Genomic DNA, 57,384 nt, shown 5'->3' with positions numbered 1-57,384 from the left:
CGTACACCACGACGATGCGGCGCAGCCAGGGCAACGGCGAAACGCGCATCGCCAACAGCAGCAGCCCGACGATGCCGCCGCCGACAAACGCGATCAGCGACAGCAACACCGTCCAGCGGGCGGCAAGCAGCAGATTGCGGGCGATGTCCCACAGCGTGAATTCGACCATGATCAACGCTCCGTCGGCAGAGTGCGTGCGCCGCGCCACGCCAGGCGCGTGCGCCAGTTGCGCGGCGCGCTGTCGGCGCCCCGCGCTGCGCGGCCGGCGAACAGTCCGCGTCCAAATCGGTTCAATAATCGCCGCAGCAGGATCGACAGCAGCAGGTAAGTGGCGGTGATGATGACGTAGCTCTCGAACGAGCGGAAGTTGCGCGACTGGATGAAGTTGGCCGCGTAGGTCAGATCGGGCACCGAGATCTGCGACACGACAGCCGAGCCGAGCATCACGATCAGCACCTGGCTCAGCAGCGCCGGAAACACATTGGCGAGCGCCTGCGGCAGCACGACATAGCGAAACACCTGGCGGCCATGCAGGCCAAGCGCCTGCGCCGCCTGCACCTGGCCGCGCGAAATCGAATCGATGCCGGCGCGCACGATCTCGATCGCGTAGGCGCCGAGATTGACGGTCATCGCCAGAATCGCGGCCTGGATTTCGTCGATGTGAATGCCCAGGCTCGGCAGACCGAAGAAGACAAAGAACAGCTGCACGATGAAAGGTGTGTTGCGGATCAGCTCGACATAGCTCGCGACCAGCCAGCGCGCCCACTTCGGCCCGGCCACCGCGACGCTCGCGCCGGCAATGCCGACCAGCCCGCCGAGCAGGGTGGACACGGCTGTGAGCCCCAAGGTCACGGCGACGCCGCGCGCGAGCATCCCCGCATAGAGGCCGAAGCCGCTGAAATCGAACGCATAGGTCATGGCGTGGCGCTCATCGTGAAGTCAAACTCCGGCGCGGACCGGCATGCCGGTCTGCGCAAAAAAGGTTCAGAGATCGGCCGGCAGCGGCGCGCGCAGCCATTTCTGCGAGATCGCGTTCATCGTGCCGTCCTTGCGGGCCTTGGCAATCGTGTCGTCGATTTTCTGCTTCAGACGCGGCTCGTTCTTGTTCAAACCGACGTGATCCGGCGAGCTGAACAGCGAAAACTTCTGCTCCGGATCGTTCGCCGGATGACGCGCGAGGATCGTCGCACCGACGTCGTTGCCGACCACCATCAACTGTACCTGACCAGAAATAAATGCCGAAATTGCGCCGTTCGGATCGTCGAAACGTTTGATGTCCGCGCTGGGCGGCGCGATCTTGCTGACGCTCAGGTCCTCCAGCGTGCCGCGCGCGACCGAAATCGACTTGCCGGCGAGGTCGGCGGCGTTTTTCACGGTCAGGGTTTTCGGGCCGAACACGGCGAGGTAGTAGGGGGCGTACGGCTGCGAGAAGTCGATCACCTTTTCACGCTCGGGCGTCTGGCCGACCGACAGCAGCATGTCCGCCTTGTGGTCGGCGAGGTAGGCCATGCGGTTGTCGCCCGTCACCTGGACGAGTTCGACCTTCGCGTTGAGCGCACGGCCGATCAGGTTGGCGACGTCGATGTCGTAGCCCATCGGCTTCATGTCCGGGCCGATCGAACCGAACGGCGGATAGTCTTCGAATACGCCGATGCGCACTGTGCCCGACTTGGCGATCGTGTCGAGCGCATCGGCATGGGCGGCCGACGGGAAAGCGCACAGCGCGCCGAGACCCGTGAAGGCCAGGGTCGCGGCGAGCGTGGCGAACACACGGCGAGTGGTTGATTGGGCAGTCTGGTTCATGGTCGTTCCTCTGTCGAAAACGTCGGTGGTTTTAATAAGCGGATTTCAAGGGGCCGCGCGGGCGGCGATCAGTTTGCACGCGTACGGTGGCAATTCCGCGTACACCGGCATGCCGAGCGCGAGACCCGGCGTTTCGCGCGGCGTCGTCGCGGCGGTCAGCGTGAAGCCGGCGCAATCGATCGTTGCTTCGAGCGAGGCGCCGACATCGCGGATAAACGTCACCGTGCCCGCAACGCGATTCGTCCCGGCATCGCCGGACACGGGCTTGACGCACACGTCTTCCGGCCGGATCAGCAGACGGATATCGCGGCCCGATTCCGGCAGGCGCGGAGCTTGCGCAACGGCAATGCGCCGGCCGCCCGGCAGGCTCACGCCGCCGGCGCCGTCGTAAGTGACCGGCAGGATATTGCCGAGGCCGATGAAATCGGCGACGAATTCGCTCACCGGGTCGCGGTAGATGTCCAGCGGCTTGCCGGCCTGCGCGATGCGGCCTTTTTCCATCACGACGATTTCATCGGCCATCGTCATCGCTTCGCGCTGGTCGTGCGTGACCATGATCGTCGTGATGCCGAGGCGCTGTTGCAGCAGGCGAATTTCGACCTGCATCGCTTCGCGCAGCTTGGCGTCGAGCGCGGAGAGCGGTTCGTCGAGCAACAGCAGTTTCGGTTGCGATGCGATCGCACGCGCGATCGCCACGCGCTGCCGCTGGCCGCCGGAGAGTTGCGTGACCGGCCGGTTCGCCATATGCGGCAGTTGGATCAGCTCCAGCAATTCGGCGACGCGGCGCGCCTGCGCGTCCTTCGCGCTCTTGCGCAGCTTGAGCGGATACGCGACGTTCTGCGCTACCGTCATATGCGGAAACAGCGCGAGCGACTGGAACACCATGCCGAAGTCGCGCTGATTGGCCGGCAGATACGTGATGTCGCGGCCGGCGAAACTGATGCTGCCCGAACTCGGCGTTTCCAGGCCGGCGATCATCCGCAGCAAGGTCGTCTTGCCGCAACCGGACGGTCCGAGAAAGCAGACCAGCTTGCCGTCGGGCACGCTCAGATCGACGCTGTCGACGGCATGGGCCGCGTTGAAGCGTTTGGTCACGGCCTGCAAGGTCAGATGGGTCATCGAATGCTCCAGCATGGTGGGACCGTCAAAGCGCAACGCCTTCGTCGCCGATCAGTTTTTCGAGCAGCCAGATCAGCGCGAAGTCGATCGCGACGATGAACACCGCGAAACAGAACACGGTCGGATCGAGCGACGACACCGTGCGGCTGTACAGCCACACCGGCAGCGTCATCGTGTCGATACCGTAGAGAAAGAAAGTGACGGTGAATTCGTTGAACGAGACGATGAACGCGAACAGCATGCCGGCGAGGATGCCGGGGCGCATCAGCGGCAGGATCACGTCGATCAGCGCGCGGCGCGGACTCGCGCCCATCACGCAGGCCGCCTCTTCGAACTCGGGACCGATCGACGCCACCGACGCCGCGCAATTCTTCACGGTGAACGGCAGCGCCAGAATCACGTGCGCGATGATGAGACGGAATACGCCGAGTTCGACCGGCAGCACGTTGAACACCAACAGCAGCGACAAGCCGAGCATCACCAGCGGATAGACGAGCGGCAGCGCCACCAGTTGCTCGACCGCCGGTTTGCCGCGAAAGCGGTAGCGGCTCAAGGCGTAGGCGGCGGGCACCGAGACGAGCGTGGCGATCAGCATCGTCGAGACGGCGACGATCAGGCTCGTGCTGAGCGCGGCGCCCATCGAGAGCGTGTCGCTCGCGTCCGGCGCTACGAAGCTGTGCCAGGCCGCGCGATACCAGTGCAGCCCGTATGCGTGCGGCGGGAACTCGAGCGTGTCGGCTGCGCTGAACGACATCGTGATCATCGTCAGGATCGGCAGCGCGGCTAGCAACAGCACGATCGCGGCGAGCAGCGCCGCGGCCTTGCCGAGCTGCCCCGGCATGGTCGTCGGCAAACGTGTGAAGCGCGGCAGGCGCAGGGTTTGAACAGACGTGCTCATGCGTGCGACTCCTCCCCGAGGCGTTGCGTGCGGTGCACGAGGCGCTGCGAAAGCGCCATCACGGTGAGCGTGGCGACCATCAACACGACGCCTGATGCCGAGGCCGCGGGCCAGTTGAGCAGCGGCGCCACCTGATCGTGCACCAGCACGGCGAGCATCGGCACGCGGCGTCCGCCGAGCAGAAGCGGCACGGCGAACGCGCTGGCGTTGTACGCGAACACCAGCAGCGCGCCCGCTACCAGACCGGGCATCGCCAGCGGCAACAGCACGTGACGCAGGGTTTGCCAGCGCGTTGCGCCGAGCGTGGCCGCGGCTTCTTCATACGAGCGCGACACCGCGCGCATCGCGCTCGACAACGGCAGCACGGCAAGCGGAAACGCCGTCTGTATCAGACCGAGCAACACCCCATGTTCGCGATACAGCCACATCACCGGTCTTTGAACGAGACCGCTCGCGAGTAGCGCGTGATTGAGCAAGCCGGCCGGCCCGAGAATGATCAGCCAGCCGTAGCCTTGCAACAGCAGATTGACGAGCAGCGGCAGCAGTACGCCGGCCAGCAGCAGACGCCGCGCAAGGCGCGACTCGGTGCGCGCCATGGCCAGCGCGACGGGAATGGCGAGCAGAACCGCGCAGATCATGCTCTGAAAGGCGAGCCTCAGCGTGAGCCACAACGACTTCATGAAGTAGCCGTCGAGCAGGTTGGCGTAGTTTTGCAGCGTGAAGCCGCGCCACTCGTCGCCCTGCGTGCCGAAGCTCATGCGCAGCACCACCAGCGCCGCCGCGCCGAGCACGGCGAGAAACAGCAGGATCGGCGTGAGCAGCAGCCATGGCCGCGCCTTCGCGAGCGCGGTTTGACGCACGTCGAACGCCGGCTCGTCAGGTGTGCCGGAAGCCGCACCCGGGCTCGGCACCGCCGACGCACGCCGCGAAAAGCGCGCGAGCATCGGGGTCATGCCGAGAAGATTTCGGTGTAGCGCTTGATCCACGCCGGCTGTACGACGGCGAGCGCCTTGTCGTCATGCAACACGGCCTTCTCGGCGATCTGCTGCGGGCTCGGCACGAACGCGCGGCTCTCGGCCGGAATCACCGCCTTCGAATTGACCGGGCCGTTCAGCACGTCGGCGGCCATGCGGCCTTGCACGCCGGCATCGAGCGAATGGTTGATGAACGCGTGGATCAAATCGCTGTCGCCCGGATGCGACTTCGGGATCACCGTGAACATCAATTGCGTGGCGAAGCCTTCCTTCATGCCGTAGGTCACGCCCATTTTGTACTCGGGCTTGCGGATCTGATCGGGGAAAAAGGCCGGCGAATAGATGCCGCCGATGTCGAGCGAGCCGGTGCGGAACAGATCGGCTACCTGATTCGGGTTCTCGCCGAGCGTCATCACGTGGTCTTTCAGTTGCATCAGTTTCCTGAAGCCCGGCTCGATGTTCTGCTGCGACCCGCCATTCATCTTCGCGGCGATGATCGCGAGGTCCACGGCCTCGGCCCATTCCGGCGGCGGCAGGAACAGGCGTCCCGCGTACTTGGGATCCCACAGGGCTTCATATGAAGCAGGCGCGCTCCTGAACGTCGACGTGTTGTAGATCAGGCCGTCCGACCACAGCAGATAGCCGATGCCGAAGCCGTTCGCGCCGGTGCGATATGGCGGCGCGACGTCCTTCAGGTTCGGCAGCTTGTCGAGATCGGGCTTCATCAGGAGACCCGCGTCGCCGAGACCCGCCGCGCCGACGCCCGCGAGCGTGATTACGTCGTAAGTAGGACGCTCGCCCGCGGCCTTGACCTTGGCGACCATGCCCGAGGTGCCGTCGGCGCGGTCGGCGATCACCTTGGCGCCGGTCTTTGCCGTGAAGGTCGCGGCGATGTTGCGCAGCGCGGCGGCGCCGGTGTCGTCCGACCAGGTCAGAAGGCGCAGCGTCTTGCCGGAGAAATTGTGCTCCTGCGCTTTCAGATTGATGAACGGCATCGGCAAGGTGGACGCTGCGAGTGCCGCGCCAATCGTCTTGATGGCTTGCCTTCTACCCCGTTTGATCTCTTGCATGGCGGTCTCCCGTGTTGAACGCCTGTTGCCTGGTGATATTCGCTGTGACCGCTGCCGCTCACTGCCCGCTTCACTGCTCATTGACGAAGCCCTTCACGCATTGCCTGAGGGTTACCTGAGCGTTGCGTGTGGATGCACTCTAGGTTTGCCAAAATCCTCCAACAAACGAAATATGCGCATGGCGGCCATGACGTAATCTCATGCGTGAGCCGTTGCGCGATGCGCGTGGTGGGTTCGTTTGACGCAGCGGGAGCGCCGATGGAGTGGCGCATGCGGGTTAACGTCCATGATTTTTACGCGACTGCGCATCTGTGGAGGTATGAGGAAAGCTCGGTTCTGGTGCGGCAGACGAAGCGCTTTGCCCAGAGTCGGTGCAAGACGCCGCGACGGACCTCGAACCGGGGTTGTGACATGAGCGGAGTGCATGCCGCGAGGCTTGGGCCGGCTCGTGTCGAAATTTCGATTCGCGTATGCTGTGGGCTCAGCGGGCGTGGCGGCATGCAGTGCCATTCGCCCCCGCAATGATTTTTCCTGATCCTGGGCTACTTCAATGCGACGTCTTCCGCCGCTCAATGCGCTGCAGATTTTCGAAACCGTTGCGCGGCACCGCAGCTTTACGCGCGCCGCCGATCATCTGTGTCTGACGCAAGGCGCGGTCAGCCGGCAAATCATCGCGCTCGAGGATTACTACAAGTTCCCGCTCTTCAAGCGCCATGCGAAGGGTTTGACGCTCACCGCCGAAGGCGAATTGCTGCTGCCGGCAGTCAAGGAGAGCTTCGCGCGGATCGAGGAGATTTCGCTGCGCCTCACGCGTCAGCGCACCGATCTCGCGCTGAAAGTGCCGACCTGCGTGATGCGCTGGATGCTGCCGAAAGTCATGCGCTTCCAGTCCGAGTATCCCGATCTGCATGTGCAGATCACCACCACCTGGCAGCATGACGTCGATTTCCAGCTCGAGCCGTTCGACGCGGCGATCATCTACGGGTCGTCGCCAGGCGTGGACGTGCAGACGGTGCCGTTGTTCGAGGAGCGTTTGACGCCGGTGTGCGCACCCGATCTGCTCAAGGACAAGCCGCTGGCGCAGGTCGCCGATCTGGCGCGCCACACGCTGCTGCATCCCACGCGCGATCATCGCGACTGGAAGATGTGGCTCGCCAAGGCGACCGAACTGGATGCCGCGAACACGCAGGGTATCGACGCCGAACACGGCCCGAGCTTCGATACGCTCGATATGGCGACCAACGCCGCGTTGCAGGGCTTTGGCGTGGCCATCAGCGATCTTGCACTGATCGACGAGGATGTCGCGGCCAAGCGTCTGGTGCGGCCGTTCGAGACTGTGCTCAAGACCGGGTGGCGCTATTACTTCGTGTATCCCGACTCAGTCGCGCATCAGCAGAAGCTGAATCTGTTTCGCGACTGGATCGCGGCGCATTGGGACGAGTAGGCTTCGTCGTCTGGACCTTCGTGCTGCGATGCCGAGCTGTCAGGGCGCGAACGACAGAAACAGATAGGCCGCGAACAGCGACAGATGCACCGCGCCTTGCAGAATCGTGGTGCGCCCAGTGCTGAGCGTGAGCGTGCCGACCAGCAGTGTGAGAACCAGCAGCACGGTTTCCTTGCCGTCGATGCCCAGCACGAGCGGCTGACCGGTCCACAAAAACACCACGGCGACGGTCGGAATGGTCAAGCCGATACTGGCGAGCGCCGATCCGAGCGCGAGATTCAGGCTGTTCTGCAAGCGGTCGGCACGCGCCGCGCGCACCGCGGCGAGACCTTCAGGCAGCAGCACCAGCGCCGCGATCACGATGCCGACCACCGCCGGCGGCGCACCCGCGTCCTTCACCGCGCTTTCGACCACCGGCGACAACACCTTCGCCAGCAACACGACGGCAACCAGGCACACCATCAGCAAGCCGCTGCTCGCCACAGCGACGCCGACGCTCGGCGGCGCGGCGTGGACGTCCTCATCGGGCACGTCGGCAAGGAAATAGTCGCGGTGGCGCACGGTTTGCACGAACACGAACACGCCGTACAGCACCAGTGACGAGATCCCCGCGAACGCCAGCTGCGACGGCGACAGTACCGGACCGACGCTGGTGGTCGTGTAATTGGGCATCACCATGGTCAGCCCCGACAACGACGCGAGCACCGCCAGCGCCGCGCTTGCGCCACGAATCTGAAAGTCCTGCTCGCGGTGACGGATGCCGCCCACCAGCAAACAGATACCCACGATCCCATTGCAGACGATCATCACCGCCGCGAACACGGTGTCGCGCGCGAGGTCGGCTTTTTCCGGGCCGGCCGTCAGCATCACCGAAACGATCAGTGCGACCTCGATCACGGTGACGGCCACCGCCAGCACCAGCGTGCCGAACGGCTCGCCGACCCGATGCGCGACGACTTCCGCATGATGAACCGCGGTGAAGACCGCGCCGCACAGCGCCGCTCCGACCAGCGCGAGCAGCACCGCGTGGCCCGGCATGGCGTATGCCACGCCCAGCACGATCCACGCGACGAACGGCGCGGCGATGGTCCAGCGGGGCAAAGCGGTCGCAGGCGTGGTCATTCAGGACTTCCTTTCTAATGCTTGTATTTAACGGACGCGGCAGGCGCCGGCGAGCGGCGGTTGACGTTTCAGCGAGCGAAGATGTTAATCCATCATCTCAACAATACGACATAACGTATTAAATTATAAAGGATTTTTTAATCGTCACGTGTTTGCCTGTTCAGGCGATATCTGGCGATGACACAGATTCGTCCGCTTCGTGGCGGCGGGCAATCGTGCTGCATTCAAGGATGGGGTCCGCAAAATTGCGCGGGAAATGCCGTGCGGTTTCTCGTGCCGAAACGCTGGCGGCGCAGAACGGTTGGGATAACTGCGGCTCGGGAAGCAACCGGTTGAATCGAACCGGACGCAATGCTTCGTGTGGAAGCATTGCGTCCGGGTAAAGCGCTACGGCAGGCTGACTCGGGTTTACTGGCCGATCGGACGGATCGTCAGCGCATTCTTCACCGACGTCACGCCGGCCACGCCTTGCGCGGCCTGAGTCGCCAGATCGACTTGCGGCTGCTCGGGCACAGTGCCTTCCAGCGTCACCGCGCCGCCACGTGCGCGCACCGTGATGTTGGCCACGCTCAAGCCCTTCGTCTTCGACAGCGTGCTGCGCACCTTGCGTCCCAGTGCGCGATTGGCTGCCTTGTCGGCTTTGCTCGGCTTGGCGCTCATCGCCGATGCAGCGGCAGGCGCCGCGGCATCGCTGCTTTGTGCGTAGGCGTTCAGGGATGCCAGAACGATCAGCGCGCCGCCGATCATCTTGATTGCGGGGAATGCTTTCATTCAACTTTCTCCTTTTGTTATGAATACGACGGCGCCTGGATGGAGCCGGCGTACTGCACCTGCGGGTACTTCGGGATCGAAACTGAATGGAACCGTGCTGCGGGTAGTGCGATTTGCTGCAATCTGTCTGCTGATCAGGCGGGCCGAGGCTCACGCATGCCGGCAAAGGCTGTGCCGCAGGCCGGAAACACACGATACTCCAATTGGTGCCATGGTGATTGCGTCGCTGCGTCGAAGTGAGGCTTTGGTGCAACGAATCGGCCGATGAAAGCAGGCTGATGGCGCTGTATCGCTGGGCGCGCCTCGAACAAGGTCGAACTGAATGCCGAATCAGCCGCTTCCCATCATCCCATTGCTTCGTGACGATTTGCCGCTCGATACGGTCGAACTGGCGCGCTTCATGGTCGGCAAATACCTCGTGCACGATCTGCCGGAAGGCCGCATTAGCGGGCGGATTGTCGAGACCGAGGCGTATCCGGTCGGCGATTCGACCAGTCACGCGTTCGCCGGCCGCCGTTCGTACAACGGCTCGATGTTTCTTGCACGCGGGCACGCCTATGTGCGCCTGACCTACGGGGTTTCGTACATGCTCAACATGTCCGCGGAAGCGGAGGAAGTCGGCGCGGGGATTCTGTTGCGCGCGATCGAGCCGCTCGAAGGGCTGCCCCTGATGGAGGCGCGGCGGCCCGGCGTGCCGCTGCGCGACCTGGCGCGCGGCCCGGGACGGTTGACCACGGCGCTCGGCATCGGCCAGGCATTCGACGGCTACGATCTTTGCATGGGGCGCGGCCTGTGGATCGGCGCGATCGAAACGGAACAGATGCCAGTTGGGGTGACGACGCGCATCGGCTTGTCGCGCGAGATGCATCGGCCATTGCGGTTTTTCGAGCCGGGCAGCGCATTCGTCAGCGGACCGCGCAAGCTGTTGATGCCGCGTTCCGCCGATTCGACGGACACGCAAATCTGACTGCGGATGGCACGCGCTACGGCAAAACATCCTCGCTGCGGGCGTGTTTTGGAAACGTCAGACGCAAAGGGTTACGATGCCGACAATTATTACGGTAATGCTACAGCTCCGGGCGTAGCCGACCGGAAGTTTCGACGCATTCTTCCGATTCGAACAATTATGTATCTCGAAATTAAGGGTTTTCCCTCGGCGATCTGGTGACTAGACTCCAATCACTCGCTTCCCACACGGCGTGTCAAGCGAAGCAAATAATCAAGTCTGGAGGTCAGTGATCATGAAGTCGCTCATCAAGGCAGTCGCCATTGCAATCGTTCTTGCAGCACCGGTCGCTTCGTTTGCTCAATCGAGCCAGGAGCCCGCCACCCGCGCACAAGTGCGCAACGAATTGATCCAGCTGGAACAAGCCGGCTACAACCCCTTCGTCACGAATGACCCGACCTATCCGGCCGATGTCCAGGCTGCTGAGGGTCGCGTCCAGGCACAAAACGCGGCCGTCGCGCAAACCCAGCAACCGGTCGCCGACACCAGCGGTTACGGCGCACCGACGAGCGGTTCGTCGCAGTCGGGCGCGGTGCTCCGGCCGTCGAAGAATCCGAAGTCGGTGTATTTCGGCAACTGATCCGGAGCGGCAATCCTGCCGGCGAGCCGGCAGCAAGCGGATGAAAGCGGGGCGCGTGCGTGGGCCATCGAGCGGGGCGTGTCCCGTGGCGGCCAACACGCAGCGCGGTCAGCAGTTTGAAGTGGCGAGAAATATACGTGCCGCATAGAGCACGCACGACAACAGCTTGCGGTCCAGACACTTGGCGGCGGCAGCGGCATGTTCCGCTTGCCTGCTCATCCGGTCGCGTCGCGCGCATCGTGGTCCGACATTCAAGGAACCTCCGCTGCCGCAAGGTAGCTTCGCCCAACCCTTTTCAAGGATTGGGCTTTTTTTGCTGCCTTCTGTGAGTCGTGCCTTGCGGTGCGCGGGAACGTCAGGGCCGTTCGCCGTGGATATAGAACTCGAGCTGCTGAATCGTGAATTGCTGTTCAGCGATGATGTTCTTCACCAGGTCGCCGATCGACACCATACCGACCAGTCTGTCGTTGTCGATCACCGGCAAGTGGCGCATGCGGCGTTCGGTCATCAGCGCCATGCAGTCTTCGGTGGACTGGTCGGGGCGGACGAAGCGCACGGCTTTGCTCATGATGTCGCGCACCGGGGTGTCCTTCGACGACCGGTCCATCAGGACGACTTTGCGCGCATAGTCGCGCTCCGTGACTATGCCGGCGATGCTGTCGCCGTCCGTCACGACCAGCGCGCCGATGCCTTTTTCGGCCATCAGCTTGATCGCCTCGTAGACGGAGTCCCCGGCCCCTATCGTATAGACGATGGTGTTGTTCGGTTTCGTTTTGAGGAGTTGTGCAACGCTTGTCATGGAGCGGCTCCGTTTCGCAATGCAGCACGCCGGCGCGGCGCGCTGTCGTGAGGGACAGGCGTTTCCAGTATAGGCTTGAGCTGCAATCGGGTACATCGGGAATTCCTGTGGCGCGCGGCGCGTCAATCTGAGGTATTCACGCGGCGCGCGCACCGGTTTCGTGCGCGGTGCATGGACAAACAGGTGCAGCGAGCCGATTAGCGGTAAACTCCCAGTCCATACCTAATCCCCGGTTTGATCGGGTTCATGTCAGCACCACTGTCCAACGCCATGCTCACGTCTCACGATCCGTCGCAAGCAACAGACGGCGAAATCAGCGGCGAGTGCGTCGTCCTCGACGCCACCGCCACGCTTCCCACGCGCTACGGCACGTTCACCTCCTACGTGTTTCGCGTGGTCGAAAGCGGCGCCGAACATCTCGCGCTCGTGATGGGCGATGTCGCCGACAAGTCGTCGGTGTTGACGCGCCTGCATTCCGAATGCCTGACGGGCGACGTGCTCGGCTCGTATCGCTGCGACTGCGGCGAACAGCTCGATCTGGCGCTGCGCTATATCGCGGCCGAAGGTTGCGGCGTTCTGCTGTATTTGCGCGGCCACGAAGGGCGCGGCATCGGCCTGTCGAACAAGATTCGCGCGTACGCGCTGCAGGAACAGGGGCGCGATACCGTAGAGGCCAATCTCGATCTCGGCTTGCCCGACGACTCGCGCGAATATGATTCGGCGGCAGGCATTTTGCGCACGTTGAAGGTCACATCAGTGCGCTTGATGAGCAACAATCCGGAGAAATTCGACACGTTGTCGAAGCACGGCATTCCGGTGTGCGAGCGGGTCGCGCTGGCGATCCCGATGCGCGAGGAAAACGAGCGCTATATCCGCACCAAGCAGTTGAAGTTCGGACATTACTTCGAAGAGAACGAGTAACTGCCTTAAAGGCGAATTAAAGCTGAAGCGCGTCGGTCGCCGTTTGCAAGCGGCGACCGGCGTTGTAGCGTTGGTTTCGACGGTATAACGATGCGCTTCATTTCAGTTCGCTTCGCGTCACATCACGACACGACAACTTAAAACAAACCAAAGTCGTCGTTGCTGTCGGGAATCGCGTCGAGTACATCCCGAAGCGCACGCCAGCCGATCAGTCCCGCGAGACTTGCCAATAGCATCGCCAGCCTGCGGCCGGGGATGCTGCTGTTTGTGCGCGTGGCGAAGCGATGCTTTGCCGCCACGTTCCGCGATTCCATCGATACGCGTAGCAGAGGGCAGGTGTGCATGTCGTTTCTCCTATGACGTGCGCATTCAGCGTTCAGCCGCAGCCGCGGGGACTGTTGCCACGCGAGGCAGGATCGAAGCGAACACGTCCGCGAGAGCCGTGGCGCCGAAGCGCCGTTCGCTGATTGGCGCTTCGACGTCGATGCGGCCGGCGTTGTGCGCGTCGTACAGGTCGGTGATCAGGCGCGCGTAGTTCGCCCCGAATCCGGCGCCCTGGAGCATGGCGGCCCATTCGCCGCGCGGCATGTCGTGTGCGACGATCTCACGGTGAGCCAGTGCGCCGAATGTGCGCGCAACGTCGAACGAACTGACGCGCTCCTCAGCTTCGATGCTGACCACGCGCGGCGATACCCTGGCTGGGCGCTCGTCGAGCAGCAACTCGGCGGCGAGCAGTCCGACGTCCTGTGCGGCGACCGTCGGAAACAGCTTGCTCAACGGATGATGCAGGCTCGGCAGCACGCCTTTCGCGAGCGCGATCGGCAACACCCGAGCCCAGTTCTGCATATGCTCGGCGGCGCGTAAAAAGATCAACTGAGTGGCGACGGGCGCAAGCTGCGTCTCGAGGTAGTGGAACAAGGTCGTGATACCGGTGCCGTCGGCGTGCTCCGCGCCATAGTCGGACAGTGCGAGCACCCGTTGCGGCGGATTCTCGCGCAATGCACCGGCGCCCACGTCGATCATGCGGCGCATCGTGGCGGCCGGATCGGGGTCCGCATGCGGCACGGGACACAGCATCTGCACGGCATACGCGCCGTCGATAGCCCGCGCAACCGAACGCGGATCGAGCAGATCGGCCAGTGCAATCTCACAGCCGAGGTCCGCCAGCAGTTCGCCTTGCCGCTCGTTGCGCACCACCGCGCGTACCTCGCGGCCCGCCCGGCGCAACGCCGCTGCGCTCACTCGACCTACATTGCCTGCTGCTCCAAAAATCACAAACACGGTGGGCTCCTCGTGGACTTGGTGTGCTGTCATCATAGGGACGCGCGAGTGAGGAAACGCGCGGGCAAGGATCGCGGTGCGCAGATTCGGATGATTGGTTTTTTACGGCGCCGCTGCACGGAAGATCAGAGGTCGGAGCAAGCCAGGCGAAACGGCGCAAAACACCGCACAATGCAGCTACATTGGCCGTCATCTACGAGGGAACGCCATGAATGCCGTCACACCCATACCGCAACCGCACAGTGGTTCCCGCATCACCTTGCGTTCCAGCAAAGCGCTCGGCTGGCGGGGCTTTGGCGCGGAACTGGTGAGCGTCGCCGCGGGGCTGCACCGGATTCCTGCGCTCAAGCATCACCGTGTGGGCGTGCATGTCGGCGCGCCGGTGAGAGCGCGTTGCATGTGCAACGAACGCCGCTATGCGCGGATTCAGGCGCATGGCGATGTCGATGTGATTCCGGCGGGGCTCGACGGGCAGTGGACCGATGAATCCGCGTGCACGATTTTCAGCGTGTGGTTCGCCGAAGACTTCGCGCGCAAGACCGTCGAGCAGCTGGAGCTGAAGTCGAGCGAAACTGGCCTTCGTCCGCAGTTTCAGATGCGCGACCCCCGCTTTCAGCATCTGGCATGGGCGTTGCGCGCCGAACTCGAAGCCGACGATGCGTCCGATCCGCTCTACGCGGAAAGCTTGTGCACGGCGATGATCGTGCGGCTGATCGGCGGTGCGCCGATGCTCGATAACAAGCGCCGCACGCTCGCGCCGAAGACGGCTGCACGCGTGATCGACTTTATCGAAGCGCATCTGGATCAGCGTCTTACGCTCACCGAACTGGCCGCGCATGCGGAGTTGAGCGTGCCGCATTTCAAGGTGCTGTTTCGCGAAACGCTCGGCATGCCGGTGCATCAATACGTGGTGCAGCGGCGTGTCGAGCGGGCGAAAACGCTCTTGCTGGACGGCGGGTTGAGCGCGAGTCAGATTGCGCTGGATACGGGGTTCGCGCACCAGAGCCATATGGCGCATTGGATGAACCGGTTGTTGGGGGTGACGCCGCGTGAGCTCATCAAATCCAGTGCGAATGCAGGCAGCATCATCGAGCTGAATTCGCTGAATGCCCGCCGCATCACGACACCCCGATAAGCATTCGAAACGCAGTGCAGCATCAGCAATTTGGAGTTTCCGCTCTATTGCCCTCAACCGATTTCCATAGCTAAATACGCGGACTTCGCAACCGGAGGCCGTTATATGTCGAAATCGAAGGGTTCTCGCATCGTCGCGTGGGTAGTCGCCGCCGCTATCGCCAATGCCCCGCTCGCCGTTCTTCTGACACTCGCGACGCCAGCCGGTATCGATCGCGCGGTCGCCGCCACGTCGAGCGTCAGCGCCGACGATTACGCGGCGACCCGTTATCCGATCATCCTCGTGCACGGTCTCGCAGGCACCGACAAATTCCTCGGCGTGCTCGACTACTGGTACGGCATTCAGTCGGATCTTCAGCAGCATGGCGCGACGGTGTATGTGGCCAACCTGTCAGGCTTCCAGAGCGACGACGGTGCCAACGGCCGAGGCGAACAACTGCTCGCTTACGTGAAGCAGGTGCTCGCGGCAACCGGCGCGCAGAGAGTGAATCTGATCGGCCATAGTCAGGGCGGCCTGACGTCGCGCTATGTCGCTGCGGTGGCGCCTGAACTGGTCGCATCGGTGACGACCATCGGCACGCCGCATCGCGGCTCGGAGTTCGCCGACTTCGCGCAGGACGCGCTGCAAAAAGATCCGACCGGCTTGTCGACGCCGATCATCGGTGCATTCGCAAATATATTCGGAATCCTGACGAACAGCTCGCACAGCACGAATCAGGACGCGGTGGCTGCGCTCAAGACGCTGACCACGGCGAACGCGGCGGCCTACAACGCGAGCTATCCGAGCGCGGGGCTCGGCGCGGCGGGCTCGTGTCAAACGGGCGAGGCGACCGAGACCGTCAACGGCAACACGCACCTGTTGTATTCGTGGACGGGCAGCGCCATTCAGCCGACCTCGGTGCTCGGCATCACCGGTGCCACCGATACGAGCGTCGCGCCGCTCGATCCGGCCAATCTCCTCGATGCGTCGACGCTCGTGCTGTACGGCACCGGCACCGTCATGGTGAGCCGCCAGTCGGGGCAGAACGACGGCATGGTCTCCGTGTGCAGCGCGCTGTACGGCAACGTGCTCGGCACCAGCTACAAGTGGAACCATCTCGACGAGATCAATCAGTTGCTCGGCGTCCGTGGCGCGAATGCGGAGGACCCGGTCGCGGTGATCCGCACGCACGCGAACCGGTTGAAGACGCAAGGCGTTTGAGCGGATGCGCCGGTTCGACGGGCAGCGGGGCAGGGCACGCAGTCGGTGGCTGGTGTTTGCGGCGGTGGGCGCGCTGTCAGCGGGCGCCGCATGGTGGTTGAACGGTGCGCCGTCCGCGCGCGATGCGTCCGCCGCGCATTCGGCTAACGTGGCGAGTACCACACAAGCGCCGCTCGCATCGAGCTCGGACCCAGCCGCGCGCGTGCAAACCGAGGGCGCTTTACCGGCTTCGCTCGTCGGCTCAGCGCCACCGCATCTGCCGACCGACGGCCGGGGTCATCTGGCGCACACGCGTGCGGTCCGCGATTTCTTCGACTACTTTCTGACGACGCAAAACGAGGTTTCGGCCGCCACACTCGACGCATTGGTGCGTCGTCAGATCGCGGCACAACTCGACGGCACACCGGCCGCCGACGAAGCATTGGCCGTCTGGCCGCGCTACAACGCCTATCGCAGCGCACTCGCGCAGATACCGCAAGCGCCGGCGCAAAACGGCGCAAAGATGGATCTGGACGCGCTGCAACTCGCGCTCGATCAGCGCGATGCATTGGGTACGCGGTTCATGGGCGACTGGAACGAAGCATTTTTCGGCGGGGAATCGCAGCGCCAACACACGGATCTGGCACGCCTGCGCGTCGCGTCCGATACCTCATTGAGCGACGCGCAGAAAACCGCGCGTCTTACCGCGCTCGATGCGGCATTGCCGCCGGAAATACGCGCGGTGCGGGAACGGGCACAACAGCAGCAGGCATCGATCGACGCCATCAGCCGCGCACAAATGCAGGCGCAAAAACAGGGCGCCTCGCCAGAAGCGCTGCGCGCGCAGATCACGCAAACCCTGGGCCCCGAGGCGGCGGAGCGCGTCGTGCAAATGCAGCAAGCCGACAACGCCTGGCAAGCCCGTTACGCCGACTACGCTACCCAGCGCGCTCAGATCGACAAACAGGATTTGCCGCCGCAGCAGCGCGAGGCGCAAATCGCGCAGTTGCGCCAGCACTTCTTCGCGAACCCGAGCGACGCCATGCGGGCGGCGTCGCTCGATCGCAGTTCGGGAAGCTGAGCCGGGGCTCGGCGAACGAGGCGAAGGCGGCGAAGGCGGCGAATCAGCCCGGCGCTGCGCCGGTCAACTGCGCATACACATCATGCGACAGTTGCAGCAGCACCTTCCGGTCAATGCCGCCTGACACCGCGTAACCGAAGTCGCCGTCCACCCAGTAGAACACGTTCACCGGTCCGTCCTGATAGAGCTTGAACGCGGTCGTGTTCGCATTCACCTGACGGCGCGAAATGCACAGCGTCACGCGTTCGCCGTTCGGGCCGCGATACATGAACTGCGCGGTCGGTCCGTCGGCGCCGGGCAACAGGCGGCCACCCGACAGGTTGAAACCGCTCTTCGACAGAATCGGCGGATGCACGTTCGTGCCGAGCCGGTTGGACAGCCACTGCACGAACTCCTGGTCGCGATCCGCGCCGATATCGGCAGGCCGGTCGATGGCGGGCATATAAACCACATGCGCGACTGCGGCTTGCCGCGCGAATCCTTCGGCGGCGTCCGTACTGACTGCGCGCGTGTCCGAGCCCGAGCGGCTCGCGAGCGGCGCGACGACGTCCTGCCCCATATGCGTGCCCACGCCGATGCCGATCCCAAGCACCAACGCCGCGGCCATGCCGGCGAACTGCGGCCAGTTGGCGGCGATGCGCCAGCGGCGCCGACCGGCGGCAGGCGCTTGCAGGCGCTTGGGCACGGGCTCGCTCAGCACGCGGTCGTAGCGCTCATGGAACATGTTATTCAGCGAGAAATAATCGCTGACGCGCGCCGCCAATTCGGGGCTTTGTTCAAGCGCGCGCTCCACCTCGACACGGCGCTCGTCGGACAGCGTGCCGTCCACGTACGCGTGAAGGTCCTCTTCGCCGATCGGCATGTGTTGGTCGCTCATCGCACCACCTGTAATTTCGCACCGGGCTGCGTGCCCGCCATCAATGCCCGAAGCCGCTCGCGACCGCGCGAAAGCCGCGACATCACCGTGCCGATCGGAATGTTCAGCGCGAGCGCCACGTCGGCGTAGCTCATTTCTTCGAGGCCGACCAGCAGCACCACTTCGCGCTGCTCCACGGGCAGGCGCTGCAACGCATAGTCGAGGTCGCGCATTTCCAGCGAACGGGTCTGATCAGACGGCACGGCGAATTCGCTTTCGTGCACGCTGTCGTCGTCGACCGGGACGTGCACGGCGCGCACTGAAGCCTTGCGTGCCTGATTGGCGAACACGTTATGCATGATCGTGAACAGCCACGCGCGCAGGTCGGTGCCTTGCTGGAACATGCCGGTGCGGCCAAGCGCGCGTTCGAGCGTGTCCTGCACCAGATCGTCTGCCAGATCACGGTTGTTGATCAGCGCTCGCGCATAGCGCCGCAAGCGCGGCACATGCTCCATCAACTCGTCGCGGACATCCATTTTTCATCCCAATCGTCGGGCTGCTCGTGGTGCGCCGGGTGGGCGGCCGTCGGCTCGGCCACCACGCGCATTTCAGGTGCGAACACGCGTGGGCGCATTTTATTCCCTTGCCGATGATGCGGCCGTCGAGCGTCGTGGAGCATCGGATCGCTACCGCATCGTCAGTGCATCGGCGGCTCGCATCAGGCCGTGCGTGCGGGCGTCACCGGCAACCACGAAGCGTTGCCACTGCGCCGTCCAGGTCAGCAGGCGGATATCGCCGATCCGGCGCGCGGCCCATTGTGGCTGCGACGGCGCGAGCGGCGCCAGGGCGGACATCAACACCACGGGCCGGTTGTCCGCATTCAGATAGACGAATTCGCCGGCTCGCTGAAAGGGGCCGAGCGCGACAGACCTTTCGTCGACGAGCCGCAAGCCGACCGCTGCGAGGTCGGGTGCCGACGTGCCGGTTCGCGTCGGCGAAGCAGCGGAGAACTGCCCGGCAGCGGTTTCCGCCAGCGCCATCACGGCGGCGTTGTTCAGCGCCCGAGCGGACACCTCGGTCGCCGCGAGCCAACCGCTGGCGCTTGCCAGCACCAGAACGAGCGCCGCTATCGTCTTCATGATCCTGCTGTGGCGCATCGCTGTCCTCAGCCGGCGAAGGGCGCCGCGCAATGAAAGGCGCCGTCCTGTTACGCGATCCGTCGCCGGTTCGTCAGTTGTTTGAAAGGCCCGTTGAATCTGCGTATTCAGTCTGCCGTAGAACGCCACGCGGCGCGCTTCTGTCTGATCTTTGCCCAGATAGTCCCGCAGAAAAGCGGCGCGTTCCGGCGTCAGCATGCCGTCGGCGTACGCCTGAATGTCCGCTTCGGACAGCGGCGAATCGCGGTGGGAGTCGATGGGGTTCATGGTGCCTGCATGCGTCGAATTTCAGCTATCGAGTGGCAAACACCTGTACGCACCGGTTTATTCCATACGCGTGACGAACCGTCGGCGACACCGCCGGATGTCGTGCGAACCCATTCGCGCGAGGTTTTATTCCGCATTCCAGTTATGTTTTTTTTCGCGAATCGACGCAGGAATAAAAGCGGGAAACGCGGGGTTCTCCCTCGTGCAAACCCGCACAAAACTCACTGGAGTTCATCATGAAGAAGATTGCATTTGTCGCATTGTCCATCGTCGTGCTCGCCGCTTCGTCGAGTGTTTTTGCACAAGGCAAGACACGCGCTCAGGTGTACCAGGAATTGATCGAAGCGCAGCAGAACGGTCTCGACTATGTCACCGATGCGTCGTACCCGGACGTGAGTCCGGTCTTCGCACAACAGGTCGAGCACCACAAGGAAGCGCTCGCCGCTCAGGCGGCGGCCGCTGCCAGCCGCGTTGCAAGCAGCAGCGCGCCGGCAGGCAGCGTCAATTGAGCGTATCGACAGCCGGCGCGCGTATCGAACGCGCGCGCCGGCTATCGAGTGGAATAGTTCGCATGCGTCGCGTGTTAGCCGGCATGTGAACCCGTTCCAACGCCAAGGAGTCTTCGTGACAAAACCGTCCGTTTCCAACCCCGCACCTGTCTGCGTGCCGTGCCGCCTTGCCGCGATCGGCGCGGTGGTGCTGGTTCTCGCCGGCGGCTTTGCCTATACGGCGGGCTGGCTGACGCCCGCGCGTCTTACCGCGCCGCGTATCATCAATACGTTCGAAGCCGTGGCCGGCAAGCCGCATCCGGGCTATCGCCGCAATCATGCAAAGGGCCTGTGCGTAGCGGGCTATTTCGATAGTAACGGCAACGCTGCGGTGCTTTCGCACTCGGTCGTATTTATGCTTGGCCGCACGCCGGTCACGGGCCGCTTCGCGGTTCCGGGCGGCAACCCGTCCGCACCCGACACCAGTTCGCCGGTACGCAGCATGGCCTTGCTGTTTCAGTTGCAGAACGGCGAGCAATGGCGTACGGGCATGAATTCGACGCCCGTGTTCGCGGTTCATACGCCTGAGCAGTTCTATCAGCAACTGCTTGCCGCGAAGCCCGATGCGACCACCGGCAAACCCGATCAGGCGAAACTGAAAGCGTTTTACGCAGCGCATCCGGAGACCCGGCCTTTTCAGGCATGGGTGAAGGCGCATCCGCCGTCGTCGAGTCTGGCTAACGCGGCGTACTACAGCATCAACGCATTTCGTTTTACCGATAGCGCGGGCAATAGCCGCGCCGTGCGCTGGACGATGGTGCCCGAGACGCCATACGCACCGATCACCGACGCGCAAAAGGACGAGAAGAATTTCCTGCAGGCCGACCTCGATCAACGCCTGCAAGCTGGACCGTTGCGCTGGCATCTGATTCTGACGGTCGCGGAACCGGGAGACCCCACCGACGACGCCACCCTGCAATGGCCCGACGATCGTCGGCATATCGACGCCGGCACGCTGGTGATCGATCGCACGACGTCGCAGGAGGACGGCGCATGCCGCGACGTCAACTTCGATCCGACTATCTTGCCGGCCGGCATTCAGCCTTCGAACGACCCGCTGCTCGCCGCGCGCTCGGCGGCTTACGCGCTTTCATACCAGCGCCGTACGCGCGAAGAGGCGCTGCACCCGTCCATTCATCAATCACAGACATCACAGACATCACAGACATCACAGACATCACAGACAAACGGAGCTCGGACATGACGCCGGCGCACGCACATTTCAGTCCGCTCGCGCGGCTCTTGCATTGGATGATGGCGCCGCTGATCGTCGCGATGCTGTTCATCGGCGTGGGGATGGTCGCGACCGTGTCGCACGCGCATAACACGCTGATTGCAATTCACAAACCGTTGGGCATCGCGCTGCTCGCGTTGGTGCTGTTGCGTGTCAGCGTGCGGATCAAGCGCGGCAGCCCGCCGCTGCCCGACGATATGCCCGCGCCTCAACGTGTCGCCGCCAAGGCATCGCATCTCGTGTTGTATGCGTTGATGGCGGCGATGCCGTTGATCGGTTGGGCGATGTTGTCGGCAGCCGGCTATCCGGTCACGCTATATGGTCCGCTGCATTTGCCGCCGATCGCGCCGCACGACGTCCGGCTCTTTGCGGCGCTGCGCGCATTGCATACGTGGCTCGCGTTTGCGTTGTTCGCGACCGTGTTGTTGCATCTCGCCGCGGCGCTGTTTCATGGACTGATCCGCCGCGACGGCGTGTTTTCGAGCATGGCGCGGGGCGGGCCGATCCGGTCCGCTCAGCCTTTCACCCGCTCCGAGCGCGGATCATAAGGCGCCTTCAGATGCACGGCAGCCGGCAGCAGATCGCCGGCGACGTCGATCGCATATCGCCCGCTGTTCAGATACCCGGTATCGGCAACGCCGTCCGGATTGTTGATGTAGCCCATCGCCACCGGACAGCCGAGCGTGTGCCCGAACGCCGCCGAACTGACGAAGCCGACCGGTTCGCCGTCGCGCAGAATCGCTTCGCCGCCCCACAGCATGCGATCGGCGGCGCCGTCGGCTGTCAGCACCACCATGCGACGGCGCAGCGGCTCGGCGCGCAGTTTCAACAACGCGTCACGGCCGCGAAACGGGATGTCCTCGTCGAGCTTGCACGCGAACGACAAACCCGCTTCGAACGGATTCGTATCCGGGGTGAGCTCGCGGCCCCATGCGCGATAGCCTTTTTCGATGCGCAGCGAATCGATTGCGTAGTAGCCGGCGTTGACGAGACCGAACGGCTTACCTGCGGCGTGCAGCGTTTCGTACACGCCGACCGCGAATTCGACCGGCACGTACAGTTCCCAGCCGAGTTCGCCGACATAGGTGAGGCGGGTGGCACGCACCGTCGCGTAGCCGAGGTCGACTTCGCGGCTTTGACCGAAGGCGAAGGCCGCGTCGCCCCAGTCCGCTTTCGAGACGCTTTGCAGCAACGCGCGCGAGCGCGGTCCCATGACGGCGAGCACCGCGTATTGGCCGGTGACGTCGACTAGCGTGCAGTGCCTGTCATGGGGAATCGCCTTTTCGATGGTGTCGAAGTCGCGCGTGGTTTGTGCGGTGCCGGTAACGAGTAGATATTGATCGTCGGCGAGGCGCGTCAGCGTGAAGTCCGATTCGTAAGTGCCGCGCTCGTTGAGCATGCCCGTATACACCGCGGTGCCCGGCGGCACGGCCACATCATTCGCGACGATATGCTGCAGCACGCTTTGCGCATCGCGCCCCTTGACCAGAAATTTGGAGAACGACGTCATGTCGAACAGCGCGACGCCTTCGCGGCACGCGCGATGTTCGGCGCCGCTCCACGGCAGCCAGTTCTGCTGGCCGAATGCGTAGTCGATGCGCGGCTGTGCGGGCGTCGGCGCGAAGAAGTTGGCGCGTTCCCAGCCCATCTTGCTACCGAAGCAGGCACCGTCGTCGCGTAGCAGCGCATGGAGCGGCGAGCGGCGAAACGGCCGGGCGCTGTCGAGTTCGCGATTCGGCCACGGCATCGCGTAATGCAGGCCGAGTGTTTCCTTGACGCGATCGTGCAGCCACGTGTCGTTGCCGTTAAAGCGCGCGAAGCGGCGGATATCGACCGGCCACAGATCCATGGTCGGCTCGCCCGCGACGATCCATTCGGCGAGCGCCATGCCCGCGCCGCCCGCCGACGCGATGCCCATCGAATTGAAACCCGCGCCGACGAAAAAACCCCGCAACTCGGGCGCTTCGCCGAGCATGAAGTTGTTGTCCGGCGTGAACGATTCGGGGCCGTTGTAGAACTGCCGGACCTGGGCCGTTGCGAGTGCGGGCACGCGCTGCAACGCGTTTTCCATCAGGATTTCGAACTGATCCCAGTCGTCGGGCAGCAACTGGAATTCGAAATTCTCCGGAATGCCGTGCATGCCCCACGGTTTCGCATTCGGCTCGAAACCGCCCATCACCAGACCGCCGACTTCCTCCTTGAAGTAAATGAAGCCGTCCGGATCGCGCATCACCGGCAGGTCCGGGTGTACGCCGGCGATCCGTTCGGTGACGATGTAGTAGTGCTCGGCCGAATGCAACGGCACCGTGACGCCGCACAAGCGGCCTACCGCCTTGGCCCACTGGCCGGCGCAATTGACCACGATGTCCGCGCCGAGCGCGCCTTCTTCGCCGTCCTTGTTGCGCCACGCGATACCGCTGACTTCGCGGGCGCCGTTGGCGCGGCGCTGCGCGGTGCGCGTGTGGATCGCAGTCACACGCGTGTTTTCGACGACGCGGGCGCCTGGGTCAGATCGGTGGGATTCGCCTTGCCGTCGCCGGGGAGCCAGACGGCGCCGAGCAGGTCGTCGGTGCGCATCACCGGCCACAGCTCGCCGGCTTCCCGCGGGCCGATCACGTCGCAAGCCACGCCGTAAGCGCGCGCGACGGCGGCGGTGCGCTTGAGTTGCGTCATCCGCTCGGCGGTGCGCGCCACCGACAGCGAGCCGCATTGCTTCCAGCCGGTCGCGAGGCCGGTATCCGCTTCGAGTTCGGCATAGAGCGCGGTCGAATAGCGAATCAGCTTCGTCGTGCTTTCCTGCGCGCGCAACTGGCCGACCAGCCCGGCCGCGTGCCAGGTCGTGCCGCACGACAGTTGCCCCTGTTCGAGCAGAACCACGTCTGTCCAGCCCGATTTCGCGAGGTGATAGGCGACGGAGCACCCGATGATCCCGCCGCCGACGATGACGACGCGGGCGTGAGTGGGGAGTGGTGTGGACATATGTTGAAATACGTTGAACATGTTGGCATAGATTGCCGCAGAAAAACACAAAATGCAACGATTGTTGTAGCAGTGCTCGCATCATTCTGGCGTCATACGTGCGTGGCAATACGACGGCGCTACCCTACATCCCGCGCCTGGCAGGTATCACGCTCATGGCAAGAAGAAGTTGCCCCGCGATAACGGTTTGTGGATTTGGTTGGTAACTCGTGGATTTTCAATGTTGTGCAACGCGGCTTTTGCTAGACTCGCCGAATAGCCACCGTTCAAACCCCATGTTCTCCACCCAACGCCAAGCCGAAATCCTGCGTCTCGTCCGCGAGCAGCGTACCTGCACGATCGCCGATCTGGCCGGCCGCTTCGAGGTTTCCGACGAGACCATCCGTCGCAATATCAAGCCGCTGATCGCCGACGGCCTGCTCGTCAAAGTTCACGGTGGCGTGATGCTGCCCGAGCGGCTCGACGAGCCGCCGTTTCAGCGGCGCATGGTGGCGAGCCGCGAAGCCAAGCAGGTCATCGGCGCGCGTATCGCTGAACTGGTGCGTGACGGCGACTCGCTGATTCTCGAAGGCGGCACCACCTGCCTGCACATCGCGCAGGCGCTGTGCGCCCGCTCGCGGCTGACGGTCGTCACCAATTCCGTCGAAGTCGCCCGCACACTGGCACCGCGTAACGGCAACCGCGTGTTCATCGCGGGGGGCGAGTTGCGCGCGGATGACGCCGCGGTGTTCGGCGACAGCGTGCTCGCCTTTCTTCGCCAGTTCCACGTGCGCTACGCGATCGTCTCGGTCACCGCGATCGATATGCAAGGGCGTTTCATGGACGCCCAGCCCGCCGACGTCGCGTTCTCGCTCGCCGCTTTCGCGCAGGCGGAGCGCCGGGTGGTCGCGGCGGATTACTCGAAATTCGGCCACAGCGCGCTAGTGCACGCGTTTGGTCCGGACGCCGTCGATCTGCTGGTCACTGACGAAGCGCCGGCGTCCGCGCTGGCACAGGTGTTCGCCGCGGCCGGGCTGGAAGTCAGTGTCGGCGCACCGGAGCCGCAGCCTGAGCGCGGCGTCCCCGGGTCGAATGCTGAAACCGGTATCGACGCCGGTCCGGCCGCCCGATCCCCGCTCTAGGCCATTCGTTCGGCGGCTCGCGCCGCCTCCACAGCCAACTCCGTCCAACGCGTAAAATGGCCGGTTACCACGGACAATCGAGGCCGTGGCGGAAATACGCCGGCAGGCGGGATGCACCGCTTGCCGCGTTGATTTTTCGCCCGTACGCGCCCGTGCCGGTCTGAATAGGGATGGAATACGCTGATGTCGTCGTATTTTTTTGATCGAGACCAGATTGCGGATTGGCTGGGTGAGCACACGGTGGCCAAAGCCCGTTCGGTCGGCGCCGTCACGAACCTGCGATGGGACGGCGACACGCTGAGCGCCGACGTGCAGGGCACGCAAAGCCGCCCGTATCACACGAGGGTGCGCTTCCATCATGGCAAGCGCTCGACCTGGGCCGACGCGGACTGCACCTGCCCGGTCGGGACCAACTGCAAGCATGCTGCCGCCTTGCTGCTCGCGGAGCTCGAGTATCACGAAGAGATGGACCATGTGACCCATGTCGACATGGACGAGCATTGGCCGCCCGAGCATCCGCAGGGGGAGCGGGTGGGCCGGGGGGCAAAGCCGCAGCCGCCGTCCGGCGTGCGTCCCGAGTTGGTCAGCTGGCTGGAGCGTTTTCGCGCGCGCGCCGAGGCCGCCGACGCGCTCGTCCAGAAGGCGAGCGCCGCGCGCACCCAGACGCTGGCTTATCTGCTCAACTGGTCCAGCTTCCACAAGCGCCACGAGGTCGTGCTGTACCGTGCGCGCTGCAACCCGGACGGCGCGGTTGTCGAAGTCGGCGAAGCGTGGGGCAATGTGGAAGCGGCATTGCTGAAACAGCCGAAGTTCGTTTCCGACGAGGACCTGTCGATCCTGCGCGGCCTCTGGCTGGGCCGTTCCCGTGAAGACTTCGGCCAGTTCATTCTGCGCGGCGCGAACGGCGCGGAAATGCTGCAAAAGCTGATTGCGACGGGGCGTCTGTTCTTCGAATTCAAACCCGGGCCCGGCCGTCAGGGGCCGACACCGCTGTCGCGCGGCGCCGACCGGCCCGGCCGGATCGAATGGGAGCCGCTCGCGGACGAGCGGCTGCGTCCCGTGCTGTGCACCGAGCCGCGCGCCAGCATGGTGCTGCCCACCGAGCCGGTCTGGTATGTCGACGGCGTCTCGAACGAGGCCGGCATCGTCGCGTTGTCGCTGCCGTTCCAGCAGTTGCCCGATTACCTCGCCATGCCGCCGATCTCGCTCGCCGAAGCGCCTCTGGTTGCCGCGGTGCTGCGCGAGATCGCGCCCGATTTGCCGCTGCCGCCCGCGCACGACGCGTCGGCGATTCGCGTGATCGACGTCGATCCGGTGCCGGTGCTGATGCTCGATAGCCACTCGCTGCCGTCCGGCGGCAAAGCCGGTCAGCGCAAGTCCGAGGCGGTGGAACTCGCGGGCGTCAGCTTCGACTACGACGGCATCAGCATCAACGTCGACAGTAGCGTCACGCTGGTGCCAGTGCCGGGCGGCGACGTGATTCATATCCGGCGCCGCTACGAGGTCGAAAAGAAACGCCTGCTCGAATTGCGCAAGACCGGCCTGCAACGGGTCCCGACCAGCCGCGTCTACGCCTCGCGGCTATTGCCCGACACGATGCTCGGTCTGCCGGACGCGGACGCGTGGTCCGCCTTCGTCAACGACGCCGTGCCGGAACTCGCGAGCAAAGGCTGGCGCATCAGCATGGCGCCGCAATTCCGCTACAACGTCATCGAGATCGACGCGATCGACGGGACCGCGCGTCAGGCGGGCGACGGCTGGTTCGATCTCGAGATGGGCATCCGGGTCGGCGAGCGCAATGTGCGGCTCGAGCCGCTTCTGGCCGACCTGTTCCGGCGCGACCGGCGCTGGCTCGGCGGTGCGCTGGAAGCGATCGCCGACGACGAGCCGATCGAGCTGAAGACGGAAGAAAACAAGCGTCTGCGGCTGCGCGCCGACCGGCTGAAACCGGTGGTGCGCGTGCTGGTCGACCTGTTCGACGCGTTGGGCGGCTCGCTTGCCCAAGGCAAGGCGCTGCGTGTGCCTGCGGTCGATGCCGGCCGGCTGGAAGCGTTGAACAGCACAGGCCGTTGGCAGTTTCAGGGCGAAGCTTCGATCCGCCAATTGGCACAGCGCCTGCAGGCCGGTCCGGGCTTGCGCGAGGTGCCGGTGCCACGCGGGCTGCGAGCGGAATTGCGCGCGTACCAGCAGCAGGGGCTGAACTGGATGCAGTTTCTGCGCGAACACGATCTGGCCGGCGTGCTGGCCGACGACATGGGTCTCGGCAAGACCGTGCAGACGCTCGCGCACATCCTCGCGGAGAAGGAGGCCGGGCGGCTCGACCGTCCCGCGCTGATCGTCGTGCCGACCACGCTCGTGCACAACTGGCGCGAGGAAGCGCGCCGTTTCGCGCCGGAACTGAACGTGCTGGTGCTCAACGGCCCGCAGCGCAAGGAGCGCTTCGAGCAGATCGGCGAGCACGAACTGATTCTGACGACCTACGCGCTGCTCTGGCGCGACCAGAAGGTGCTCGCCGAGCACGACTATCACTTGCTGATTCTCGACGAGGCGCAATACGTCAAGAATGCGACCACCAAAGCCGCCCAGGCGATTCGCGGGTTGCGCGCGCGGCATCGGCTGTGCCTGACCGGCACGCCGCTGGAAAATCACCTCGGCGAACTGTGGTCGCAGTTCGACTTCCTGCTGCCGGGTTTTCTCGGCAGCCAGAAAGACTTCACCAAACGCTGGCGCAATCCGATCGAGAAAAACGGCGACGGCGTGCGCCGCGCGTTGCTGGCGCGGCGCATCCGGCCGTTCATGCTGCGCCGTCGCAAGGACGAGGTCGCGAAGGAGCTGCCCGCGAAGACCACCATCGTGTGCTCGGTCGACCTGGAAGGCGCGCAGCGCGATCTCTACGAAACCGTGCGGACGGCGATGCAGGAGAGAGTGCGCGCCGCGGTTAGCGCGCAAGGCCTCGCACGCAGTCACATCATCGTGCTCGATGCCTTGCTGAAACTGCGCCAGGTGTGTTGCGATCCGCGGCTCGTGAAGGCGATCAAGGCTGACAAGGAGGCGGGTGATAAGGGTGACAGGGGTGCAAAGGTTGAAAGGGCTGAAAAGGGAGATAAGGCCCGACAAGCCGAGAAGGGCGCGCGCGTGACGCGTTCGGCCAAGCTCGATCTGTTGCTGTCGATGCTCCCTGAGCTGATCGAGGAAGGGCGGCGCGTGCTGCTGTTCTCGCAGTTCACCGGCATGTTGTCGCTGATTGCCGAGGCGCTGGAGGAAGCCGCGATTCCCTATGTGATCCTGACCGGCGACACCGCCGAGCGCAGCACGCCGGTCGAGCGGTTCCAGAAGGGTGAGGTGCCGCTGTTCCTGATCAGCCTGAAGGCGGGCGGCGTGGGCCTGAACCTGACCGCCGCCGACACGGTGATTCATTACGACCCCTGGTGGAATCCCGCCGCCGAGAATCAGGCGACCGACCGCGCACATCGGCTGGGGCAGGACAAGCCGGTGTTCGTCTACAAGCTGATTGCGGCGGGTAGCATCGAAGAGAAGATCGTCGAGTTGCAGCAACAGAAGGCGGGACTGGCCGACAGCATTCTGTCCGAAGACGCCGCCGGCGCCACCAAGTTCTCGGACGACGATCTCGACGCATTGTTTGCGCCGATGCCGGAGATTGAAGGGGGGAGATGACGTTGATCGGGTGGTTTAAACGCTGGCCCCATCCGAGTTGTTCAACAACCTCGTTTTACACGACGATGTTGACGGGCGTGCCACTCACGAAGTTGACGACGTTGCCCATCAGCTGATCGGCAAGCGACTGTTGCGCCTCGTCCGACGCCCACGCGACATGCGGCGTCACGATCACATTCGGCCGGCCTGCAATCCGCATCAGCGGATTGTCGTCGTTGGGCGGCTCGCTCGACAGCACGTCGAAGCCGATGCCGCCGATGAGCCCTTCATCCAGTGCGCGCACGAGCGCCGCTTCATCGACCAGTCCGCCCCGCGCCGTATTGATGATGAGCGGCGTGCGCTTCATCTTGCGAAACTCGGGCATCGCGAGCATGTCGCGGGTTTGCGGCGTGAGCGGACTGTGTATCGTGATGATGTCGCTGGTCTCGAGGACTTCGTCCCACGGTGTGTAGAGCGGCCCGAGTCCCTCGCGGCCCTTGTGTGCGGCGAAGAGCACACGCATGCCGAACGCCTTCGCAATCTCCGCCACACGCTGCCCGAGCACGCCTTCACCGATGATGCCTAGCGTCATGCCGCCCAGGTCGTGTATCGCATGATTGAAGAAGCAGAACTGCCCGGACTTTTGCCATTCGCCGAGCAGTACGTCGTCGCGGTACGCGATCAGGTTGCGCCGAAGCGCGAGCATTAACGCGAATGTGTGCTCGGGCACGGTGTTCACCGCGTACCCGCGAATATTCGATACGCGGATACCGTGCTGTTCGCACGCCGCCTTGTCGATACAGTCGGTGCCTGTCGCGGCGACGGCAACGAGCTTCAGGGAAGGCAGCCGCGCGATCACGTCTGCGGTCAATGGCACCTTGTTGGTGATCGCGATGGTCGCACCGTCGAGGCGCGCAGCGACCTGGTCGGCTCGAGTATGGTCGTACTCGACGAGCTCGTGTTCGAATGCCGGCCGCGCGAGCTTGATGTGCGGCGCGAGCGTTGCGCGGTCGAGAAATACGATCTTGTGCATGCTGGGTCCTGTTAATTCCTGTTGATCGGACAAAGGGGAGCGGGGCAGGTCAGAGACGACGTTTGGCCGCGGCGACAATGTGCGCGGGCGTGATGCCGAAATGTTCGTACAGCGCTTGCGCGGGCCCCGATGCGCCGAACCCCGTCATGCCGACGAACCCGCCGCGCTCGCCGAGGTAGCCATCCCAACCGAAGCGCGTCGCGGCTTCGACACCGATGCGCACCGTGTTCGCGCCGAGCACGGCCAGCCGATAGGCGTCGTCCTGCTCGTCGAACAGATCCCAGCACGGCAGCGAGACGACCGCTGTCGGAATGCCATTCTGTTGCAGACGTTCGCGTGCCTTGACGGCCAGCGCCACTTCCGAGCCTGTCGCGAGCAATGTGACGAGACGGTTTCCGCCTTCGGCTTCCGCGAGTACGTAACCGCCACGTGCGCACAGGTTGTCAGGCTCGTGGCGCGTGCGTACCAGCGGCAGCGTCTGGCGGGCGAACACCATCGTGCAGGGGCCACTGCGATGTTCGTAGGCAAGCACCCAGCACTCGGCCGCCTCGACGGCATCGGCGGGACGGAATACGCGCATGTTCGGCATCGCGCGCAACGACGCGAGGATCTCCACCGGCTGATGGGTCGGCCCGTTCCTGCCGACGCCGATCGAGTCGTGGCTGAACACGAACTTCACGGGCAGACCCATCAGCGCGGCCATGCGCATCGCGGGCCGCTCGTAATCGGCAAACGCGAGGTAGGTGACGGCCAGCGGAATCACGCCGCCGTGCGCCGCCATGCCGTTCGCCATCGCGCCCATGACGTGCTCGCGCACGCCGCAATGCACGTACGCGCCGCTGCGATCTTCGGCGTTGAACGCATGCAGGCTGCGCTTGTGGCTCGTCGGTGCCTCGAGGTCCGCGCAGCCCACCATGCGTTCCGGCAAGTACGCGAGGAGATCGTTGATCTCGGCGGAAATCACGATGCCGGCCTCGCCCTCGCCCTCGCCGCGCTCGATCGCCCGCTTGCGATAGTCGTCGAGCCCCCGTTGCCACCCGTCGGGAAGCCGGCCTGTCTGGATGCGCTCGAATTCGGCACGCGCATCGGCGGGCAAGGCGGCGAGACGTTCGTGCCAGTCGCGATATTCCGCCTGGCTGCGTCGGCCGGCGTCGCGCCAGCTGTCGAGCACATCGCGCGGAAGGTCGAACGGCGCATGCGGCCAGCCAAGTTCGTTGCGCGCGGCATCGGCGTCGGCTTCGAACAGCTTGCCGCTGTGTCCGCCGCGTTGTCCCTGCAGGCGCGCGATGCCGCGCGCAATGACCGTGCGGCAGGCGAGCAGCGACGGGCGCGGATCGAGCCTCGCAACGGCCAGCGCGGCGGCGACGGCTTCGATGTCATGCCCATCGACTTCGATCACATGCCAGCCTGCGACACGAAACCGTTCGCTCACGTCCTCGCTGATCGACAGCGACGTGCTGCCGTCATCGGTGATGCGATTGTCGTCCCAGCAGAGAATCAGCTTGCCGAGCTGCAGATGCCCGGCGAGCGAAATCATTTCCTGGCCGACGCCTTCCTGCAGGCAGCCATCGCCGACGAATGCATACGTGTGGTGATTCACGATGCCGTCGCCGAATTTCGCGTTCAGGTAAGCCTCCGCGACGGCCATGCCAAATGCGTTGGCGATGCCCTGCCCGAGCGGGCCGGTCGTCACCTCGATGCCCGCGGCTGTATCGAACTCGGGATGTCCCTCGCAATGCGAGCCCATCTCGCGGAAGGTCTTGATCTGTTCAATGCCGAACTGTGCGTAACCTGTCAGATGCAGCAGCGCATAGAGGAGCATCGAGCCGTGCCCGTTGGACAAGACAAAGCGGTCGCGGTCGGGCCATTGCGGATCGGCGGGATTGAACTTCAGATGTTGCGTGAACAGTGCCGTCGCGATCTCGGCCATGCCTAGCGGCACGCCCTGATGGCCTTCGCCGGCGCGCACGATGGCATCGATGGCAAGAAACCGGATCGCATTGGCGAGCGGTCGCGTTTCGCGCATTGGCACGAGTGCGGACATGACTTCTCCTTGACGCTTCGCCCTTGGGGGGCGGCTGTCGCTTGAGTAACGATGAAAAAGGGGGGCGCTGCATCCGGTTCCCGACGCAGCGCTATGTATCAGTGCAAGAACCCGATCGAGATCCACGGCACCGCGGCGACGACGATCAGGCCGATCACGAGCGCCACGATGTAGCCGACGATCGGCTTCATGCCTTCATCCGGATGGATGCGGCTGACCGCGCATGCCGAGTAGTAGCCGACACCGAACGGCGGGGCGAAGAGGCCCACGCCCATCGACAGGATCACGACCATCGCGTAGTGCACGTCGTGGATGCCCATCTGCCGCGCGATCGGGAACATCAGCGGGCCGAACAGGACGATCGCGGGAATGCCTTCCAGCACGCTGCCGAGCACGATGAACACCAGGATCGACGCTGCCATGAACATCGCTGCGCCGCCGGGCAGGGCCGCCATCGACTGCGCGAGCTGTCCGGAGAAGCCGGACTGCGTGAGCGCCCACGCCATGCCCGTGGCCGCGCCGATGATCAGCAGGATCGCACCCGACAGCGCGGCGGTGTCGATCAGCATCGGTTTCAGGCGCGCCCACTCGAAACGCCGGTAGATCAGGAGGCCTGCGAGTGCGGCATACGCGATGCCGATCGTCGACACTTCGGTCGCCGTCGCGACGCCCTCGACGACGGCAAGGCGAATCACGAACGGCAATGCCAGCGCAGGCAGCGCGATGGCCAGCTTGCGCAGGATCTCGCCACGCGTCGCGCGACGCACGCCCGCCAGGTCATCGCCGCGATAGCGCCACCAGACGACGGCGCACAGCGTGATCCCGAGCACGATGCCCGGCAGCATGCCGCCGGTGAACAGCGCGGAGATCGACACGCCCGTCACCGAGCCGAGGGTGATCAGCACGAGACTCGGCGGTATGGTCTCCGTCTGCGCGCCGGTGGCGGCGAGCAGCGCGACGAGGTCGCCGGGCTTTGCGCCACGCGTCTTCATCTCGGGGAACAGCACGGGCGCGATGGCGGCCATGTCGGCGGCCTTCGAACCGGAGATGCCCGACACCAGATACATCGCGCCGACCAGCACGTACGACAGCCCGCCGCGCACGTGGCCGAGCAGGCTCGCGAGGAATGCGATCATCGCGTTGGCCATGCCTGTCATCTCGATCAGTTGCCCGAGAAACACGAACAACGGCACCGACAGCAGGATCAGGTGCGACATGCCTTCGTCCATCCGGCCGACCACCACGCTGAGCGGCGTGCTCGTCGTGAGCGCCAGATAGCCGAAGGTCGCGAGCCCGAACGAGAACGCGATCGGCACGCCGGACAGCACGCACAGCGCGACGAGGCCGACGAAGAATATCAGCAGGTTCAGGTTGCCGAGATCCTGCAGCAACGGACTGACGGCAACGAAGCCGCCCCCGATCGCCGCCACCAGCGCGAGCGCCGCGACCGTCATCTGCCAGTTGGCCGTGCGGATCAGACGCAGGCACGCGACGACGAGCATCAATAGCGAGCCGACGGGCAGCGCCGCGGCGCGCCACGTGTTGGAAATGTCGAGCGCGGGCGTTGTGATGATGCCTTCGTCCTGGGCGAACTCGACGGCGGGGCCGATGACCAGCACGAGGAACGCGAGCGGCGCGGCGATGGCGACCACGTCGAGAAATGCCCGTACCGGCGGCGATGCCTTGCCGACCAGCGCCGTCATCCGCATATGCTCGCCGCGCCGCAGCGCCACCACGGCGCCGAGCATCGCCAGCCACAGGAACAGCATCGACGCGAGCTCATCGGACCAGACGAGCGGCGTATGCAGCAGGTAGCGGCTCGTGACGCCTGCCAGCAGCACAACGATCTCCGCGACCACCAGCAGCGCGGCCGGAATTTCGACGAGGTGCCCGAGCACGGTGTCGATCGCAGCGACGATGCGGCGTGGCGACGGATGCGGGAAAGTAATCGTGTGCATGGTGTTCATACCAGTTTGCCGACGTACTTTTCGAGCAGGCCCCAACCCTGATCGCCGTACTTCGCTTTCCAGTCGCCATAGAAGCTCGTCTTGCGCAACGCGTCGCGGAACGCCTGGCGGTCCACATCGACGACGTTGATGCCCTTGGCCTTCAGGTCGTTGCGCAGCGTACCGTTCAGCGTCGCGATGTCCGCGCGCTGCAGCATCCCGGCCGCCTCGAATTCGCGCGTGACGATGGCGCGCATGTCGGCGGGCAGCTTGTCCCAGGCGCGGCGATTGCCGAGAATCCAGTAGCCGTCCCACACGTGCGACGTGAGGCTGATCGATTTCTGCACTTCGTAGAGCTTGGCCGTGGCGATGATGGGCAGCGCGTTCTCCTGTCCCTCGACGACACCCGTTTGCAGCGCCGAATACAGCTCGTTGAAGTTGATCGGGGCAGGGCCGGCGTCGAGCGCCTTGAAGAGCGACGTGAGCATCGGCGCTTGCGGCACGCGGATCTTGAAACCCCTCAGGTCTTCCGGCGTGCGGATCACGCGCGCCGACGAACTGACCTGGCGGAAGCCGTTGTCCCACGGACGCGAGACGGTAACGATGCCGGTCTTCTCGATCTGCGCGCGGATGTAGGCGCCGAGGTCACCGTCCAGCGCTTTCCAGACCGTGTCGTAGTCGGGGAACGCGAAGCCCGTGTTGACGATGCCCGCAGCGGGCGCAAGCGTCGCCAGGATCGACGACGCCTGGTTGAAGAATTCGACCCCGCCGCTTCTCACCTGCGACAGCAGGTCGGTATCCGAACCGAGCTGATTCGCGGGGAAGACCTTGATGTCGAGCTTGCCTCCCGTCGCCGTGCGGATCTTGTCGCAGGCCTGTTGCGCGCGGATGTTGACCGGGTGCGTCGGGTCCTGGCCCGTCGCGAGCTTGTACGAGAAATCAGCGGCCGACGCGCGGCGGATCGGCAGGCCCCAGAGCGGCGCCGCCGCGGCGAGGCTCGCGCCCGCTTTCAGAAAGGTGCGTCGATCGATGCCGCTGCGGTGGTTCGAGCGGTGGCTCATGATGTGCTCCTCCAATACGGATTTGTGGTGTATCGGTCTGTTTACCGGGCAACACGCTCTCTGGCGCGTTTGCCTTTGTCCGGCAACTGTCTGTCGCGCACGGCGGCCGGACTCCGCCGCGCGTCCCGTTTGCGTCAGCCGTGAATCAGCATGCCGCCGTTCACGTCGATGACGGCGCCCGTGATGTACGACGAAATCGGCGACGCGAGAAACAGGAAGGCGCCGGCGACGTCGTCAGGCACGCCGAGACGGTCCAGCGGAATGCCTGCGAGGATCTCGCCGCGCTTGTCGTCGCTGATCTTGCCGGCGTTGATGTCGGTCTGGATCAGGCCGGGCGTCACGCAGTTCACGCGAATGCCGTCGGGGCCGAGCTCGCGGGCCATCGCCTTCGCGAGGCCGAGCACGCCCGCCTTCGCCGCCGAGTAATGCGGGCCGCCGAGAATGCCACCGCCGCGCTGCGCGGATACCGACGACATGCAGCCGATCGAACCGCTCTTCTGCTTCTTCATCTGCGGCACGACGGCTTGCGACAGATACAGCACGCCGCGCAGGTTCACGTCGAGGATGCGGTCCCAGCTTTCGGAATCGATGTCGAGCAGCTTCACGGCCTGGGTGACGCCCGCGTTGTTGATGAGCACGTCGATCGTGCCGAAATCGGCGACGATCTGTTCGACGGCGGCCTCGCACGCCTGCCGGTCGGTGACGTTGCAGGCGTAGCCGCGATGCTCAGGGCCGATGGACGCTGCGGCGTCGCGTGCCGCCGAGGCGTCGAGATCGAGGATGGCGATCTTCGCGCCGTGCTTCGCAAACATGCGCGCGGTCGCCATGCCGATGCCACGCAGCGATGCTGCGCCGGAAATGACGGCGACCTTGCCGTCGAGAAGGCGCGACTCTGACATGAGGTTGTTCTCCTGATGATGGATTCGGTAACGGTTGTCGTAATGGCGGATGACGGCGTCTAGCCGAGCCAGCCCTTGATGGTGTCGCTCATGGCTTCGGTGGAGATGCCATAGCGGTCGTGCAGCGTCGGAAGTGCGCCCGCGTCGAGGAAGGCATCGGGTAGCGCGATCTGCCGGAACGGCGGCGTGACGCCCGCGCCGAGCAGCGTGCGCGCGACTGCTTCGCCGAGGCCGCCGAGCACCGTATGGTTTTCGGCGACGATCACCATGCGGCCCGTGCGCTTCGCTTCGCGCAGGATGGTCGCGGTATCGAGCGGCTTGATGGTCGGCACGTGCAGCACGCCGACACCGATGTGGTCTTCCTCCAGCGCTTTCGCGACTTCCAGCGAGCGCATCGTCATGATCCCGGACGAGATCAGCAGCACGTCGTTGCCGTCGCGCAGCAGCTTCGCCTTGCCGAGTTCGAAGCGGTAGTCGTATTCGTCGAGCACGGCAGGGACGTTGCCGCGCAGCAGGCGTGCGTAGACGGGGCCCTTGTGCGCGGCGATCACCGGCACCATCTGCTCGATATCGAGCGCGTCGCACGGGTCGATGACCGTCATGTTCGGCATCGCGCGCATCAGCGCGAGGTCTTCGGTGGCCTGGTGGCTCGGGCCGTAGCCTGTCGTAAGACCCGGCAGCGCGCAGACGATCTTCACGTCGAGGTTGTCCTCGGCGATGGTCTGATGGATGAAGTCGTAGGCGCGGCGCGTCGCGAATACCGCGTAAGTGGTGACGAACGGCTGCGCGCCTTCCTGTGCGAAACCGGCTGCGGCACCCATCAGCAGTTGTTCGGCCATGCCCATCTGGTAGTAACGCTCGGGAAATTCCTTCGCGAAGATGTGCAGATCGGTGTATTTGCCGAGGTCGGCCGTCATGCCGATCACGTTGGTTCTGGCGCGGGCCAGTTGCGCAAGCGCGTGGCCGAACGGCGCGGAGCGCGTGACCTGGCCTTCACCTGCGATCGACGCGATCATCGCCGAGGTTTTCAGGCGCGGTTTCCTGGCGACGGTGCTCATGCTGGCCTCCCGGCATCGAGTGCTTCGAGCGCGAGCTTCCACTCGTGCGCATCGACGCGGATGAAATGGTTCTTCTCGCGTTCTTCGAGGAACGGCACGCCGCAGCCCATCTTCGTGTCGCAGACAATGATGCGCGGTTGCTTGCCGGCGTGCCGGCGGGCGTTGTCGAACGCGTGCGCGACGGCTTCGATGTCGTTGCCGTTCACGCGCTGCGTGTACCAGCCGAACGCTTCGAGCTTGTCGACGAGCGGCTCGAACGCCATGATCTGCGTCGACGGGCCATCGGCTTGCTGGTTGTTCACGTCGACGATTGCTATCAGGTTGTCGAGCTTCCAGTGCGCGGCCGACATGAGACCTTCCCAGATAGCGCCTTCGTCGAGCTCGCCGTCGGAGAAGAGCGTGTAGACGAACGAGTCCGAGCCCTTGCGCTTCAAGCCGAGGCAGCGGCCCACGGCAATCGTCAGACCCTGGCCGAGCGAGCCGCCCGACATCTCCATGCCGGGCGTGTAGCTGGCCATCCCGGACATCGGCAAACGGCTGTCGTCGCTGCCGTAGGTCTCGAGTTCGTCGGCGGGAAGGATGCCGGCTTCGAAGAGCGCCGCGTACAGCGCAATCGCATAGTGACCGTTCGACAGCAGGAAGCGGTCGCGTCCCTCCCATTCGGGATCTTCAGGGCGGTAGCGCATGGCGCCGAAGTAGGCGACGGACAGCACGTCCGCGATGTCGAGTGCCTGGCCGATATAGCCTTGCCCCTGTACTTCGCCCATCAGCAGCGCATTGCGGCGGATGCGGTAGGCGTGGTCCGCGAGTTGGGCGGTGCGCCCGGCTTCGCTCGTATTCACGCGTGTCTCCTTCTTCCGGGCGCCGGCCAATAACGGCCGGACGCCGGGTGATTCGTGGCGGGATGTTTCGTCCTGCTCGCAGATTCGGGTAATCCCTTGCTTCAGGTGTGCTGCGAGTCAGGAAAATCGTATCCGCTTGATTCGATGGACTCAAACGAATTAAAGTGGCTCATCGCTGAATTGGATTCATGTGAGCGCCGCAATGCACAATCGGGTCACACTCAAGTCGATACAGGCATTCGAGGCCGCTGCGCGGCTGTCGTCGTTTGCGCTCGCAGCAGACGAACTGTTCGTGACGCCGTCCGCGATCAGTCATCAGATCAAGCTTCTGGAGGATCAGTTGAGCGTGCGGCTCTTTCATCGCGTGCATCGCGCGGTGATCCTCACCGACACGGGGCGGCACTATGCGGAGGAGATCGGCGCGGCGTTCGCGCGCATCGACAAGGCGACGCGCGACATCGGACGGGTCGAGAAGAGCGACATCCTCACCGTGCATGCGACGCCCAGCATCGCGACGCAATGGCTGATGCCGCGGCTCGCGCGTTTCAGCGCACTGCATCCGGACATCGATGTGCGGCTCAATGCTTCTTCAGCACCCGTGGATCTGATCAAGGAGTCCGTCGACATCGATATCCGCTACGGTGCACGGCGGTTGCAGCCGGCGGGTACGATGGTGCTCGACCTGCCGCTCGAGACGATCGTGCCGTTATGCTCGCCGCGTCTCGCGAACGGCGAGCACCCCATACGTACAGTCGCGGATCTGCGGCATCACGCGCTGATCCATAGCGAAGGTTGCCTGGTGGGATGGCGGGACTGGATGCGGCTGCATCGCAAGGTCGTGCTCGACATCATGCGCGGTCCGCGTTTCGATCGCTCGTTTATGGCGATCAGCGCAGCGGTGGACGGGATGGGCGTGTGCCTGGAAAGTATGCTGCTCGTGCAGCGCGAACTGGAGATGGGGACGCTGGTGGCGCCGCTGGGGTTCGAGGGATTGAGAGTGAATGGCTACACGCTCAATTTGCTGAAGTCGCGCGCGGACTTGCCGAAGCTCAAGTGCTTTCAGGACTGGCTGTTTGCTGAGTTGTCGGGGCAAGGATAGGGGCAGTTCATGCGAACGGCAGGCGCTGGAATGGCCATGTAACGTAACGATACGGATCTATGCGGTTGGCTTTCGCGGGTGCTGTGGCTTAGAGATGCAAAATGAACGCTTGGCAAACCGGGGGGCGTCCATGCATAGCTCGAGGCTCGGCAGACGAAAGATACAGCTGCATAACCCAAAACCTCTGGATTGCGAAAAACAGAGGGAAAGTCAGTATCGGGCATTCGCGCTGGTTGTTGAGACTCGATTACACACGCGCCATCGGCCCTTACTGCGAAGCGCCCACGCATGATCTGGCGCCACCAGTTCGGCGTATTGTCGGGAAGCCGGCCGGCATCGAGCGCGTAGTCCCTCGCCGCGCTAAGTTCCATCTTGATGCGGTTCGCATAGGTGGGGCGACCACGTAACCTTTCCAGCAGATCGAACTTCACCTTCGGTCTGATGCCGGTTTCTCGAACTACTTTCAACCTGCAAAAAAACCTACGCCAACTGTCACGCCAGCCTCGAAGTTTTACAACGCGATAGCGCACGTCGTTACCGGCTTGATTGACGTAATTGTTATATTAAGTCATTGTTTTTAAGATTATTTTGTGTTGCCTGCGTATTTCGACATATATCTGTGATCGCAGCACCGAAGCCGTTTGACAATCTTTAAACCATTTAATTTGAGACAGTTCTTATACTGTCTTGCAAATTGTCAAATTTCCCGTTTCCCCAAGGCGGGAAGCGCAATGACATGAGAAGGCAGACGGGGCCATTCACCGTGCGGGCGAGACCAGCCAAACCGAAGTACGACCCCTAGAGGTCGATAATTGAATACCCAGGAGCGCCGGAAAGGGCCTGAGAGAGAACTGGGAAACGTCGGGGAGCGGCTCCCGAAGCACCGGGCCGGGCCGGATGGCAGCTTAATCGCATCCGGAAGAAAGACGGCTGTTTTCGATTATGATGATTCGCCTTCGTAGCAATTGACGCGACAAAAGCGAAAAATATGCGCCAATTTCGAGACAGGACGGCGACGGATCTGGACATGGCGCGGGGCCTTGGCGCCCGACAATCGAAAAAGAGTGACGTCGAGGATGAAACGAGGAGCCGGATCGACGGCGTAGCTGCCGTCAATCCCGGTCATCGACCGGCCTGTCGGCCACCAGATACGAAGGACGATGTCGCTTTGCGGGGTTCTATGAGAATTGCAGTCCTAGAGGACGATCCGGCTCAGGCCGATCTTGTATGCCAGACGCTGTCGGCGGCGGGGCATATCTGTCACGCGTACGGCGCGGGCCGTGAACTGGTGCGGCAGCTGCGGCGCCAGACTTTCGATTTGCTGGTGCTCGACTGGAACGTGCCCGACATGTCCGGCGAAGAAGTGCTGCGATGGGTTCGCCAAAGCCTGTCCGAGCGTTTGCCGGTGCTGTTCATGACGAGTCGCAGTCGCGAGACCGACATCACCTCGATCCTCAATACCGGCGCGGACGACTACATCGTCAAGCCAGTCTCGGCGGCGGTGCTGCTGGCGCGCGTCGGTTCGCTGCTGCGCCGCGCGTATCACCTGAAGCCTGCCGCGGCGAAAGAAGTCTTCGGCGAATTCGAGTTCGATCTGGGCTTGAAGCACGTGGTGGTGCGCGGCGCGACGGTGGCCGTGACGCAGAAGGAATTCGAACTCGCGTTGCTGTTGTTTCAACATCTGAGTCGGCCGCTGTCGCGCGCGCACATCCTCGATGTGATCTGGAAGCAGGCGACCGACATTCCCTCGCGCACGATGGACACGCACGTGTCGATGCTGCGCAGCAAGCTCGGCTTGCGTCCGGAGCACGGCTATCGTCTGACGCCGATCTACGGCTATGGCTATCGGCTCGAGCGTATCGAGTCCGGCGCACCGGTCGCGAGCGACGAACGCCCTGAAGCGGGGGGCGTGTGACGGTGTCCTTCGACACGGCAGCGCGCGATGTCGTGCGCTCGCCGGGCCGCCGGGCGTGCGCAGTGCTGGCGGCAGGCCTGAGCGCCGCCGTGATGTGCTTCGCACCGTCACGGGCCGACGCCCAGACCTCCCACCCGCCGAAGCCACGCGCGACGGCCGCCGCGCCGCTCTATGTCTCGTACGTGACCCACGATGGCGACACGTTATATGACATTGCTGACCGCTATATGCGCGATCCGCAGGATTGGGCCGTCCTGAGCCGCCTGAATCGCCTGCCCGCGCCGCGCCGCATGCCGGCCGGAATCGCGCTGTGGCTGCCGGCCGACCAGCTCAGACAGGACCAGGAATCGGCACGCGTCATCGCGACGAGCGGCCCGGCCGGGCGCGCGTTCGGCAAGAGCCCCTACACACCGCTGTCAGTCGGCATGACGGTCGGCGAAGGCGACCGCATCCGCACCGGCCATGACGGTTTTGTCACGTTGGAGTTGCCGGACGGTTCGCACGTATCGATCTTGCAGGAAGGCACGCTCGACATCGGCAAGCTCCGGAACACCGTGCTGACCGGCGCGGCTGACCGGGTTCTCGAACTGCATCGTGGCGAAGTCGACAGCGAGGTGACGCACGCGACCAGAAAGGACGACCGTTTCCAGATTCGCTCACCTTCGGTGGTGGCAGGCGTGCGCGGCACGCGTTTCAAGGTGGCGTACGACGGCGACGCGCAGATCACCGCCGTGGAAGTGCTGGACGGCGCGGTCGGTGTCGATCCTGGCGGCGTCGGTGGCCACGCGAAGGCGCCGCTGCCGGGGGTGCCGTTGCAGGCGTCCGCGCAACTCGTCAAGGCGCGCTTTGGCAGCATCACGCGCGCGGGCGGCGAGATCGGCGGTCCGGTCGAATTGCTGCCCGCGCCGGCGCTGACCGACCCGGCCAGGGTGCAGGACGGTAAGACGGTCGCTTTCGACCTCGTGCCGGCTGAGCCCGCGGTGGCCTATCGCGTGCAGATCGCGCGCGATGCCGATCAGCTCGACCTGATCCGCGATCAGCGTGTGAGCGCGCCGCATGCGGATTTCGGCGAACTGGCCGACGGCACCTATTTCGTGCGCATCGCCGCGATCGACAGCGACGGACTCGAAGGTTTGCCGCAGGTGTACGGCTTCGAGCGTCGCCAGTTCGGGCTGGCGGCGTCGGCGGCGCAACGCGCCGGCAGCCGCGACTACGAATTCCGCTGGTTCGTCAGCCGCACCGATGTCGAGACGCGCTTTCGCTTCGTGCTGGCGACAAGTGAAGATTTGCGCCACCCGATCGTCGATCGCACCGATCTGACGGGCGGACAAGTGGTCGTGAGCGATCTGCCGCCCGGTGTCTACTATTGGACGGTCGTCGCCGAGCAGTTCGAGAACGGCAGGTTCTATGAGAAGAGCAGCTCGATCCGTTCCTTCACGCTGGCGCGCTGACGCCGATAGAATCGCTGACTGAGAAGCGCCGGAAAACCTGTTGCACAGCCCAGGAACGAACCACCCTCTTGCCGACCCCATCCCCGCGCCTGAGCCTCGACCCGCGCGCGCGCCTCGGAAGGCGCGCCGGGCGCCGTTTCCTGGTCGAATGGCTGGGCATCGGCTGCCTTGGCCTCGTCGTGATTCTGCTCGGCTCGCCCGGACGGCTGACCGCGAGTGTCGATCATCTGGTCTACGATGGCTTTCTGAGCCTGCGCGCGCAGCCCGTGTCGTCCGACATCGTGCTGGTCGAAATCGACAACGCCAGCATCGCGCAGCTCGGCCGCTGGCCGTGGCCGCGCAGCGTGCATGCGCGGCTGCTCGAACAGATCGCCAGGGCGAAACCCGCCGCGGTGATCTACGACGTACTGTTCACCGAAGCCAATCCGGACGACCCCCAACTCGCCCGAGCCGTCGCCTCGTGCCCCACCTATCTGCCGGTGCTGCTGAGTCCGCTCGACAGTGCGGGCCGGCGCGCCGCCGTCGAACCGGTGGCGCCGCTCGCGCATGCCGCGGCCGGCCTCGGCCATATCAATTTCGAGGTCGACAGCGACGGTATCGTGCGCAGCGTCGCGCAATTTGAAGGCGACGCGAATTCGCGCTGGCCGCAATTGATGGTGCCGGTCGCGCGGGCCGTCGAGCGCGGCGCGCTGCAACAGTACGAGCGCCCGCGCAAACTCTCCCCCGACCACGCGGCGGCGCCGGAGCCGCAGGGCGAGGCCCGCTTTCTGATTCCCTTCGGTCCTAACGCTCAGAACTATGCGAAGCTGAGCTTCGCGAGCGTCCTCGCGGGCGACGTGCCGGCGGAACAGCTTCGCGGGCGCATCGTGCTGATCGGCGTGACCGCATCCGGCTTGTACGATCGCTTTGCCACGCCGGTGTCCGGTGTATTGGGCCCGCTGCCCGGCGTCTATATCCATGCGAACGTGCTCGACACGCTGCTGACCGGCCGCGCGATCGAGCCCGCCGAGCCGTGGCTGGTGTTCGCCGTGTCGCTGGTGCCGCTCGCCGCGCTGTTGGCGGGTTTTCTGGTGTTGTCGCCGCGCCGTTCGCTAATGTTGACCGGCGCGCTGTGCGTGCTTGCCGCGGCCGGCAGCGCGGCCTTGCTGTACGGCGTGCGGTTGTGGATGTCGCCGGTGCCGGCGATTGTCGGCGTGATCGTCGTGTATCCGATCTGGAACTGGCGGCGCCTCGAAATGACCATGGCCTATCTGCGCGAAGAACTGCAACGGCTCGCCGACGAACCGCATCTGTTGCCCGAAACGCCGCAGCGCCGCCGTGAGTTCGGCGGTGACGTGCTGGAGCAGCATATGGCGCTGATGGCGCGAGCCGCACAACGCGTGCAGGACATGAAGCGTTTCGTGTGGGACAGCCTCGACAGCATGCCCGAGCCGATCCTCGTGAGCGACGTGGACGGCATCGTGCTGATCGCGAACCATGCGGCCAAGGCGCATTTCGCGCGTCTGGGCGTCGGAACGCCGGAGGGCCAGCCGATGTGGACGGTGCTGGACGGCCTGACGCTCGTGAAGACCATCGATAGCGGCGCGGCATCCGATGCCGAAAACAATCAGTTCGCGCATGCCCATTGGCCCGCGCTGCTCCATCCGGCGCGCGGCGAATTTGCCGCGCTGATGGCACAGGGCATCGAGGTGCGCGACGCCAATGAGCGCGACCATCTGCTGCGGTACGCGAACTGCACCAACGAGCAAGGCGAGACGACCGGCTGGATCGCGGGGCTGGTCGACGTGTCGGCGCTGCATGCGGCCGAGCGCCAGCGCGAAGATGCGCTGCGGCTGCTGTCGCACGACATGCGCTCGCCGCAGGCGTCGATTCTGGCGCTGGTGGAGATGGAGCGCGCCCGCGGCGAAGCGGCGCCGGCGCACGAATTGCTGGAGCGCATCGAACGCTATGCGCAACGCGCGTTGACGCTCGCTGACGATTTCGTGCAACTGGCGCGCGCCGAATCGCAAACCTACGTGCTCGAGCCAGTGAGCCTGACCGAGCTGATGATCGACGCCAGCGATGAAGTCTGGCCGCAGGCCCATGCCAAGCGGATCACGCTGCAAACGGATACCGACGGCGACGACGGCCACTGGATCTGCGCCGACCGTTCGCTGATGACGCGCGCGCTCGTCAACATCCTGAACAATGCGGTCAAATACAGCCCGCCCGCTACGCGGATCACATGCAGCCTCGGCAGTCCCGGCAGTCCCGGCAGCCTCGACAACCTGGCGGCGAAGGCCGCGCGGGGCGCCGCCAGACGCGTGTCGTGTACGATCCGCGACGAAGGCTACGGCATTCCCGAGGAACAGCAGGTGGGTCTGTTCGAGCGGTTCCAGCGCTTTCACCAGACGGAGCGGCCCGAAGTCGGCGGCGCGGGATTGGGGATGGCGTTTGTCAAAACCGTCGTGACGCGCCATGGCGGCGATGTCGAGGTGGTCAGCGCGCCGGGCAAGGGGACGGCTTTTACGATCTGGCTGCCGGCCTTCGATGACACGTAGCCTGAATGTCGGCGCTGACGCGCCGTAACGTGGCGCATCAGGCGAGACCCATGCACAGCATGAACACGCACCTTATCGAAGCGAGAAGATGGTGAAATCGATACTGATCTGTGCCGCGCTGGCCGCGGCGACTCTCAGCGGTTGCACGGGCCTGAACGCCGACGTGCACACCTCGATTCCGGCCGCCGCATTGCAAGGCGAGCGCACCTATACGATCGCGCGCACGCCGTCGCAGGACGCCAGCGCGGATCATCCGCAATTCGAAGCCGTGCTGCGCGATGAACTGGCGAAGCATGGTTTCGCCGATGCGTCGGCGCAGCAGGCGCACTATCTGTTGTCGATCGCCTATGCCACGCGGCCGGCCACGGTGGGCGTCGATGCCGCGGATTGCGCGGCAGGCGCGTGCGGCCGTCCGGCCGAGCCGCCGTTCTCGCTGTTCGGCGAGCGCGCCTATCAACACTTGTTGACGCTGCGGTTTTTCGAGCGGGCGAACGGACATGAAGTCTACAAGGTCAGCGCGATGAGCAGCGATCGCGATGCCGATCCGCTGCACGCGATGCCGACGCTCGTGAAAAGTGCGTTGGCGAATTTTCCGTTCGGCGCACCGGCGGACTGGCGCGTGAAGCTGCGCGCCGATCAGGCGGGCGGCGTGCCGGACGTGGTATCGGTGAAGCCGGTCGTACAGTAGAACGCAGGCGCTATTGCGGCGCTTTATCGTCCGGCCAGCGGTTTTCGAACACGCAGTCGGCGAGCGGCATGCGGCTCGCCCAGCGTTCGGTTTCCAGCATCGGCTCGCTGTAAAACTGCTCGACGTGGCCGAGGCACAGGATCGCCACCGGCCGTGCACCCGCGGGCATGTGCAGCAGCGAGCGCACCGTGTCGACATCGAAGAGCGACACCCAGCCCATTCCCAGTCCTTCCGCGCGGGCGGCGAGCCACATGTTCTGGATCGCGCACGCCACCGAGGCGAGATCCATCTCCGGCAGGGTGCGGCGCCCGAAGATATGCCGCTCGCGGCCGTCCATCAGCGCCATCACCAGCAGTTCGCCGCATTCCAGCATGCCTTCGACCTTCAGCTTCATGAACTCTTCGCGCCGCTTGCCGAGGGCGTCGGCGGTGGCGAGCCGTTCGCTTTCGACGGTCTCGTGCAAGGCGGCGCGCAAGGTCGGATCGGTGATGCGCGCGATGCGCCACGGCTGCATGAAACCCACGCTGGGCGCGTGATGTGCCGCATCGAGCAGACGTTGCAAAACGGCCGGATCGACCGGGTCGCGCACGAAGTGGCGCATGTCGCGCCGTTCGTAAATCGCGCGGTAGACGGCCTCGCGCCCGGAGTCGTTAAAAGGCTTCGCCATTGAACAGGGCGGCCGTGAAGGCCGGGTTGGAGGGCCAATAAGCGTGCATGTAAGTCGCGACGATCGAGCCGGCGCGGAACACTGCCTCGCCGGGCGCGTCGCCCTGCGGCCGGGTGGCTGAACGCAACGGCGTGAGCGGCGTCGTCAGCTTCGAGTAGTGAAAGGTGTGGCCGGTCAGCGGGCCGTGCAGGCCGTCGATCTGCTGCATGCCGAGCGCGGTGAAGCGCGTTTGCATCGTCGCGTGACCGGGCAGCAGGCCGAGCATCGGCGTGCTTGCGCCGTTCGTGTCGGTGAGTCGATCGAGCAGGTAGAGCATGCCGCCGCATTCGGCGACGACCGGTTTGCCCGCTGCCGCATGCGCGCGGATCGCCGTGGCGCTGCGCGTGTTGCCGGCCAGCGCGGCGGCGTGCAGTTCGGGATAGCCGCCCGGGAGGTACAGGGCGTCGGTCTGGTCCGGTAAGGCATCGTCGGCGAGCGGGGAGAAGTATTCGACGTGCGCGCCGAGTGTTTGCAGGAGCGTGACGTTGGCCGGGTAGATGAACGAGAACGCCGCATCGCGTGCGATTGCGATCCGCTTGCCTTCCAGAAGGCGCGGCAACGTTTCCTGGACAGCCTCGCCGAATTCGACCGGCGGCGGCAATTCAGCCAGCGCGGTTTGCGCGAGTGCATCGGCGGCTCGATCCAGGCGGGTGTGCAGATCGCCGATCTCCGCGGCCTGGTACAGGCCGAGATGGCGGTCGGGCAACTCGATGTCGTCAGTGCCGGCGAGGTAGCCGCACCAGCGCATGCCGGGCGGCAACGATTCTTCGAGCATCTGCGCGTGCCTTGAAGAACCGACGCGATTGGCGAGCACGCCGTAAAACGGCAGTTGCGGCCTGAATTGCGCGAGACCGAAGGCCACCGCGCCGAAGGTCTGCGCCATCGCCTTCGCTGAAATCACCGCCAGTACCGGCACGCCGAATACGGTTGCCAGGTCGGCGCTGCTCGGCGTGCCGTCGAACAGGCCCATGACGCCTTCGATCAGGATCAGATCGGCAACGGCCGCCGCTTGCGCGAGCAGATTGCGGCATGCGGCTTCGCCCACCATCCAGAGATCGAGCGACAGCACCGGCGCGCCGCTGGCTTGCGCCAGGATCATCGGGTCGAGAAAGTCGGGACCGGTCTTGAACACGCGCACACGCCGCCCCAGCCGCCGATGGTAGCGCGCCAGACCCGCGGTGATCGTGGTCTTGCCTTGACCCGAAGCCGGCGCGCTAATGAACAGGGCGGGGCAGGCCCCGAAGGCAGTCCCCTTGGGGGGCGCGGACATCGCTCAGAACTCCACGCCGCGCTGCGCTTTCACGCCTTGCTCGCGATACGGATGCTTGACGATGCGCATTTCGGTGACGAGGTCGGCGGCTTCGATCAACGCGTCCGGCGCGTGACGGCCGGTCACCACCACGTGGAGCATGGCCGCACGCGCGTTCAGGACGGACAACACTTCGTCGAGCGGCAGGTATTCGTACTTCAGCACGGTATTCAATTCGTCGAGGATCACCATCTGGTAGTCGCCGCTCTCGATCATGCGGCGCGCTTCGTCCCAGCCTTTGCGCGCGGTGGCGATGTCGGCGTCGCGGTTTTGCGTGTTCCACGTATAGCCGTCGCCCATCGTGACGAAATCGCAATTGGCGATCGCGCCGAGGAAGTCGCGCTCCGAGGTATGCAGCGCGCCTTTGATGAACTGCACGACGCCCAGACGCATGCCGTGTCCCAGCACCCGCACGGCCATGCCGAACGCGGCGGTGGTCTTGCCTTTGCCGGTGCCGGTGTTGACGATCAGCAGGCCTTTTTCGACGGTGGCGGCGGCCTGCTTTTTCTCGTGGCCTTCGCGCCGGCGCTCGGTCATGCGTTGATGCGATTCGGGGTCGGTCTTCATGGAAGGTCCTGTTCGTTGGAGTCGTTGTGGGTGGGTTCGACGCCGGCGTGAGCGGTCGAAGCGATCGCTACGGTGACGCCGTCGAGTGCGGTTTTGCGCACGATGAGCTGCGCCCCGGCTGCAGTGGATTCCGCACTTGCGGCCAGCAACGCGCAGGGTTCGCAGACGCCGTCCACGCCGAGATGTTCGCGTGCCGCCGCCGAAGGTTCAGTGCCGGCCACGGGCAACGCGGCAATCTGCTCGCGGCTGAACAGTTTCAACGGCAGCGCGTGACGTGCGCAGAATTCGAGCAAGCCCGTTTCGTGGGCCTTGAGGTCGAGGGTGGCGACTGCGCCGATTTCATCGTATGTCCGAGTGCCGAGCGCCGCGCGCACGGCTGCCTCGATCTGTTGCGCCGAGCTATGCAAGCGGCAACCGATGCCGACGGTCAGCGTTTTCATCGCGCCCCTGCTGCGTCGGCATTCGCCGCGGCCCGCGCGAGCGCCAGCGACGCCACCCCGCCAATCACCACAATCGCCGGCGAGCCGAGACCGGCGCGCGCGACTGCGTCGGCCAGGCCGCCAAGTTGCGCGAGCGCGTGTCTTTGTCCGGGACGTGTCGCAGATTCGATCGCGGCACACGGCGTATCGGCGGCCATGCCTGCCGCGAGCAACGTGCCGGCGATATCGTTGAGGCGCCGCATGCCCATGTAGATCACCAGCGTCATCCGCGTGGCGACGAGCGCCCTCCAATCCGGCTCGCCGCTCCCGGCGCTGTGCCCGGTGACGAACACCACGCCCTGCGCGTGATCGCGATGCGTGACCGGAATGCCGATCGCCGCGGGCGCCGCGATTCCCGCCGTGATGCCGTTGACGACTTCCACCTCGATGCCCGCCGCATGCAGCGCCTGCTGCTCTTCGCCGCCGCGGCCGAAGACGAACGGATCGCCGCCTTTCAGGCGCGCGACACTGCGCCCGGCCCGCACATGTTCGAGCATCTGCGCGACGATCTCGGCCTGCGGCGTCGACGGATGCCCGCCACGTTTGCCGACATGAACGACCAGCGCGTCGGCGCGCGCGAATTGCAGCACTTCGGGATTCACCAGATCGTCGACCAGCACCACGTCGGCCTGCGCCAAGGCGCGGGTTGCCTTGAGGGTCATCAGTTCGACGTCGCCGGGGCCGGCGCCGATCAGCCAGGCGCGGCTCATCGCGGCGTGCATGGCGCGCGCCATGTCGTGACAAGTGGAAACAGGCGAGCCATGCAGACGGCCCAGGCGGAAATAGAACTCATGCGGTGCGACAGATTACGCACAACGGCAACGCCGCTCGCCGGGTTTTCATCGGAATCGCAAACGGGCGTTCGTATTACGTCGTGCTTCAGCGCCTTCACATCCGTCCCTCGCGGATTCAGGCGGCCGGCGGCGTGACATTCGCCGCCTCCGCGTCTGGCCGGTATCCGGGCTGGCGGCCTCATGCGCTTTGCCTTCCCGTCCTGATTCGTCAGACAGTGGCATGGAGAACGCATGCGCGGCGCGACAGGATTGAACCCGGCGCCGCAGGTCGCTTACCGTTGCGGGGACAGCACAGGTTGAGCGCAATCGAGCGCGGCCTGTTTCCCGTTTAACTGCACATGCGAACGCATGTGCGGGCACCAAACGCGCGCATACGATAGCACACAGCGGCACACGGCGGCCCGCGCCGGCACGCGCTGCAAGACCCTGGCGCGGCCCGACTCGCGGCCCGCGCTTCCTTGACGGCGCTGGGCCGCGGGCCTACACTCGCACGCATTTTGGTGCTCGTGTGCGCGCTCGTGCGCATGCAGTTAAACGGGAAACAGGGCGCCCGCCTGCTATGGACCGGGTCAACCTGTGCTGCCCCCGCAACGGTAAGCGAAAAGCGGCGCCTGGATGAGTTGTCCAGCGCCGCGGAGCCGGCTTCGATGTCCACGCGCAAGGCCGCGTCGGCATATGACCACTGGGCGAGAAATCACTCGCGCGGGAAGGTGAAGCGGCGCTTTTGCCAGCCCGGATACCGGCCAGAATATGACGGATGAACGCCGCGGGGATGCGGTGGCTCGTTCATGACCTCGTTCTCTGTTGCCGCGGCAATGCCGCTTTTCGTCCCCGCTGTCGTATCTATGTTCCGTTTTCGTGTTTGCGTGCCTGGCGTTGGTTTGTCCTGGGCTCGAGCGCATTCGGACTCGAACCAGACCCGGACCGCCGGCGTGTGAACGCGCAACTTCTTCGGATGGACCCAACGATGCAAACTCAAATGCGCAAGATCCCCGTCACCATCGTGACGGGCTTTCTCGGCAGCGGCAAGACCACGCTGTTGCGGCATATTCTTCAGCACGCGGCCGGCAAGCGCATTGCGGTGATCGTCAACGAGTTCGGCGAACTCGGCATCGACGGTGAAATCCTCAAGGGTTGCGGCATCGGTTGCGATGAGAACGGCGTCGAAAGCGAAGGGCAACTGTATGAGCTCGCGAACGGCTGCCTGTGCTGCACGGTGCAGGAAGAGTTTTTCCCGGTGATGGAGAAGCTTGTCGAGCGCCGCGAGCAGATCGATCACGTGCTGATCGAAACCTCCGGTCTTGCACTGCCGAAGCCGCTGGTGCAGGCCTTCAACTGGCCGCAGATCAAGAGCAGCTTCACCGTCGACGCGGTGGTCACGGTGGTGGACGGCCCCGCCGCAGCGAGCGGCCAGTTTGCCGAGAACCCGGTTGCTGTCGATGCGCAGCGCAAGGCCGATCCGAATCTCGATCACGAATCGCCGCTGCACGAGCTGTTCGAAGATCAGCTGTCGGCGGCCGATCTGGTGATTCTGAACAAAACGGATTTGCTCGACGATGAGCAGCAGTCCGCTGTCGAGACCGTGATCCGTGAAGAGATTCCGCCGCAAGTGAAGATCGTGCGCGCGCAGATGGGCCAACTCGATCTGCACACGTTGCTCGGCCTCGAAGCCGCCTCCGAAGAAACGATCCACTTGCGCCACGACCACCACGGTTCGGCCGACGACGCCGATCACCATCATGACGAATTCGATTCGGTCGTGGTGCAAGCGAGCGCGTCGTCGCGTGAAGCGGTGATCGCTGCGCTGCAAGGGCTAGTCGAAACGCACACGATTTACCGCGTCAAGGGTTTTGCGGCGTTGCCGGGCGCGCCGATGCGGCTCGTGATTCAAGGCGTGGGGCGCCGTTTCGACAGCTACTTCGATCGTCGCTGGCAAGCCGTCGAAATCGGCGAGGGCCGTCAAAGCCGCTTCGTGCTGATCGGCGAGGACCTGGATCAGGCCGCGCTGCAATGCGCGTTCGACGCTGCATTGGGCGCTGCATTGCGCATTGTGTCGAGCGCCGAACCGCAACAGGCGTAATCGATCATGCATTTGCTGCGCACTACGCCGGGAGGCTTTGTCGACGATACGCAGGGCGTGATCCGTATCGATCAGCAGCCGGCCGATATCGTCGTGCTCAGCTCCGCCGATACGACGCTGTCGCTGCTCGCCAGCGTGTTTCCTCGCCTGGGTGCCGATTTCCCGAGCGTGCGGCTCGCGAATGTCACTTATTTGCGGCAACCGGCGTCGGTCGATTTCTATGTCGAGGACGTGCTGCAGCATGCGCGCGTCGTGGTCGTGGATCACCTGGGCGGCGAGGCGTACTGGCCTTACGGGATCGAGCAGGTGGTCGCGCTCGCCGGGCGCAGGAAGCAGACGCTGGCGATGTTCTCCGGCGATTTGCAGGAAGATCCGAATCTGCTTGCGCGCAGTACGGCTGATGCCGAACTGTGCCATCAGCTGTGGCGTTATCTGCGCGAAGGCGGCGCGCAGAATGCCGAGGCGTTCCTGCGCTGCATTGCGTATCGCGCGTTCGGCTGGGGACCTGAACCCGCACCGCCGCGCGCGTTGCCTGCCGCAACGCTCTACCATCCCGAGCGCGATACGCCGACGATGGCCGACTGGCAAGCGCGCTGGAGTAAGGATGCGCCGGTTGCCGCGATCCTGTTCTACAAAGCGCACTTGCAGGCGGCCAACACAGCCGTGTTCGACGCGCTGATCGCCGCGCTCGAAACGCAGGGTTTGAATCCGCTGCCGATTGCGATTACCTCGCTGAAAGATGCGATGAGCCGCCAAGTCGTGCAGCAGTTGTGCGCGCAACATGATGTCTCGCTGGTGCTGAACACGACCGCGTTTGCCGCGTCGGCGATCGACGACCCCGAGCCGCTCGCGCTGGCCGGCGACGCGCCGGTCATGCAGGTGATCCTGAGCGGCGGCAATCGCGAAGACTGGCTCAAGGACAACCAGGGCCTCAACTCGCGCGATATCGCGATGCATATCGCGCTGCCGGAGGTGGACGGCCGCATCATCACGCGGGCGATCAGTTTCAAGGGACTCGCCTATCGTTGTCCGCACACGGAAGTCGATGTGGTCCGCTATCAGCCGGACCTCGAACGGGTCGGTTTTCTCGCTGAACTAAGCCGCCGCTGGTGCCGTCTGCGCACGCTCGAGAACGCCGACAAGAAACTCGCGCTGATTCTCGCCAACTACCCTATGAGCGAAGGGCGCATCGGCAATGGCGTGGGACTCGATACGCCGGCATCGGTGGTCGGCATCCTGTCGATGCTTCGCGACGAAGGTTATCGATTGAGCGATCTGCCCGCTGACGGCGACGCGCTGTTGAACAAGCTGACCGAAGGCGTTACCAACGATCCCGTCGTGCGTGACTTGCGGCCCGCGCTGCAAAGCCTCGCACTGGACGACTATCTCCTGTATTTCAACCGGCTGCCCAGCGAGGCGCGCGACGCATTGAACGCGCGCTGGGGCTCGCCTGAGCAGGACCCGACGCTGCGGCGCGGCCGTTTCATGATTGCGGGCTGGCGCTGCGGACACGTGTTCGTCGGCATACAGCCGTCGCGCTCGCGCGAACAAGGCGATTATGGGAGCTATCACGACGCCGATCTCGTGCCGCCGCATGCCTATCTCGCGTTCTATTTCTGGCTGCGCCATCAGTTCGGCATCGACGCAGTCGTGCACGTCGGCAAGCATGGCAACCTCGAATGGCTGCCGGGCAAGAGCGTCGCGCTAAGCGATGCGTGCTGGCCCGATCTGATTCTCGGGCCGCTGCCGCATCTCTATCCGTTCATCGTCAACGATCCGGGCGAGGGCAGCCAGGCCAAGCGCCGCGCGCAGGCCGTCATCATCGATCACCTGATGCCGCCGCTCACGCGCGCCGAAAGCTATGGGCCATTGCAGGATCTCGAGCGCCAGGTCGACGAATACTATGAAGCGCTGATGGTCGACCCGCGCCGCGCGAAGCTATTGAGGCGCACGATTCTTGCGACCATCGTGGAGCATCGGTTGCATGAAGAGCTGAGTCTCGCGAAGCCGGACGGACAGGATGCCGAGGACGTGCTGCTGACGCGCGTCGATGCGTGGCTGTGCGAGTTGAAGGAAGCGCAGATTCGCGATGGCTTGCACACCTTCGGGCGTTCGCCCGAAGGCGTGCAGCGGCGCGATACGTTGCTGGCGCTGGGGCGTTTCCCGGTTGGCGACGGGCAAGCTGAAAGAGCCGGTTTGGTCGATGCGTTGGCGCGCGATCTGCGGATGGATCATCTGTTCGATCCGCTGTCGGTGGATTGGTCCGCGGCGTGGGATGGACCGCGTCCCGATGTTTTGCAGCGCGTGAGCGATGCGCCTTGGCGGCACTGCGGCGATACGCGCGAGCGTCTGGAGTTGTTGGCGGCCGGGATGCTGCGCGAGGTGTGCGGCGATGAAGCTGATGCATGGGCGCCAGCGGCGGGGACCTTGCCGCAAGCCGAACGTGTGATCGAGCGCCTGCGTGCCGACGTCCTGCCGCGGCTCGACGCGTGCGGGCCGCAAGAAATGCGGCATCTGAAGCGCGGTCTCGAAGGGCGCTTCGTGCCGCCGGGGCCGAGCGGTTCGCCGTCGCGTGGACGGCCCGACGTGCTGCCGACCGGCCGCAACTTCTATTCGGTCGATACGCGCGCGATTCCGACGCAAGCGGCGTGGTCGCTCGGCTTGAAATCCGCACAGCAGCTAATCGAGCGGCATTTGCAGGAAAACGGCGACTACCCGCGTGCGATCGGGCTCTCGGTGTGGGGCACGGCGACCATGCGCACGGGCGGCGACGATATCGCCCAGGCGCTCGCTCTACTCGGCGTGCGGCCGAAGTGGGCCCCGGGCAGTCATCGCGTTACCGACTTCGAGATCATGCCGATCGAGGCGTTCGACCGGCCGCGCATCGACGTGACCTTGCGCGTCTCCGGCTTTTTCCGCGATGCATTCGCGAATGTGATGCATCTGTTCGATGCCGCGGTGCAGGCGGTGGCCGAGCTCGACGAACCCGAGGAGTTGAACCCGATCCGTGCGCGCGTGCTGCGTGAGCGCGATGCGTTAATCGCGCGCGGCATGGATGCGGCCGAAGCGCGTAAGCGCGCCGGCTGGCGCGTGTTCAGCGCGCGGCCCGGTGCGTATGGCGCGGGCTTGCAGGACATGATCGACTCGCGGCAATGGCAAACCGACGCTGACCTCGCGAACGCGTATCAGGCGTGGGGCGGCTACGCGTACACGCAGAAAAGCGCCGGCGAAGAAGCACGCCAGGCGTTCGGCACGCGTCTCGCCGCGATGGACGTGGTGCTGCAGAATCAGGACAACCGCGAGCACGATGTGCTCGATTCGAACGATTACTATCAGTTTCAAGGCGGCATGGTGGCGGCAGTCCGGCAGCTCGCGGGCAATCAGCCGCATATCTATCATGCCGACCACAGCAATCCGGCAGCGCCGCGAGTGCGCACGCTGCATGAGGAAATGGCGCGCGTGATCCGTTCGCGCGTTGTCAATCCGAAATGGCTCGACGGTGTGAAGCGCCACGGCTATAAAGGCGCCGCCGAAATCGCAGCAACGGTCGACTATTTGTACGGCTACGATGCGACCGCGCGCGTGATCGCCGATCACCAATATGCGCTCGTCGCCGATGCCTATCTGAACGACGCCGATACGCGCGAGTTCATGCAGCGGCACAATCCGCATGCGCTGCATTCCGTCTGCGAGCGTTTGCTCGAAGCGATGCAGCGTGGTTTGTGGCAGGCGCCCGGCGACTATCGCGCGCAAGTCGAACAGCATCTGCTGGCAAGCGAGCAGCAGATCGAAGGAATGCAAACATGAATGCAGCCACGATGAATGCAGCCATGCGGCCCGCTTTTCCATTCGCCGCGCTGGTCGGCCAGGCGCCGTTGCAGCAGGCGCTATTGCTGGCCGCAATCGATCCCGGTTTAGGCGGTGTGCTGGTCAGCGGGCCGCGCGGCACGGCGAAATCGACCGCTGCGCGCGCGCTCGCCGAACTGTTGCCTGAAGGGCAACTGGTGAATTTGCCGCTCGGTGCCAGCGAAGAGCGCCTGATCGGTACGCTCGATATCGAAACGGTGTTGCGCGATGGTTCAGTGCGGTTTTCGCCGGGGTTGCTCGCAAAAGCGCATCGCGGCGTGTTGTATGTCGATGAAGTCAATTTGCTGCCCGATGCGCTCGTCGATGCGCTGCTTGATGCGGCGGCGAGCGGCGTGAATACCGTTGAACGCGATGGGGTTTCGCATAGTCACGACGCGAGCTTCGTGCTGATCGGCACGATGAATCCGGAGGAAGGCGAGTTGCGGCCGCAACTGATCGACCGCTTTGGGCTGATGGTCGAGTTGCAGAACTGTTTTGAGCCGCTGGTGCGCCAGCAGATCGTGAAGGCGCGGCTGGCGTTCGATCTGGATCCGCAGGGTTTTCGCGCGGCCTATGCGCTGCAGCAGGACGCGTACGTCGAGCGGATTCGCGCGGCGCGCGAAGCACTGCCTCAACTCGTGTTCGACGATGCAGTGCACGCGCATGTCAGCGTGCTGTGCATTGCCGCGGCGGTGGATGGGCTACGTGCCGATCTCGTGATGCTGCGAGCGGCGCGGGCTTTGGCGGCGTATGAACAGGCGGCCGCGGTCACGACAGAGCACGTCGAGCGTGTTGCCGAAGCGGTGTTGATGCATCGGCGGCACGATCGCGCGGCGCGTGATAACGCAGCGCCGAACCAGACTTCCTTCGATGCCGACGAGGTGTCTTCGCAAGAGGTTGCTTCGTCCACAAGCGGCGCTGCTGCTGCATCCGGCGATAGCGATTGGGGCTATCTGCCGCCCGAGCCGGCCGGCATCACGCAGGTCAAAGGCGTTATCCCGCTCAGCGCAAAAAAACGCTGAGCCATCGGAAGGGCGCCGCCGCTGACTCGCGCAGCGGTTTTCGATGGCGGCAAGGTGCGGGCACGGGTTCGCGCACCCGCATGCAAGGCACGCCAGGCACCCGCATTGCATGGCCGCAGACGTTTGCTGCGATGCGGCGCGAGAAGCTGCGTGCCGAGCATCTGCGCTTCGTTCGCGAGGGGCCGCGGGGCGGCGTGCTGCATTGCTTCGTCCTCGATTGTTCCGGCTCAATGCTGGCGGGACAGCGTCTCGCGCTCGCCAAGGGGCTGTTGATCGCGTTGTTCGATCGGGCGAGCGCAGCGCGTGCCGAGGCGGCGCTGGTCTGTTTTGGTGGAGATCGAGCGGATCTGCGGTTCGGTCCTGCGGTGCCGCGGTGGTGGAATGAGCGTTGGCTGCGGCCGGTGGGCGGTGGGGGTGGCACGCCGTTTGCGTCCGGCGTGCGCAAGGCTGCGCAGTTGTTGGAGCGCACCGCGCGCCGCAAGCCTGCGCAGCAGCGCTGGCTGTGGATTTTGACCGACGGCCGCAGCAGCGATCAACCGGCGCGTCCACTCGATGCGGACGAAGTCGTATTCGTCGACTTCGAGCGCGAGGCGATCCGGCTCGGCCGTTGCGTGGCGCTCGCCGATGCGTGGGGCGCGACGCGTGTCACACCGGAAGAGTTGATCGGCTAGCCAGGCTGACGATTGAGCAACGCTTTCGCAGGTACTTATTTCAGTCCGTCCGACCGATACAGCACATCGTCCTGGCGGTCGAACACGAAGACTTTCATCGCCATCTGCTGGGCGGCGTCGAGTTGATCGAGTTCGAGGCCATGGGTCGACGGCTCGCCTGGCGAGCCGCCTGTCTGCACGTTGCGGATCACAGTGCTGGTTTCGATTGGCGTGTCGAGATCGGCTGATTTGAGCCGGAACGATATGCTAGCTGTCGCGCCGGGTTTCGAATCGGAGTTTGCGAGCACTCCTGAATTGATTCGGTTTTCTAAGTATTTTTCTGTTGCCGGCGATGC

50 protein-coding genes, 1 pseudogene and 2 riboswitches (1 of these 53 running past the window's edge) are annotated in these 57,384 nt (G+C 64.5%); of the genes and pseudogenes, 21 read left to right on the top strand and 30 right to left on the bottom strand.

All coding sequences use genetic code 11. From position 1 onward, the window contains the following. The 7 genes from DLM46_RS25895 to DLM46_RS25865 all read right to left on the bottom strand — a co-directional run. Positions 1-169, bottom strand: the start of a protein-coding gene (locus tag DLM46_RS25895) for an amino acid ABC transporter permease (RefSeq protein ID WP_115105287.1). 488 nt of this gene lie to the left of the window's left edge; the window shows 169 of its 657 coding nt (coding positions 1-169); it begins with the start codon at positions 167-169; its stop codon lies beyond the left edge, outside the window. A gap of 2 nt (positions 170-171) precedes the next feature. Then, the gene (locus DLM46_RS25890; RefSeq protein WP_115105286.1) at positions 172-918 is read right to left on the bottom strand and encodes an amino acid ABC transporter permease; all 747 of its coding nucleotides are present in this window, start codon (positions 916-918) and stop codon (positions 172-174) included. Between the two features lie 66 nt (positions 919-984). Beyond that, positions 985-1,803: a transporter substrate-binding domain-containing protein gene (locus tag DLM46_RS25885; RefSeq protein WP_115105285.1), complete on the bottom strand. Its 819-nt coding sequence runs from the start codon at positions 1,801-1,803 to the stop codon at positions 985-987. 45 nt (positions 1,804-1,848) lie between these two features. Then, a complete protein-coding gene (locus DLM46_RS25880) occupies positions 1,849-2,922 on the bottom strand; it encodes an ABC transporter ATP-binding protein (protein ID WP_115105370.1) in 1,074 nt (357 codons plus the stop codon). A gap of 25 nt (positions 2,923-2,947) precedes the next feature. Next, positions 2,948-3,820, bottom strand: coding sequence for an ABC transporter permease (locus tag DLM46_RS25875; protein ID WP_115105284.1), 873 nt, complete (start codon positions 3,818-3,820; stop codon positions 2,948-2,950). Further along, positions 3,817-4,773, bottom strand: coding sequence for an ABC transporter permease (locus DLM46_RS25870; protein ID WP_115105283.1), 957 nt, complete (start codon positions 4,771-4,773; stop codon positions 3,817-3,819). Before DLM46_RS25870 ends, DLM46_RS25875 begins: the two co-directional genes overlap by 4 nt. Continuing rightward, positions 4,770-5,864 (bottom strand): ABC transporter substrate-binding protein, encoded by a 1,095-nt coding sequence (locus DLM46_RS25865; RefSeq protein ID WP_115105282.1) that lies wholly within the window; start codon positions 5,862-5,864, stop codon positions 4,770-4,772. The genes DLM46_RS25870 and DLM46_RS25865 overlap by 4 nt, the downstream gene beginning before the upstream one ends. Before the next feature lie 550 nt (positions 5,865-6,414). Between DLM46_RS25865 and DLM46_RS25860 the strand changes: the two genes are divergently transcribed. Continuing rightward, complete coding sequence (locus DLM46_RS25860; RefSeq protein ID WP_115105281.1) at positions 6,415-7,308, top strand: LysR substrate-binding domain-containing protein; 894 nt, start codon at positions 6,415-6,417, stop codon at positions 7,306-7,308. A gap of 39 nt (positions 7,309-7,347) precedes the next feature. Here the strand turns inward: DLM46_RS25860 and DLM46_RS25855 are convergent, their stop codons facing one another. Both DLM46_RS25855 and DLM46_RS25850 read right to left on the bottom strand, forming a co-directional pair. Then, positions 7,348-8,430 carry a calcium:cation antiporter gene (locus DLM46_RS25855; protein WP_115105280.1) on the bottom strand — a complete coding sequence of 361 codons (1,083 nt, stop codon included), beginning with the start codon at positions 8,428-8,430 and terminating at the stop codon, positions 7,348-7,350. A 408-nt stretch (positions 8,431-8,838) separates the two neighbouring features. Continuing rightward, positions 8,839-9,201, bottom strand: a complete 363-nt coding sequence (locus DLM46_RS25850) for a BON domain-containing protein (RefSeq protein ID WP_115105279.1) — start codon at positions 9,199-9,201, stop codon at positions 8,839-8,841. 322 nt (positions 9,202-9,523) lie between these two features. On the opposite strand from DLM46_RS25850, the gene DLM46_RS25845 reads away from it, so the two are divergent. Both DLM46_RS25845 and DLM46_RS25840 read left to right on the top strand, forming a co-directional pair. Then, positions 9,524-10,168, top strand: coding sequence for a DNA-3-methyladenine glycosylase (locus tag DLM46_RS25845; protein WP_115105278.1), 645 nt, complete (start codon positions 9,524-9,526; stop codon positions 10,166-10,168). A 274-nt stretch (positions 10,169-10,442) separates the two neighbouring features. Next, positions 10,443-10,787 (top strand): DUF4148 domain-containing protein, encoded by a 345-nt coding sequence (locus tag DLM46_RS25840; RefSeq protein ID WP_115105277.1) that lies wholly within the window; start codon positions 10,443-10,445, stop codon positions 10,785-10,787. 355 nt (positions 10,788-11,142) lie between these two features. Here DLM46_RS25840 and DLM46_RS25835 read toward each other — a convergent pair whose 3' ends face one another. After that, positions 11,143-11,586, bottom strand: a complete 444-nt coding sequence (locus DLM46_RS25835) for a CBS domain-containing protein (protein WP_115105276.1) — start codon at positions 11,584-11,586, stop codon at positions 11,143-11,145. Positions 11,587-11,856: 270 nt separating this feature from the next. Between DLM46_RS25835 and ribA the strand changes: the two genes are divergently transcribed. Continuing rightward, positions 11,857-12,507, top strand: coding sequence for a GTP cyclohydrolase II (ribA, locus tag DLM46_RS25830; RefSeq protein WP_115105275.1), 651 nt, complete (start codon positions 11,857-11,859; stop codon positions 12,505-12,507). Between the two features lie 137 nt (positions 12,508-12,644). On the opposite strand, the gene DLM46_RS39145 is transcribed toward ribA, so the two are convergent. Beyond that, positions 12,645-12,851, bottom strand: a complete 207-nt coding sequence (locus DLM46_RS39145; RefSeq protein WP_133300380.1) for a hypothetical protein — start codon at positions 12,849-12,851, stop codon at positions 12,645-12,647. Positions 12,852-12,876: 25 nt separating this feature from the next. Further along, positions 12,877-13,788 (bottom strand): NmrA family NAD(P)-binding protein, encoded by a 912-nt coding sequence (locus tag DLM46_RS25825; protein ID WP_115105369.1) that lies wholly within the window; start codon positions 13,786-13,788, stop codon positions 12,877-12,879. Positions 13,789-13,996: 208 nt separating this feature from the next. On the opposite strand from DLM46_RS25825, the gene DLM46_RS25820 reads away from it, so the two are divergent. The 3 genes from DLM46_RS25820 (at position 13,997) to DLM46_RS25810 (ending at position 17,183) form a co-directional block, all read left to right on the top strand. Further along, the gene (locus DLM46_RS25820; protein WP_115105274.1) at positions 13,997-14,923 is read left to right on the top strand and encodes an AraC family transcriptional regulator; all 927 of its coding nucleotides are present in this window, start codon (positions 13,997-13,999) and stop codon (positions 14,921-14,923) included. 105 nt (positions 14,924-15,028) lie between these two features. Then, the gene (locus tag DLM46_RS25815; RefSeq protein ID WP_115105273.1) at positions 15,029-16,123 is read left to right on the top strand and encodes a triacylglycerol lipase; all 1,095 of its coding nucleotides are present in this window, start codon (positions 15,029-15,031) and stop codon (positions 16,121-16,123) included. A gap of 4 nt (positions 16,124-16,127) precedes the next feature. After that, positions 16,128-17,183: a lipase secretion chaperone gene (locus DLM46_RS25810; RefSeq protein ID WP_115105272.1), complete on the top strand. Its 1,056-nt coding sequence runs from the start codon at positions 16,128-16,130 to the stop codon at positions 17,181-17,183. 43 nt (positions 17,184-17,226) lie between these two features. Here DLM46_RS25810 and DLM46_RS25805 read toward each other — a convergent pair whose 3' ends face one another. The 3 genes from DLM46_RS25805 to DLM46_RS25795 all read right to left on the bottom strand — a co-directional run bounded on the left by DLM46_RS25805 (position 17,227) and on the right by DLM46_RS25795 (position 19,463). Next, entirely contained in the window at positions 17,227-18,060 is an 834-nt protein-coding gene (locus DLM46_RS25805) for an anti-sigma factor family protein (protein ID WP_115105271.1), read from the bottom strand. Further along, positions 18,057-18,575 carry a sigma-70 family RNA polymerase sigma factor gene (locus DLM46_RS25800; protein WP_115105270.1) on the bottom strand — a complete coding sequence of 173 codons (519 nt, stop codon included), beginning with the start codon at positions 18,573-18,575 and terminating at the stop codon, positions 18,057-18,059. The genes DLM46_RS25805 and DLM46_RS25800 overlap by 4 nt, the downstream gene beginning before the upstream one ends. Positions 18,576-18,725: 150 nt before the next feature. Further along, positions 18,726-19,463 carry an anti-sigma factor family protein gene (locus tag DLM46_RS25795; RefSeq protein WP_115105269.1) on the bottom strand — a complete coding sequence of 246 codons (738 nt, stop codon included), beginning with the start codon at positions 19,461-19,463 and terminating at the stop codon, positions 18,726-18,728. Positions 19,464-19,699: 236 nt separating this feature from the next. Between DLM46_RS25795 and DLM46_RS25790 the strand changes: the two genes are divergently transcribed. From DLM46_RS25790 to DLM46_RS25780, 3 genes are all read left to right on the top strand, one after another. Next, on the top strand, positions 19,700-19,972 hold the full coding sequence (locus DLM46_RS25790; protein WP_115105268.1) for a DUF4148 domain-containing protein: 273 nt from the start codon (positions 19,700-19,702) through the stop codon (positions 19,970-19,972). 115 nt (positions 19,973-20,087) lie between these two features. Beyond that, complete coding sequence (locus tag DLM46_RS25785; protein ID WP_115105368.1) at positions 20,088-21,215, top strand: catalase family peroxidase; 1,128 nt, start codon at positions 20,088-20,090, stop codon at positions 21,213-21,215. Then, positions 21,212-21,793 (top strand): cytochrome b, encoded by a 582-nt coding sequence (locus DLM46_RS25780; protein ID WP_115105267.1) that lies wholly within the window; start codon positions 21,212-21,214, stop codon positions 21,791-21,793. Before DLM46_RS25785 ends, DLM46_RS25780 begins: the two co-directional genes overlap by 4 nt. On the opposite strand, the pseudogene DLM46_RS25775 reads toward DLM46_RS25780, so the two are convergent. Then, positions 21,760-24,224 (bottom strand): annotated as a pseudogene (locus DLM46_RS25775) (GcvT family protein). The gene DLM46_RS25780 and the pseudogene DLM46_RS25775 overlap by 34 nt on opposite strands. Positions 24,225-24,499: 275 nt before the next feature. Between DLM46_RS25775 and DLM46_RS25770 the strand changes: the two are divergent. Both DLM46_RS25770 and DLM46_RS25765 read left to right on the top strand, forming a co-directional pair. Next, positions 24,500-25,345, top strand: coding sequence for a DeoR/GlpR family DNA-binding transcription regulator (locus tag DLM46_RS25770; protein WP_115105266.1), 846 nt, complete (start codon positions 24,500-24,502; stop codon positions 25,343-25,345). Positions 25,346-25,528: 183 nt separating this feature from the next. Beyond that, positions 25,529-29,020 (top strand): DEAD/DEAH box helicase, encoded by a 3,492-nt coding sequence (locus tag DLM46_RS25765; RefSeq protein ID WP_115105265.1) that lies wholly within the window; start codon positions 25,529-25,531, stop codon positions 29,018-29,020. A 55-nt stretch (positions 29,021-29,075) separates the two neighbouring features. On the opposite strand, the gene DLM46_RS25760 is transcribed toward DLM46_RS25765, so the two are convergent. The 7 genes from DLM46_RS25760 to DLM46_RS25730 form a co-directional block, all read right to left on the bottom strand. Then, on the bottom strand, positions 29,076-30,032 hold the full coding sequence (locus DLM46_RS25760) for a D-2-hydroxyacid dehydrogenase (protein ID WP_115105264.1): 957 nt from the start codon (positions 30,030-30,032) through the stop codon (positions 29,076-29,078). A gap of 49 nt (positions 30,033-30,081) precedes the next feature. Beyond that, positions 30,082-32,076, bottom strand: coding sequence for a transketolase (gene tkt / locus DLM46_RS25755; RefSeq protein WP_115105263.1), 1,995 nt, complete (start codon positions 32,074-32,076; stop codon positions 30,082-30,084). Positions 32,077-32,174: 98 nt separating this feature from the next. Then, complete coding sequence (locus tag DLM46_RS25750; RefSeq protein WP_115105367.1) at positions 32,175-34,034, bottom strand: TRAP transporter large permease; 1,860 nt, start codon at positions 34,032-34,034, stop codon at positions 32,175-32,177. A gap of 5 nt (positions 34,035-34,039) precedes the next feature. Continuing rightward, positions 34,040-35,083, bottom strand: a complete 1,044-nt coding sequence (locus tag DLM46_RS25745; RefSeq protein WP_115105262.1) for a TRAP transporter substrate-binding protein — start codon at positions 35,081-35,083, stop codon at positions 34,040-34,042. Positions 35,084-35,217: 134 nt separating this feature from the next. Next, positions 35,218-35,982 carry an SDR family NAD(P)-dependent oxidoreductase gene (locus tag DLM46_RS25740; RefSeq protein WP_115105261.1) on the bottom strand — a complete coding sequence of 255 codons (765 nt, stop codon included), beginning with the start codon at positions 35,980-35,982 and terminating at the stop codon, positions 35,218-35,220. Between the two features lie 59 nt (positions 35,983-36,041). Next, entirely contained in the window at positions 36,042-37,040 is a 999-nt protein-coding gene (locus tag DLM46_RS25735; RefSeq protein WP_115105260.1) for a transketolase family protein, read from the bottom strand. Then, on the bottom strand, positions 37,037-37,882 hold the full coding sequence (locus tag DLM46_RS25730) for a transketolase (RefSeq protein WP_115105366.1): 846 nt from the start codon (positions 37,880-37,882) through the stop codon (positions 37,037-37,039). Before DLM46_RS25730 ends, DLM46_RS25735 begins: the two co-directional genes overlap by 4 nt. Positions 37,883-38,084: 202 nt before the next feature. On the opposite strand from DLM46_RS25730, the gene gcvA reads away from it, so the two are divergent. Beyond that, the gene (gene gcvA / locus DLM46_RS25725) at positions 38,085-38,981 is read left to right on the top strand and encodes a transcriptional regulator GcvA (RefSeq protein ID WP_208866329.1); all 897 of its coding nucleotides are present in this window, start codon (positions 38,085-38,087) and stop codon (positions 38,979-38,981) included. A gap of 940 nt (positions 38,982-39,921) precedes the next feature. Here gcvA and DLM46_RS39140 read toward each other — a convergent pair. Next, the gene (locus DLM46_RS39140) at positions 39,922-40,107 is read right to left on the bottom strand and encodes a hypothetical protein (RefSeq protein ID WP_133300379.1); all 186 of its coding nucleotides are present in this window, start codon (positions 40,105-40,107) and stop codon (positions 39,922-39,924) included. 54 nt (positions 40,108-40,161) lie between these two features. Between DLM46_RS39140 and DLM46_RS25715 the strand changes: the two genes are divergently transcribed. From DLM46_RS25715 to DLM46_RS25700, 4 genes are all read left to right on the top strand, one after another. Continuing rightward, positions 40,162-40,896, top strand: coding sequence for a response regulator transcription factor (locus DLM46_RS25715; protein ID WP_115105258.1), 735 nt, complete (start codon positions 40,162-40,164; stop codon positions 40,894-40,896). Beyond that, on the top strand, positions 40,893-42,347 hold the full coding sequence (locus DLM46_RS25710; RefSeq protein WP_425274016.1) for a FecR family protein: 1,455 nt from the start codon (positions 40,893-40,895) through the stop codon (positions 42,345-42,347). The genes DLM46_RS25715 and DLM46_RS25710 overlap by 4 nt, the downstream gene beginning before the upstream one ends. A gap of 68 nt (positions 42,348-42,415) precedes the next feature. Then, positions 42,416-44,887 (top strand): CHASE2 domain-containing protein, encoded by a 2,472-nt coding sequence (locus DLM46_RS25705; protein WP_115105257.1) that lies wholly within the window; start codon positions 42,416-42,418, stop codon positions 44,885-44,887. 88 nt (positions 44,888-44,975) lie between these two features. Next, the gene (locus tag DLM46_RS25700) at positions 44,976-45,575 is read left to right on the top strand and encodes a DUF4136 domain-containing protein (RefSeq protein WP_115105256.1); all 600 of its coding nucleotides are present in this window, start codon (positions 44,976-44,978) and stop codon (positions 45,573-45,575) included. 10 nt (positions 45,576-45,585) lie between these two features. Here DLM46_RS25700 and bluB read toward each other — a convergent pair whose 3' ends face one another. The 5 genes from bluB to cobA are packed head-to-tail and all read right to left on the bottom strand — an operon-like array spanning position 45,586 to position 49,346. Next, positions 45,586-46,242: a 5,6-dimethylbenzimidazole synthase gene (bluB, locus tag DLM46_RS25695; RefSeq protein ID WP_115105255.1), complete on the bottom strand. Its 657-nt coding sequence runs from the start codon at positions 46,240-46,242 to the stop codon at positions 45,586-45,588. Further along, positions 46,226-47,551, bottom strand: a complete 1,326-nt coding sequence (locus tag DLM46_RS25690) for a cobyrinic acid a,c-diamide synthase CobB (protein ID WP_115105254.1) — start codon at positions 47,549-47,551, stop codon at positions 46,226-46,228. Before DLM46_RS25690 ends, bluB begins: the two co-directional genes overlap by 17 nt. 3 nt (positions 47,552-47,554) lie before the next feature. After that, positions 47,555-48,157: a cob(I)yrinic acid a,c-diamide adenosyltransferase gene (cobO, locus tag DLM46_RS25685; protein ID WP_115105253.1), complete on the bottom strand. Its 603-nt coding sequence runs from the start codon at positions 48,155-48,157 to the stop codon at positions 47,555-47,557. After that, positions 48,154-48,597: a cobalamin biosynthesis protein gene (locus tag DLM46_RS25680; RefSeq protein WP_115105252.1), complete on the bottom strand. Its 444-nt coding sequence runs from the start codon at positions 48,595-48,597 to the stop codon at positions 48,154-48,156. The genes cobO and DLM46_RS25680 overlap by 4 nt, the downstream gene beginning before the upstream one ends. Next, positions 48,594-49,346, bottom strand: a complete 753-nt coding sequence (gene cobA / locus DLM46_RS25675; protein WP_115105364.1) for a uroporphyrinogen-III C-methyltransferase — start codon at positions 49,344-49,346, stop codon at positions 48,594-48,596. Before cobA ends, DLM46_RS25680 begins: the two co-directional genes overlap by 4 nt. A 222-nt stretch (positions 49,347-49,568) precedes the next feature. Continuing rightward, a riboswitch (cobalamin riboswitch) is annotated at positions 49,569-49,809 on the bottom strand. 102 nt (positions 49,810-49,911) lie between these two features. Beyond that, positions 49,912-50,192: riboswitch (cobalamin riboswitch) on the top strand. 205 nt (positions 50,193-50,397) lie between these two features. On the opposite strand from cobA, the gene cobW reads away from it, so the two are divergent. The 4 genes from cobW (at position 50,398) to DLM46_RS25655 (ending at position 57,049) form a co-directional block, all read left to right on the top strand. Next, positions 50,398-51,510 carry a cobalamin biosynthesis protein CobW gene (cobW, locus tag DLM46_RS25670; protein WP_115105251.1) on the top strand — a complete coding sequence of 371 codons (1,113 nt, stop codon included), beginning with the start codon at positions 50,398-50,400 and terminating at the stop codon, positions 51,508-51,510. 6 nt (positions 51,511-51,516) lie between these two features. Next, positions 51,517-55,317: a cobaltochelatase subunit CobN gene (gene cobN, locus DLM46_RS25665; RefSeq protein ID WP_115105250.1), complete on the top strand. Its 3,801-nt coding sequence runs from the start codon at positions 51,517-51,519 to the stop codon at positions 55,315-55,317. Beyond that, complete coding sequence (locus tag DLM46_RS25660; protein ID WP_244306367.1) at positions 55,314-56,378, top strand: magnesium chelatase ATPase subunit I; 1,065 nt, start codon at positions 55,314-55,316, stop codon at positions 56,376-56,378. Before cobN ends, DLM46_RS25660 begins: the two co-directional genes overlap by 4 nt. 80 nt (positions 56,379-56,458) lie before the next feature. Next, complete coding sequence (locus DLM46_RS25655) at positions 56,459-57,049, top strand: vWA domain-containing protein (RefSeq protein ID WP_115105249.1); 591 nt, start codon at positions 56,459-56,461, stop codon at positions 57,047-57,049. A gap of 35 nt (positions 57,050-57,084) precedes the next feature. Here the strand turns inward: DLM46_RS25655 and DLM46_RS25650 are convergent, their stop codons facing one another. After that, on the bottom strand, positions 57,085-57,336 hold the full coding sequence (locus DLM46_RS25650) for a PilZ domain-containing protein (protein ID WP_244306366.1): 252 nt from the start codon (positions 57,334-57,336) through the stop codon (positions 57,085-57,087). Positions 57,337-57,384: the final 48 nt, after the last annotated feature.

Origin of the sequence: Paraburkholderia lacunae (assembly GCF_003353175.1) — a bacterium.
Classification (GTDB): domain Bacteria; phylum Pseudomonadota; class Gammaproteobacteria; order Burkholderiales; family Burkholderiaceae; genus Paraburkholderia; species Paraburkholderia lacunae.
The sequence above is the reverse complement of the archived record's forward strand: the minus strand, read 5'-3'. Positions and strand labels throughout refer to the sequence as shown.

Bases quoted from the DNA above. Each gene is read 5' to 3' on its own strand.
- DLM46_RS25890 (WP_115105286.1), bottom strand. From the start codon at position 918: ATGACCTATGCGTTCGATTTCAGCGGCTTCGGCCTCTATGCGGGGATG.
- DLM46_RS25885 (WP_115105285.1), bottom strand. From the start codon at position 1,803: ATGAACCAGACTGCCCAATCAACCACTCGCCGTGTGTTCGCCACGCTC.
- DLM46_RS25880 (WP_115105370.1), bottom strand. From the start codon at position 2,922: ATGACCCATCTGACCTTGCAGGCCGTGACCAAACGCTTCAACGCGGCC.
- DLM46_RS25875 (WP_115105284.1), bottom strand. From the start codon at position 3,820: ATGAGCACGTCTGTTCAAACCCTGCGCCTGCCGCGCTTCACACGTTTG.
- DLM46_RS25870 (WP_115105283.1), bottom strand. From the start codon at position 4,773: ATGACCCCGATGCTCGCGCGCTTTTCGCGGCGTGCGTCGGCGGTGCCG.
- DLM46_RS25865 (WP_115105282.1), bottom strand. From the start codon at position 5,864: ATGCAAGAGATCAAACGGGGTAGAAGGCAAGCCATCAAGACGATTGGC.
- DLM46_RS25860 (WP_115105281.1), top strand. From the start codon at position 6,415: ATGCGACGTCTTCCGCCGCTCAATGCGCTGCAGATTTTCGAAACCGTT.
- DLM46_RS25855 (WP_115105280.1), bottom strand. From the start codon at position 8,430: ATGACCACGCCTGCGACCGCTTTGCCCCGCTGGACCATCGCCGCGCCG.
- DLM46_RS25850 (WP_115105279.1), bottom strand. From the start codon at position 9,201: ATGAAAGCATTCCCCGCAATCAAGATGATCGGCGGCGCGCTGATCGTT.
- DLM46_RS25845 (WP_115105278.1), top strand. From the start codon at position 9,524: ATGCCGAATCAGCCGCTTCCCATCATCCCATTGCTTCGTGACGATTTG.
- DLM46_RS25840 (WP_115105277.1), top strand. From the start codon at position 10,443: ATGAAGTCGCTCATCAAGGCAGTCGCCATTGCAATCGTTCTTGCAGCA.
- DLM46_RS25835 (WP_115105276.1), bottom strand. From the start codon at position 11,586: ATGACAAGCGTTGCACAACTCCTCAAAACGAAACCGAACAACACCATC.
- ribA (WP_115105275.1), top strand. From the start codon at position 11,857: ATGCTCACGTCTCACGATCCGTCGCAAGCAACAGACGGCGAAATCAGC.
- DLM46_RS39145 (WP_133300380.1), bottom strand. From the start codon at position 12,851: ATGCACACCTGCCCTCTGCTACGCGTATCGATGGAATCGCGGAACGTG.
- DLM46_RS25820 (WP_115105274.1), top strand. From the start codon at position 13,997: ATGAATGCCGTCACACCCATACCGCAACCGCACAGTGGTTCCCGCATC.
- DLM46_RS25815 (WP_115105273.1), top strand. From the start codon at position 15,029: ATGTCGAAATCGAAGGGTTCTCGCATCGTCGCGTGGGTAGTCGCCGCC.
- DLM46_RS25810 (WP_115105272.1), top strand. From the start codon at position 16,128: ATGCGCCGGTTCGACGGGCAGCGGGGCAGGGCACGCAGTCGGTGGCTG.
- DLM46_RS25805 (WP_115105271.1), bottom strand. From the start codon at position 18,060: ATGAGCGACCAACACATGCCGATCGGCGAAGAGGACCTTCACGCGTAC.
- DLM46_RS25800 (WP_115105270.1), bottom strand. From the start codon at position 18,575: ATGGATGTCCGCGACGAGTTGATGGAGCATGTGCCGCGCTTGCGGCGC.
- DLM46_RS25795 (WP_115105269.1), bottom strand. From the start codon at position 19,463: ATGAACCCCATCGACTCCCACCGCGATTCGCCGCTGTCCGAAGCGGAC.
- DLM46_RS25790 (WP_115105268.1), top strand. From the start codon at position 19,700: ATGAAGAAGATTGCATTTGTCGCATTGTCCATCGTCGTGCTCGCCGCT.
- DLM46_RS25780 (WP_115105267.1), top strand. From the start codon at position 21,212: ATGACGCCGGCGCACGCACATTTCAGTCCGCTCGCGCGGCTCTTGCAT.
- DLM46_RS25770 (WP_115105266.1), top strand. From the start codon at position 24,500: ATGTTCTCCACCCAACGCCAAGCCGAAATCCTGCGTCTCGTCCGCGAG.
- DLM46_RS25765 (WP_115105265.1), top strand. From the start codon at position 25,529: ATGTCGTCGTATTTTTTTGATCGAGACCAGATTGCGGATTGGCTGGGT.
- DLM46_RS25760 (WP_115105264.1), bottom strand. From the start codon at position 30,032: ATGCACAAGATCGTATTTCTCGACCGCGCAACGCTCGCGCCGCACATC.
- tkt (WP_115105263.1), bottom strand. From the start codon at position 32,076: ATGTCCGCACTCGTGCCAATGCGCGAAACGCGACCGCTCGCCAATGCG.
- DLM46_RS25750 (WP_115105367.1), bottom strand. From the start codon at position 34,034: ATGCACACGATTACTTTCCCGCATCCGTCGCCACGCCGCATCGTCGCT.
- DLM46_RS25745 (WP_115105262.1), bottom strand. From the start codon at position 35,083: ATGAGCCACCGCTCGAACCACCGCAGCGGCATCGATCGACGCACCTTT.
- DLM46_RS25740 (WP_115105261.1), bottom strand. From the start codon at position 35,982: ATGTCAGAGTCGCGCCTTCTCGACGGCAAGGTCGCCGTCATTTCCGGC.
- DLM46_RS25735 (WP_115105260.1), bottom strand. From the start codon at position 37,040: ATGAGCACCGTCGCCAGGAAACCGCGCCTGAAAACCTCGGCGATGATC.
- gcvA (WP_208866329.1), top strand. From the start codon at position 38,085: ATGCACAATCGGGTCACACTCAAGTCGATACAGGCATTCGAGGCCGCT.
- DLM46_RS39140 (WP_133300379.1), bottom strand. From the start codon at position 40,107: ATGACCGGGATTGACGGCAGCTACGCCGTCGATCCGGCTCCTCGTTTC.
- DLM46_RS25715 (WP_115105258.1), top strand. From the start codon at position 40,162: ATGAGAATTGCAGTCCTAGAGGACGATCCGGCTCAGGCCGATCTTGTA.
- DLM46_RS25700 (WP_115105256.1), top strand. From the start codon at position 44,976: ATGGTGAAATCGATACTGATCTGTGCCGCGCTGGCCGCGGCGACTCTC.
- bluB (WP_115105255.1), bottom strand. From the start codon at position 46,242: ATGGCGAAGCCTTTTAACGACTCCGGGCGCGAGGCCGTCTACCGCGCG.
- DLM46_RS25690 (WP_115105254.1), bottom strand. From the start codon at position 47,551: ATGTCCGCGCCCCCCAAGGGGACTGCCTTCGGGGCCTGCCCCGCCCTG.
- cobO (WP_115105253.1), bottom strand. From the start codon at position 48,157: ATGAAGACCGACCCCGAATCGCATCAACGCATGACCGAGCGCCGGCGC.
- DLM46_RS25680 (WP_115105252.1), bottom strand. From the start codon at position 48,597: ATGAAAACGCTGACCGTCGGCATCGGTTGCCGCTTGCATAGCTCGGCG.
- cobA (WP_115105364.1), bottom strand. From the start codon at position 49,346: ATGAGCCGCGCCTGGCTGATCGGCGCCGGCCCCGGCGACGTCGAACTG.
- cobW (WP_115105251.1), top strand. From the start codon at position 50,398: ATGCAAACTCAAATGCGCAAGATCCCCGTCACCATCGTGACGGGCTTT.
- cobN (WP_115105250.1), top strand. From the start codon at position 51,517: ATGCATTTGCTGCGCACTACGCCGGGAGGCTTTGTCGACGATACGCAG.
- DLM46_RS25660 (WP_244306367.1), top strand. From the start codon at position 55,314: ATGAATGCAGCCACGATGAATGCAGCCATGCGGCCCGCTTTTCCATTC.
- DLM46_RS25655 (WP_115105249.1), top strand. From the start codon at position 56,459: ATGCAAGGCACGCCAGGCACCCGCATTGCATGGCCGCAGACGTTTGCT.